This window comes from Segniliparus sp. (genome assembly GCF_051660745.1).
GTDB lineage: Bacteria > Actinomycetota > Actinomycetes > Mycobacteriales > Mycobacteriaceae > Segniliparus.
The window spans coordinates 56,140-112,605 of sequence record NZ_JBOFQF010000037.1 but is presented as its reverse complement, the minus strand read 5'-3'; the positions used below and the strand labels follow the sequence as shown (position 1 = coordinate 112,605).

General features: G+C 68.7%; 53 protein-coding genes (2 of these 53 cut by a window edge). 25 read left to right on the top strand and 28 right to left on the bottom strand.

The features are described 5' to 3' along the window. On the top strand, positions 1-289 hold the 3' portion of the coding sequence (locus ACRC20_RS13115; protein ID WP_438686825.1) for a hypothetical protein. It extends 77 nt beyond the left edge of the window; the window shows 289 of its 366 coding nt (coding positions 78-366); its start codon lies beyond the left edge, outside the window; it ends in the stop codon at positions 287-289. Between the two features lie 30 nt (positions 290-319). On the opposite strand, the gene ACRC20_RS13110 is transcribed toward ACRC20_RS13115, so the two are convergent. Both ACRC20_RS13110 and ACRC20_RS13105 read right to left on the bottom strand, forming a co-directional pair. Next, positions 320-1,774: an APC family permease gene (locus ACRC20_RS13110; RefSeq protein WP_438686824.1), complete on the bottom strand. Its 1,455-nt coding sequence runs from the start codon at positions 1,772-1,774 to the stop codon at positions 320-322. Positions 1,775-1,818: 44 nt separating this feature from the next. Continuing rightward, on the bottom strand, positions 1,819-3,822 hold the full coding sequence (locus tag ACRC20_RS13105; RefSeq protein WP_438686823.1) for a primary-amine oxidase: 2,004 nt from the start codon (positions 3,820-3,822) through the stop codon (positions 1,819-1,821). 135 nt (positions 3,823-3,957) lie between these two features. Between ACRC20_RS13105 and bla the strand changes: the two genes are divergently transcribed. Next, positions 3,958-4,905 carry a class A beta-lactamase gene (gene bla / locus ACRC20_RS13100; protein ID WP_438686822.1) on the top strand — a complete coding sequence of 316 codons (948 nt, stop codon included), beginning with the start codon at positions 3,958-3,960 and terminating at the stop codon, positions 4,903-4,905. Between the two features lie 52 nt (positions 4,906-4,957). Here the strand turns inward: bla and ACRC20_RS13095 are convergent, their stop codons facing one another. Further along, entirely contained in the window at positions 4,958-5,812 is an 855-nt protein-coding gene (locus ACRC20_RS13095; protein WP_438686821.1) for a hypothetical protein, read from the bottom strand. A gap of 97 nt (positions 5,813-5,909) precedes the next feature. Between ACRC20_RS13095 and ACRC20_RS13090 the strand changes: the two genes are divergently transcribed. From ACRC20_RS13090 to puuE, 3 genes are read left to right on the top strand one after another with little or no spacing between them, the layout of a single operon-like run. Beyond that, positions 5,910-7,130 (top strand): DUF6986 family protein, encoded by a 1,221-nt coding sequence (locus ACRC20_RS13090; protein ID WP_438686820.1) that lies wholly within the window; start codon positions 5,910-5,912, stop codon positions 7,128-7,130. After that, positions 7,127-8,149: an allantoicase gene (gene alc, locus ACRC20_RS13085; RefSeq protein WP_438686819.1), complete on the top strand. Its 1,023-nt coding sequence runs from the start codon at positions 7,127-7,129 to the stop codon at positions 8,147-8,149. The genes ACRC20_RS13090 and alc overlap by 4 nt, the downstream gene beginning before the upstream one ends. After that, positions 8,142-9,047 carry an allantoinase PuuE gene (puuE, locus tag ACRC20_RS13080; protein ID WP_438686818.1) on the top strand — a complete coding sequence of 302 codons (906 nt, stop codon included), beginning with the start codon at positions 8,142-8,144 and terminating at the stop codon, positions 9,045-9,047. Before alc ends, puuE begins: the two co-directional genes overlap by 8 nt. Before the next feature lie 11 nt (positions 9,048-9,058). Here the strand turns inward: puuE and ACRC20_RS13075 are convergent, their stop codons facing one another. From ACRC20_RS13075 to ACRC20_RS13065, 3 genes are read right to left on the bottom strand one after another with little or no spacing between them, the layout of a single operon-like run. After that, positions 9,059-9,973: an LLM class flavin-dependent oxidoreductase gene (locus ACRC20_RS13075; RefSeq protein ID WP_438686817.1), complete on the bottom strand. Its 915-nt coding sequence runs from the start codon at positions 9,971-9,973 to the stop codon at positions 9,059-9,061. Between the two features lie 4 nt (positions 9,974-9,977). Then, positions 9,978-10,787, bottom strand: a complete 810-nt coding sequence (locus ACRC20_RS13070; RefSeq protein ID WP_438686816.1) for a sensor domain-containing protein — start codon at positions 10,785-10,787, stop codon at positions 9,978-9,980. Between the two features lie 18 nt (positions 10,788-10,805). Further along, complete coding sequence (locus ACRC20_RS13065) at positions 10,806-12,089, bottom strand: DUF4185 domain-containing protein (protein WP_438686815.1); 1,284 nt, start codon at positions 12,087-12,089, stop codon at positions 10,806-10,808. 52 nt (positions 12,090-12,141) lie between these two features. Here ACRC20_RS13065 and ACRC20_RS13060 point away from each other — a divergent pair, with 52 nt between their 5' ends. From ACRC20_RS13060 to ACRC20_RS13035, 6 genes are all read left to right on the top strand, one after another. Then, complete coding sequence (locus ACRC20_RS13060) at positions 12,142-13,695, top strand: APC family permease (protein WP_438686814.1); 1,554 nt, start codon at positions 12,142-12,144, stop codon at positions 13,693-13,695. Positions 13,696-13,901: 206 nt separating this feature from the next. After that, a complete protein-coding gene (locus ACRC20_RS13055) occupies positions 13,902-15,113 on the top strand; it encodes a D-alanyl-D-alanine carboxypeptidase family protein (protein WP_438686813.1) in 1,212 nt (403 codons plus the stop codon). Positions 15,114-15,202: 89 nt separating this feature from the next. Further along, the gene (locus ACRC20_RS13050; RefSeq protein ID WP_438686812.1) at positions 15,203-17,503 is read left to right on the top strand and encodes a carbon starvation CstA family protein; all 2,301 of its coding nucleotides are present in this window, start codon (positions 15,203-15,205) and stop codon (positions 17,501-17,503) included. 21 nt (positions 17,504-17,524) lie between these two features. Further along, positions 17,525-18,109 carry an HdeD family acid-resistance protein gene (locus tag ACRC20_RS13045; RefSeq protein WP_438686811.1) on the top strand — a complete coding sequence of 195 codons (585 nt, stop codon included), beginning with the start codon at positions 17,525-17,527 and terminating at the stop codon, positions 18,107-18,109. After that, positions 18,106-18,798, top strand: coding sequence for a tat pathway signal sequence (locus ACRC20_RS13040; protein WP_438686810.1), 693 nt, complete (start codon positions 18,106-18,108; stop codon positions 18,796-18,798). Before ACRC20_RS13045 ends, ACRC20_RS13040 begins: the two co-directional genes overlap by 4 nt. A gap of 8 nt (positions 18,799-18,806) precedes the next feature. Next, positions 18,807-19,412 carry a tat pathway signal sequence gene (locus tag ACRC20_RS13035; RefSeq protein WP_438686809.1) on the top strand — a complete coding sequence of 202 codons (606 nt, stop codon included), beginning with the start codon at positions 18,807-18,809 and terminating at the stop codon, positions 19,410-19,412. On the opposite strand, the gene nudC is transcribed toward ACRC20_RS13035, so the two are convergent. The 3 genes from nudC to ACRC20_RS13020 form a co-directional block, all read right to left on the bottom strand. Then, on the bottom strand, positions 19,393-20,313 hold the full coding sequence (gene nudC / locus ACRC20_RS13030) for an NAD(+) diphosphatase (protein WP_438686808.1): 921 nt from the start codon (positions 20,311-20,313) through the stop codon (positions 19,393-19,395). The two genes, ACRC20_RS13035 and nudC, sit on opposite strands and share 20 nt — an antisense overlap. A gap of 4 nt (positions 20,314-20,317) precedes the next feature. Beyond that, positions 20,318-21,349, bottom strand: a complete 1,032-nt coding sequence (locus ACRC20_RS13025) for a potassium channel family protein (protein ID WP_438686807.1) — start codon at positions 21,347-21,349, stop codon at positions 20,318-20,320. A gap of 68 nt (positions 21,350-21,417) precedes the next feature. Continuing rightward, positions 21,418-21,993 (bottom strand): CGNR zinc finger domain-containing protein, encoded by a 576-nt coding sequence (locus tag ACRC20_RS13020; protein WP_438686806.1) that lies wholly within the window; start codon positions 21,991-21,993, stop codon positions 21,418-21,420. 23 nt (positions 21,994-22,016) lie between these two features. Between ACRC20_RS13020 and ACRC20_RS13015 the strand changes: the two genes are divergently transcribed. Further along, a complete protein-coding gene (locus ACRC20_RS13015) occupies positions 22,017-23,018 on the top strand; it encodes a DMT family transporter (RefSeq protein WP_438686805.1) in 1,002 nt (333 codons plus the stop codon). 10 nt (positions 23,019-23,028) lie between these two features. On the opposite strand, the gene ACRC20_RS13010 is transcribed toward ACRC20_RS13015, so the two are convergent. Further along, positions 23,029-24,579 (bottom strand): sensor histidine kinase, encoded by a 1,551-nt coding sequence (locus ACRC20_RS13010; RefSeq protein WP_438686804.1) that lies wholly within the window; start codon positions 24,577-24,579, stop codon positions 23,029-23,031. A 68-nt stretch (positions 24,580-24,647) separates the two neighbouring features. Between ACRC20_RS13010 and ACRC20_RS13005 the strand changes: the two genes are divergently transcribed. After that, on the top strand, positions 24,648-24,722 hold the full coding sequence (locus ACRC20_RS13005) for a 50S ribosomal protein bL37 (RefSeq protein ID WP_148223600.1): 75 nt from the start codon (positions 24,648-24,650) through the stop codon (positions 24,720-24,722). Positions 24,723-24,732: 10 nt separating this feature from the next. On the opposite strand, the gene ACRC20_RS13000 is transcribed toward ACRC20_RS13005, so the two are convergent. Both ACRC20_RS13000 and ACRC20_RS12995 read right to left on the bottom strand, forming a co-directional pair. Continuing rightward, positions 24,733-25,158: a zf-HC2 domain-containing protein gene (locus ACRC20_RS13000; RefSeq protein WP_438686803.1), complete on the bottom strand. Its 426-nt coding sequence runs from the start codon at positions 25,156-25,158 to the stop codon at positions 24,733-24,735. After that, positions 25,155-25,820 carry a sigma-70 family RNA polymerase sigma factor gene (locus tag ACRC20_RS12995; RefSeq protein WP_438686802.1) on the bottom strand — a complete coding sequence of 222 codons (666 nt, stop codon included), beginning with the start codon at positions 25,818-25,820 and terminating at the stop codon, positions 25,155-25,157. The genes ACRC20_RS13000 and ACRC20_RS12995 overlap by 4 nt, the downstream gene beginning before the upstream one ends. Positions 25,821-26,084: 264 nt before the next feature. On the opposite strand from ACRC20_RS12995, the gene aroA reads away from it, so the two are divergent. The 4 genes from aroA to cynS are packed head-to-tail and all read left to right on the top strand — an operon-like array spanning position 26,085 to position 29,316. Continuing rightward, positions 26,085-27,359, top strand: coding sequence for a 3-phosphoshikimate 1-carboxyvinyltransferase (gene aroA, locus ACRC20_RS12990; protein ID WP_438686801.1), 1,275 nt, complete (start codon positions 26,085-26,087; stop codon positions 27,357-27,359). After that, the gene (gene rsgA, locus ACRC20_RS12985; protein ID WP_438686800.1) at positions 27,320-28,351 is read left to right on the top strand and encodes a ribosome small subunit-dependent GTPase A; all 1,032 of its coding nucleotides are present in this window, start codon (positions 27,320-27,322) and stop codon (positions 28,349-28,351) included. Before aroA ends, rsgA begins: the two co-directional genes overlap by 40 nt. Before the next feature lie 9 nt (positions 28,352-28,360). Then, a complete protein-coding gene (locus tag ACRC20_RS12980; protein WP_438686799.1) occupies positions 28,361-28,831 on the top strand; it encodes a DUF1348 family protein in 471 nt (156 codons plus the stop codon). Between the two features lie 14 nt (positions 28,832-28,845). Continuing rightward, positions 28,846-29,316, top strand: a complete 471-nt coding sequence (cynS, locus tag ACRC20_RS12975) for a cyanase (protein WP_438686798.1) — start codon at positions 28,846-28,848, stop codon at positions 29,314-29,316. 15 nt (positions 29,317-29,331) lie between these two features. Here cynS and ACRC20_RS12970 read toward each other — a convergent pair whose 3' ends face one another. The 6 genes from ACRC20_RS12970 to secA form a co-directional block, all read right to left on the bottom strand. Next, the gene (locus tag ACRC20_RS12970) at positions 29,332-30,624 is read right to left on the bottom strand and encodes a fatty acid desaturase family protein (protein ID WP_438686797.1); all 1,293 of its coding nucleotides are present in this window, start codon (positions 30,622-30,624) and stop codon (positions 29,332-29,334) included. A gap of 111 nt (positions 30,625-30,735) precedes the next feature. After that, the gene (locus ACRC20_RS12965; protein ID WP_438686796.1) at positions 30,736-32,049 is read right to left on the bottom strand and encodes a fatty acid desaturase family protein; all 1,314 of its coding nucleotides are present in this window, start codon (positions 32,047-32,049) and stop codon (positions 30,736-30,738) included. A 27-nt stretch (positions 32,050-32,076) separates the two neighbouring features. Next, positions 32,077-33,408: a fatty acid desaturase family protein gene (locus ACRC20_RS12960; RefSeq protein ID WP_438686795.1), complete on the bottom strand. Its 1,332-nt coding sequence runs from the start codon at positions 33,406-33,408 to the stop codon at positions 32,077-32,079. A gap of 134 nt (positions 33,409-33,542) precedes the next feature. Further along, positions 33,543-34,685 carry a ferredoxin reductase gene (locus ACRC20_RS12955; protein WP_438686794.1) on the bottom strand — a complete coding sequence of 381 codons (1,143 nt, stop codon included), beginning with the start codon at positions 34,683-34,685 and terminating at the stop codon, positions 33,543-33,545. 77 nt (positions 34,686-34,762) lie between these two features. Further along, positions 34,763-35,305, bottom strand: coding sequence for a DUF6912 family protein (locus ACRC20_RS12950; protein ID WP_438686793.1), 543 nt, complete (start codon positions 35,303-35,305; stop codon positions 34,763-34,765). Next, positions 35,302-38,058 carry a preprotein translocase subunit SecA gene (gene secA, locus ACRC20_RS12945; protein ID WP_438686834.1) on the bottom strand — a complete coding sequence of 919 codons (2,757 nt, stop codon included), beginning with the start codon at positions 38,056-38,058 and terminating at the stop codon, positions 35,302-35,304. Before secA ends, ACRC20_RS12950 begins: the two co-directional genes overlap by 4 nt. A gap of 171 nt (positions 38,059-38,229) precedes the next feature. On the opposite strand from secA, the gene ACRC20_RS12940 reads away from it, so the two are divergent. Beyond that, on the top strand, positions 38,230-39,045 hold the full coding sequence (locus tag ACRC20_RS12940; protein WP_438686792.1) for an LLM class F420-dependent oxidoreductase: 816 nt from the start codon (positions 38,230-38,232) through the stop codon (positions 39,043-39,045). A gap of 129 nt (positions 39,046-39,174) precedes the next feature. Here the strand turns inward: ACRC20_RS12940 and hpf are convergent, their stop codons facing one another. The 5 genes from hpf to mtrA all read right to left on the bottom strand — a co-directional run bounded on the left by hpf (position 39,175) and on the right by mtrA (position 45,372). Next, on the bottom strand, positions 39,175-39,939 hold the full coding sequence (gene hpf / locus ACRC20_RS12935) for a ribosome hibernation-promoting factor, HPF/YfiA family (RefSeq protein WP_438686791.1): 765 nt from the start codon (positions 39,937-39,939) through the stop codon (positions 39,175-39,177). Between the two features lie 197 nt (positions 39,940-40,136). After that, complete coding sequence (locus ACRC20_RS12930; RefSeq protein WP_438686790.1) at positions 40,137-40,811, bottom strand: ComF family protein; 675 nt, start codon at positions 40,809-40,811, stop codon at positions 40,137-40,139. A 193-nt stretch (positions 40,812-41,004) separates the two neighbouring features. Further along, entirely contained in the window at positions 41,005-42,810 is a 1,806-nt protein-coding gene (gene lpqB, locus ACRC20_RS12925) for an MtrAB system accessory lipoprotein LpqB (protein ID WP_438686789.1), read from the bottom strand. Positions 42,811-42,823: 13 nt separating this feature from the next. Beyond that, on the bottom strand, positions 42,824-44,494 hold the full coding sequence (gene mtrB / locus ACRC20_RS12920; RefSeq protein WP_438686788.1) for an MtrAB system histidine kinase MtrB: 1,671 nt from the start codon (positions 44,492-44,494) through the stop codon (positions 42,824-42,826). A gap of 200 nt (positions 44,495-44,694) precedes the next feature. Then, positions 44,695-45,372, bottom strand: coding sequence for an MtrAB system response regulator MtrA (gene mtrA / locus ACRC20_RS12915; RefSeq protein WP_438686787.1), 678 nt, complete (start codon positions 45,370-45,372; stop codon positions 44,695-44,697). On the opposite strand from mtrA, the gene ACRC20_RS12910 reads away from it, so the two are divergent. The 7 genes from ACRC20_RS12910 to ACRC20_RS12880 all read left to right on the top strand — a co-directional run bounded on the left by ACRC20_RS12910 (position 45,371) and on the right by ACRC20_RS12880 (position 50,959). After that, positions 45,371-45,529 (top strand): hypothetical protein, encoded by a 159-nt coding sequence (locus ACRC20_RS12910; RefSeq protein WP_438686786.1) that lies wholly within the window; start codon positions 45,371-45,373, stop codon positions 45,527-45,529. The two genes, mtrA and ACRC20_RS12910, sit on opposite strands and share 2 nt — an antisense overlap. A gap of 91 nt (positions 45,530-45,620) precedes the next feature. Continuing rightward, positions 45,621-47,297, top strand: coding sequence for a thiamine pyrophosphate-binding protein (locus ACRC20_RS12905; protein ID WP_438686785.1), 1,677 nt, complete (start codon positions 45,621-45,623; stop codon positions 47,295-47,297). Beyond that, on the top strand, positions 47,294-47,992 hold the full coding sequence (locus ACRC20_RS12900) for an SRPBCC family protein (protein ID WP_438686784.1): 699 nt from the start codon (positions 47,294-47,296) through the stop codon (positions 47,990-47,992). Before ACRC20_RS12905 ends, ACRC20_RS12900 begins: the two co-directional genes overlap by 4 nt. After that, on the top strand, positions 47,989-49,005 hold the full coding sequence (locus ACRC20_RS12895) for a 3-oxoacyl-ACP synthase III family protein (protein WP_438686783.1): 1,017 nt from the start codon (positions 47,989-47,991) through the stop codon (positions 49,003-49,005). The genes ACRC20_RS12900 and ACRC20_RS12895 overlap by 4 nt, the downstream gene beginning before the upstream one ends. Further along, positions 49,002-50,033 carry an aminotransferase class I/II-fold pyridoxal phosphate-dependent enzyme gene (locus tag ACRC20_RS12890; RefSeq protein ID WP_438686782.1) on the top strand — a complete coding sequence of 344 codons (1,032 nt, stop codon included), beginning with the start codon at positions 49,002-49,004 and terminating at the stop codon, positions 50,031-50,033. The genes ACRC20_RS12895 and ACRC20_RS12890 overlap by 4 nt, the downstream gene beginning before the upstream one ends. A gap of 37 nt (positions 50,034-50,070) precedes the next feature. Then, positions 50,071-50,592, top strand: coding sequence for a MarR family winged helix-turn-helix transcriptional regulator (locus ACRC20_RS12885; RefSeq protein WP_438686781.1), 522 nt, complete (start codon positions 50,071-50,073; stop codon positions 50,590-50,592). 169 nt (positions 50,593-50,761) lie between these two features. Next, positions 50,762-50,959 carry a tautomerase family protein gene (locus ACRC20_RS12880; RefSeq protein ID WP_438686780.1) on the top strand — a complete coding sequence of 66 codons (198 nt, stop codon included), beginning with the start codon at positions 50,762-50,764 and terminating at the stop codon, positions 50,957-50,959. On the opposite strand, the gene ACRC20_RS12875 is transcribed toward ACRC20_RS12880, so the two are convergent. The 5 genes from ACRC20_RS12875 to ACRC20_RS12855 all read right to left on the bottom strand — a co-directional run. Next, entirely contained in the window at positions 50,956-51,585 is a 630-nt protein-coding gene (locus tag ACRC20_RS12875) for a dTMP kinase (RefSeq protein WP_438686779.1), read from the bottom strand. The genes ACRC20_RS12880 and ACRC20_RS12875 overlap by 4 nt on opposite strands. 187 nt (positions 51,586-51,772) lie before the next feature. Next, on the bottom strand, positions 51,773-53,245 hold the full coding sequence (gene ahcY / locus ACRC20_RS12870) for an adenosylhomocysteinase (protein WP_438686778.1): 1,473 nt from the start codon (positions 53,243-53,245) through the stop codon (positions 51,773-51,775). Between the two features lie 215 nt (positions 53,246-53,460). Further along, positions 53,461-54,006: a thiopurine S-methyltransferase gene (locus ACRC20_RS12865; protein ID WP_438686777.1), complete on the bottom strand. Its 546-nt coding sequence runs from the start codon at positions 54,004-54,006 to the stop codon at positions 53,461-53,463. A 44-nt stretch (positions 54,007-54,050) separates the two neighbouring features. Continuing rightward, complete coding sequence (locus tag ACRC20_RS12860) at positions 54,051-55,577, bottom strand: phospholipase D-like domain-containing protein (protein ID WP_438686776.1); 1,527 nt, start codon at positions 55,575-55,577, stop codon at positions 54,051-54,053. 39 nt (positions 55,578-55,616) lie between these two features. Then, positions 55,617-56,466, bottom strand: the 3' portion of a protein-coding gene (locus ACRC20_RS12855) for a phospholipase D-like domain-containing protein (protein ID WP_438686775.1). It continues 701 nt past the right edge of the window; the window shows 850 of its 1,551 coding nt (coding positions 702-1,551); its start codon lies off the right edge, out of view — the gene reads right to left on this strand; its stop codon occupies positions 55,617-55,619.

Below are 56,466 nucleotides of genomic sequence, written 5' to 3'. Positions count from 1 at the left end.
AGAGGAGGGCTGGTCGCTCTCGGTGTGCGGCACCACGGACGCCGACGACGCCCTCGTGGGCTCCTGGTCCGGGACCGGGGAGTCCGCCCAAGGCTCCGTCGACGACATGAAGGACACCGTCCCGGACGGCCTCGCGGCCACCGGCCCGTGCTTCTCCTTCGACGGGCTCACCGAGCAACAGGCGGGCAACGGCCAGAGCAGGGTGCGCGGACCGCTCAGCGCCAAGCCGCCCGCAGAAGTCTGGACCGCGTTGACCGGGAAGCCCGCTCCCGCCCAGCTGCGGCCGTAGCCTGCCGTCCGCCTGGGCCTCGGGGTTCGCTCACCCCGCCGACTCGGCGAGGACAGGCACGCCCTCCCCGGCCCGGTCCCGTCGCGCAGGACCCGCGGCATACCAGGCCGCGGCGATCAGCAGCACCCCGACGAAAAGCCACGGCATGATGCTCGTCGGCCATGCCGGAACCGGGTAGACGTTGCGATAGAACACGTAGGCGAGGCAGAGGGCCACCGCGCCGCCGATCACTGCGGCCAATGCGACGCCCGCCTGCGGGGCGAGCTTGCGCAGCAGCACCGGGACGCCGAGGCCCATGAGGATGTAGGCCACCATGTAGCCGAAGGTGCCCAGCGTCCCCGAGTAGGAGTAGACGTCCAGCTCGTTGATCCCGCCCATCGCCATGCCGACGGCGATTGCCAGCGCGACGGCGCTGAGCATCAAGATCGCGATATGCGGCGTCTGGCGCTTGGGGTGCGCGACTCCGATCCTGGCGTGCACGAGCTTCGACTCCCCCATCGCGTGGAGCACTCGGCTCGCCGCGGTGAGCGAGCCGGTGACACAGGCGAAGTTCGAGGCGACCGCGCCGAGGTCGACGGCGAGGGCGAGCCAGTGCTGCCCGAGGCCGTCGGCCAAGGTGTTCAACGGCGTCGCGTCGGCGGCGAGCTTCTCCGCGCCGTCGAAGCTCACGATCTGGGCGTACGAGGAGCACAGGTACAGCGCCCCGGCGAGCAGGGCGCTGCCGAACACGGCGCGGGGAATGGTCCGCTGGGGGTCCTTGGCCTCCACCGAGAGGCAGGCCGCCGACTCGAAGCCGACGAACCCGAGGATCGCGAGGACCATCCCGCCGACCACCTGCCCGAGCGTGACGCCGGTCGGCATGAGCGGGGCCGCCGAGAACCCGTGCCTGGCCAGCGCGAGGACGAGGACCAGCATGATCGCCCCGATGGACAGCACTTCGAGCACCACGCCCGTCCACGCCGAGACGCGCACCCCCCGGATCATCATGAACGCGGCCCCGACGACGCAGACGATCTCAAGGACGAGGGTGAATCCGAGCGCGGTCCCCGGAGCTCCCGCGCTGGCAGGCGGCGAGACTCCGAAGAGCGGCTTCGTGTACTGCGAGAACTGGGCCACGCAGCCGACCGCGATGAGCAGGTAGCCGAAGGCGAGCCCCATCGACCCGACGAATCCGACCGCCCGGCCGAACGCCGCCGTGATATGCGAGAGCAAGTCCTCGCCGGGACGCAGTTTCGCCACCTTGGCGACGCACCAGCCCACAAGCAGCAAGACCCCGAGCGAGACCGCGTAGGAGTACAGCGTGCCAGGGCCCGCGCTCGCCGCGACCAACGTCGCTCCGGACACCATGACCGCGCTCGGCGCGATGCCCGCCGTGGACTGGGCCATGAGCTCGACGCCGCCCATCGTCCCCGCGGCGAGCCCCGCTCCTGGCGACTGGCGGGCTTTCGCGTCCTCGATCTCCTCGACGATCGACAAAGAGGGCATAGGCGATTGCTCCTTCGTTCAACGCTCGGGCAGAGCGGGGGTGGTCAACAATGGCAGCCCTGGCCGCCGTCGGCTTTGTGCTGCGGCTGCTCGGGCGGCAGGTCCAGCACGGGGCTGCCGTCGAAGAAGCCGAACGGTTTGATGTGGAAGCCGACTTTGGCCACCGGCATCACCGGCCAGTCCTCCGGACGCACCACGTGGTGCGCGCCGACGGTGTACCAGAGGACGAGGTCCGAGTCCTCGATCGAACGGTCCCCCGCCGTGTACGCGCCGCCGAGGCCGTCGCCGCCGGGATGCTGCGCGATGAACTCCCCCGCCGCGTAGCGCTGCTCGGGGTCGAACGGCGTGGCCCAGAGCTGCTTGGTGGCGAACACGCCCCGGTTCGCCTGCTGCGAGCCGTCCTGCCAGAGCGGACGGGTGTACGCGCCCGGCTCGATCTTGTACGCGGTCGGAGCGCCCAGCGCGGACTTCTTGTCCGCGCTCGCGACGAGCCAGGTCCGCCCGGCGAGCGGATCCGGCAGGCGTTGCGCCTCGGACTCGCTCCTCAGATGGGTCTTCACTGTCTTCCAGGCGTTGCCGTGCGGGTTGGTCGCGCCGACGGGCTCCGCCACGGAGTCCACCTCGTAGAGGTTGTTGCGGTCCCCGTCCACCCGCATGTCGAGGCGCACCGAGAAGTAGTGCTCGTGGTTCGGCGCGTACAGGCCAGGCGCGACCATGGCGCCGAATTCGGGGCTCGCGTCCAAAGGCGCGGCCCCGAGCGAGAGGATCCCGGTCAGCTTGATCTCGAACTCGATCGACCCGTCGAGGTAGAAATGCCAGTAGAAGCCGTACTCGTAGTTGCCGACCGTCGCGATGAACGAGACCACGAGCCTGCGGCTGCGCCGGACCTCCGGCCTGCCGTGGCGGAAATCGGTGTGCTTCCAGGCGATGGAGGCGTCCTCCTCGTGCATGCAGATCGCGTTTCTGATCACCACCGGCTGGCCGTCCTGGTCGTTGACGAAGCCGTCGAAATACCGGATCTCGCCGAGGCAGTCGCAGCCGAGGGTCAACGGGTTCGCGAGCCAGCCGAGCCCGTACTCGCCCTCGTCGAAGACGTTCTTGTTCCAATGCGTCGGCTGCGGGTCGCCGTAGGGGACGTACATCTCCGAGAGCGAGGCCCGGTGCAGGACCGGCCGCTCGACTCCCTTGTCGACGTACCGCACGTCGTGCAGGACCAAGCCCTCGCGCGGAGTGAACCCGAGCCGCAGCCGCCAGTTCGACCAGCTCACCGCATGCCCGTCCACCTCGAAGGACGGGCCTTCCGGTTGCGTGATGACGATCGGCTTGAGCGGCGCGCGCTGTCCGTCGAACGCGGGCACGTTGTCGGCGGCGAGCAGCTCCGGGTAGTAGTTGCCCGCCTTCGGCGGGAACGGCACGACGCCGTGGTCGACGACCTCGATCACCTCCATCGTGTCGAGGTCCACCGTGACGATGAGCCCTTCCACCGGCCTCGCGTAGCCGTTGTCCGTCGGGTGCGAGCGGACGAAGGTGAGCGGGCGGGCGATGCGCCGCAGACCCGGATCGTCGTGGGGGCCGGTGTAGCCCGAGGCCCACGGGTCGACCATGGCGAGCGAGAAGTCTTCGACCCCGCGCTTGCGCATCGCCTCCTGCCAGCGAGGATCCGCCATGACGGCCCGCTCGCTCGCCATGAACTCCTCGAACGTGAACGGAGTGGCGCCGGGGACCTCGCAGAGCGAGACGACTTCGGCGTTCGTGATCGAGACGAGGGCCTTGACCGTGGCCCGCAGCGCCGGGGCGCGCAGCAGGATCGCGGCCTGGCGGTCCCAGCTCGCGCCCGGACGGAAGCCGAGCACCATCTCCTTGGCCGGTTCTGCCAGTTCGACGAAGACGAACCTCGCTCCGGTCGGGAAGCCTGCGTGCGCGGCGAGGATCGCGCTGGCTGCGGCGATCTCCTCGGCGGAGAGCGGTTCGAGCGGATGGCCCGCGGAGACAGGCCCGGACGGCGCAGGCCTGGGAAGCCCTGGCGGCTTCTCGGCTGCGAAAGTCATAGGACCACCGTAGGGACGAGGTGTTACCCCTGGTTGCCGTCGATGTTACGAACGTGAGCCGCCCGTCACCGCACGTCGCGGAGCGTCGCGGTCTCATGATCGCGATGTCCCGCCGCGCGCTGCTACAGTGCGGGAGTGTCCGAAGCCGCAGCAGACCGGCGCCCCCCGCTCGCCCGTCGGACTTTCCTCGCGGGCGTCGCCGCCGTGCCGGTGCTCGCCTCCTGCGGCGGCCCGAAGAACGGAGCGGGCGCGTCCGGGCCGGAGGCCTCGGAGCTCGCGGCGGCGGCCTCGTTCGCCGCCGCTGTGACCGCTCTCGAGGAGCGCTACGGGGCGGAAGCAGGCGTCTTCGCGGTGGACCTCGCCTCCCAGCGGACCCTTGAGCACCGCGCCGACCAGCGCTTCATGATGTGCTCGACGTTCAAAACCCTCGCGGCGGGCGCCGTGCTGCGCAGGTCGCAGGACGAGCCTGGACTGCTCGACCAGGCAAGCGCCGTCCCCGCAGACCCAGGGCCGATTGCCGAGAACTCCCCGTTCTCCTCGCAGCGCCTCGGCCAGAGCGCGACCTACGCGGAGCTCTGCCGGGCCGCGATCGAGCTCAGCGACAACCTCGCGGGCAACCTCTTGCTCGACCTGCTCGGGGGGCCGCCCGCGCTCACCGGGTTCGTCCGCTCCCTCGGGGACCAAACGACCCGGCTCGACCGCAAAGAAGAGGACCTCAACGTCGGCAAGGCCGAGGACCTGCTCGACACCACCACGCCGCGCGCCATCGCGACGACCTATCAAAAGCTCGTGCTCGGCGACGCCCTCGCCGCGCCGCAGCGCCAGCAGCTGGCCGACTGGCTCATCGGAGCCACCACGGGGACCAAATGCATCCGCGCGGGCCTGCCCTCCGATTGGAAGACAGGGGACAAAACCGGCACCGGAGCACAGGGCGACCGCAACGATGTGGCCGTGGCATGGCCCGCAGGCGGCAAAGCTCCTCTCGTGCTGGCCGTGCTGACCCGCACTCCGCCGCCGAAGCCCCGCCAGGACCAGCTCCTCGCCGAGGTCGCGAGCGCGGCGAGGACCGCCCTCGGGCTCTGACCGACGGCCGGGCCGCGCGGCTCGGACAGCTCGTCGGGGGCCTCCGCGCCCCCTAGGAGGCCTTGTTCGTCCGGTCGACTGTGGCGGCGAACAATTTGTCCATGAGCCCCACTTGGTCGGGGCCGGTCGTGTTGGCAGTCACCACGACGCCGCGCAGGGCGACCGCGTAGAACTGCGCGAACTGGTCGAACACGACGTGCTGTGCCCCGGCGTTGACAGACATGTTCATCTTCATCTGCGCGCCGAACGACTTGTCCGCCTCGACCTGCGGCGGCTTCGCCTCGGTGAAGCTGATCGTCATGACGACCACGACCGGCACGCCGTCCTTCGTCGTCTCGCCCTGCATGGTCGAGGAGGAGCATTTCGCGATGTAGTCGCGCAGCGTCCGCACGGCCTCGTCGTACGAGCCCGCGTCGGTGATCGCCACCGAGAGCTGCTTCACGTCACCCGCCCTGCCGGGCGAACCGGGGTTCTGCCGAGTCCCTTTCACGCCTGCGAGCTTGTGATGCTTGTCCGACAGGGATTTCGACTTCGCCATCAAGTCCGACAGCCCGCAACCGGGCGGCGTGGCCGTCAAGCTCGACAGCATTCCCGCCGCCGCCTGCGGCTCTGTCGAATCGGGCGCGGAGTCGTCGCTCACCGACCAGTCCGAGCCGTAGTCCTCCTGCTTCGGCAGAAGCGCCGCGTAGTCCGACGCAGGCCGGCCCGTCAGCGCCGCCCTGCCGCCCGCGCTGCCCGAGCCGCCGGGCCGGGTCGCCACGGCCAGGCCCACGCCCAGCGCCACGACGACCACGAGCGCAAAGACTCCCAGGCCGATCCATAAGCCGGTTTTCTTCTTCGGAGCGGCGCTCTGACCGGGATACTGCGGCTGCGGAGCGTATTGGCCGGGCCCAGGCGGGTATGTCATACGCAGTATTCTCGCAAACGGCCCCACCCGCGCTGTCATCCCGCCGTCTCTTCAGAGCGCTCGTCGGGCTGAACAGTGCTTGCGGTTAAATGGGGGGATGGCCGCATCCGCTGACATCACCGTCGAATCCGTCCTCGCCGATGTCGACGCCCAGCTCGCCGAGCGCTACCCGGGCAACAAAGTCGAGGGCCAGCCCGCGCACACCGTGTACGTGAGCGCGGCGAAGGCCGAGACCGACCTGCCCGAGCGCTGGGGCGCCGAGGCGCTCGAAGCGGTGAAACGGCATGCGGACGTGCTCCGGGGGCTCGACGAGACCGACGCGATCAAGCTCGTCAAGGCGCGGCTCGCGTCCCAGCCGGTCCAAGACCTCCGGTTCGACTTCGAGGACGGCTACGGCGCGCACGACGACGAGGCGGAGGACGAGCACGCGAGGCGTGTCGGCGAGATCTTCGAGCGCTGGACCGAGCCCGGCTCGCCGGAGACGTTCGGCGTTCGGATCAAGGGCTTGACGACTGCGCTGCACGCCCGCAGCCGCCGCACGCTCGAGCTCGTCTTCGAAGGGGCGGGCGGCGTGCCCGACGGCTTCGTCTTCACCGTCCCCAAGCTCCGCCTGCCCGTCCAGGCGCTCGCCGCACGGCTGCTCTGCGAGGAGATCGAGCGGGCGAACGGCCTCACGGAAGGCGCGCTGCGGTTCGAGCTGCAGATCGAGAGCCCGCAAATCGTGCTCGGCCACGACGGGACGGCGGCGCTCGCGGAGGCGATGAACCTCGCGGGCGACCGGGTGACCGCCCTGCACTACGGCACTTACGACTACAGCGCGGCCTGCGGGATCGCCCCCGGCCAGCAGTCCCTCAAACATCCGGTGGCCGACTACGCGAAAGCCGTGATGCTCGCCGCCGCCGCCGAGCGCGGGGTGCAGGTCTGCGACGGCGGGTCCATCGTCGTCCCAGACGGCGGGCCCGACGAGGCGGACTGGGCGGTGGCCGAGCACTTCCGGCTCGTCACCCGCTCCCTCGACCACGGCTACTACCAAGGCTGGGACCAGCATCCCGCGCAGCTGCCCACCCGCTGGCTCGCCACGTACGGCTTCTACCGCGAGGCGTTCGCCGAGGCCGCTCCCCGGCTGCGGGCGTACCTCACGAACACCGCGTTCCGGGGCAAGCTCGACGAGCCCGCGACAGCGCAGCAGCTGGCCGCAGTCACCCTGCGCGGCCTGTCCGTCGGCGCGTTCACGGAGAAGGAGGTCGCGTCGAAGACCAAATTCGCGACCGTCGACGTGCTCCGCGCCTTGTACCGCCGAGAAAGGCCCGCCAAATGACCGAATCAGAGCGCGCAGACTTCACCGAGCTGCCCGACCTCGCGAGCCGCGCCCTTGGCGGCGCGGTGATCTGGGCGAACGACGAGTTCTTCGCCGAGAAAGAGAACCTGGTCAAACCGGGGTCGGCGGCCTTCACCCCCGCCGATTTCGGGCACAAGGGCCAGGTCTACGACGGCTGGGAGACCCGCCGCAGGCGCGAGCCCGGGCATGACGAGGCCATCGTCCGGCTCGGGGCGCCCGGTCGCGTCCACGGCGTCGTGGTGGACACCGCGTGGTTCAAGGGCAACGCCCCCACCCATGCGAGCGTCGAGGCGCTGTCCCTGCCGGGGCATCCGGACCTCGACGAGGTCCGCCAGAGCAACCAGTGGGAGACGCTCGTGCCCAAGAGCCCGCTCCTGCCGGACTTCCCCAACGCCCTCCCGGTCCCCGAAGCGGCTCGGGACAGACGGCACACGCACCTGCGACTGAGCATCTATCCCGACGGCGGGGTGGCCCGGTTCCGGGCGCACGGCTTCGCGACCCCCGACCCGGCGTTCCTTCGCGGCGACAACATCGACCTCGTCGCGGCCGAGAACGGCGGCCGCGTCGCCGACTGCTCCAACCGGTTCTACAGCCACCCGCACCAGCTGATCGGCCCCGGCAAGGCCCGCGTGATGGGCGACGGCTGGGAGACCGCGCGCAGGCGGGACTCCGGCAACGACTGGGTGCTCGTGCGGTTGGCGGCGGAGGGCACGCCGGACTGGGTGGAGATCGACACCTCGTACTTCCTCGGCAACGCGCCTGGAGCCGCCAGCCTCACCGGCCTCACCGCCGAGGGCGAGCAGGTCCCGCTGTTGGAGCGGACCAAGCTCGCCCCCGACACACGGCACCGGTTCCGGCTCGCCTCGGGCGGCGCGCCGATCACGCAGGCGCGGCTCGACATCTACCCGGACGGCGGCCTCGCGAGGTTCCGGCTGTGGGGCTCCTTCACCCCGGCGGGATTCGCGGACCTCGAAAAGGCGTGGGGCCAGGGTGCCTGAGCCATATCCCCGCGACCTCCGGGGGTACGGCCGGACACCGCCGGACCCGCAGTGGCCGGGCGGCGCGCAGATCGCCGTGCAGTTCGTCCTCAACTACGAGGAGGGCGCGGAGAACTGCGTGCTCGATGGGGACGCGCACGCCGAGACCTTCCTGTCCGAGATCGTCCCCGCCGAGGCGTTCCCTGACCGGCATATGAGCATGGAGTCGCTCTACGAGTACGGCTCGCGGGCCGGGGTGTGGCGGGTGCTGCGCGCCTTCGAGCGGCGCGGGGTGCCCCTGACGGTGTTCGGGGTGGCCCGCGCGCTGGAGCGAAACCCCGAGGCGACCGCCGCGTTCGTGGAGCTCGGCCATGAGATCGCCTGCCACGGGCTGCGTTGGAAGTCGTACCAGGGCGTCGCCGAGGACGTCGAGCGCGAGCACATGCGCGAGGCGGTCGCGCTGCACGCCGCCGTCACCGGCTCCCGCCCGCTCGGCTGGTACACCGGCAGGGACTCGCCGAGCACCCGCAAGCTCGTCGTCGAGCACGGCGGCTTCGCCTACGACTCCGACTCGTACGCCGACGACCTGCCGTATTGGACGAACGTGTCGGGCCAGCAGCACCTTGTCGTGCCATACACCCTGGACACGAACGACATGCGGTACTCCTCCCCCGCAGGTTTCCCGAGCGGCGACCAATTCTTCGCGCATCTGCGCGACGCCTTCGACGTGCTCTGGCGCGAGGGCGGGGAGGGCGCCCCGAAGATGCTCTCGGTCGGGCTGCACTGCCGCCTCGCGGGCAGGCCCGCCCGCACCGCCGCACTGGAGCGGTTCCTCGACCACGTGCTGTCGCACGAGCGGGTGTGGGTCGCGCGGCGGATCGAGATCGCCGAGCACTGGCGCACAGCCCACCCGGCGTAAGGAACGCCGCCTCAGCCCGGGATCCTGGGCAACAACCCGCCGATCTGCGCCATCGCGTCCTCCCGCACCACGAAGCGGGTGATCCCCCACTCTCGTTCGCAGGCCGCGATCTTGGCGAGGATCTCGTCCTCCGTCCCGACAAGGACGAATGGCGCTGCGAGGACCTCCTCTTCGGTCAGCTCGAACTGTTCTCGGAGGCCGGCCACCGAGGCCCCTGCGTCAGCAGTCACCGCCACCCGCTGCACCAACGCCTCAAGCCGCGGGACGCGAGATCGTCCCGCAGCGCCTGTCCGCACCGCCTCCAACTGCGCTTCGATCTGATCCTGCCGCCACCGGACCTCGTGCGAATGCCCGTCCTCCAGCGTGCGGCCCAACCCGGACAGGCCGACCACATCCGCGTGCGCCCCGCCCCACCGCAGGAGCTGCGTGTTCGCAGTGCCGAGGGTCAGTGGCACATGCTCCTGCACGGGAAGCGGCCCGGCAAGCCTCGCCCTCATGACAAGCTCGGGAGTGTCGGCTTCGACGAACTCGCCGCGCAAGAGCGCCTGCGTCGCCTGCGCGACTTGAAGACAACGCCGGACCCGGCAGGCAACCGAGGGGCGGCTCTTCCCGACCGCCTCCCACTCCGCAGGGGTATGACCGGCCCCAATCCCGAGGATCGCCCGCCCGCCCGATATCAGATCCAACGTCGCGACCTCGACCGCGAGATGCGCGGGCTCCCGGATCCCGGCGTTGGACACATAAGCCCCGAGCCGGACCGACGAGGTCGCCGCAGCGGCGGCGGCCAGCGCCAAATGCGGGGCCGGGCCACGGCCGAGGTGGTCCGGGACGAGCAGCGCGTCGAACCCCGCAGCTTCGCAGCCACGAGCCAACGCGAGCCAAGATTGCGCGTCCCGTGGGACAGCCGCGAGTGAGAACACCGCCATCAGCTCAGCCCGGGATCTTCCTGCGGGACAGCTCGACCAGCGCGTCCAGCGGGTCGTCGCCCTTCTTCCGTCCCGCGCGGGAGAGCACGTCGAACTCGTACAGCACGCTGCCTTTGTGCCCGACGAGCAGCGGATAGGCCCGGCCGTCCACGCCCGCCGACCCCGAAGGGCTCCATTTCACCCAGTCCGGGCCGGTGGAGACCTGGGCCAGATGGATCAAGGACGTCTGGTCCGCTCCCCCGTCCGGGGCCTTGGCGGTCTTCTGGAACAAGTCGCAATCCACGAGCAGGCTCCGGAACGCGTCGAACGCCGCCTCGGCGCCCTTCGCGTCGGGGAAGAGCCCGACGTGCTCGACCACTGCCCACTGCGCTTCGTCCGACCCGCGCTTGGCGCTCGTGCCGTGTCTCGCCGAGGTGTAGCGCACCGAGACCGGCGGCTCCAAAGCCCCCGAGAAATCCTCGGGCTTGCCGACACCCGCCAACATCGCGCACCGCGCGGGCTCGAACACGGCGGGCCGCTCCGAAGCCTCGTGGACGGGCAGGGCTGCCGCGTTCACCCGGCAGCCGAGGACCAGGCTCGCCTCGTCCGCCGTGACGAGCGCCCGTTTCGCCTGCGGCGAGCCGGGCAGGAGCGAGCCTGCGGGCTCAGACGGGTCGTCCGGCGAGCAAGCAGCTTTCTTCTTTGCCGAGGAGGCCTGGGAGCGGCCCGCCGATGAGCCAGAGACGCCCGCCACGCCGCTGTTCAGGCAGACTCCCAGCAGCACTCCCGCCAAGAGCAGCGCCGCGCCCGCGATCCCCCACCGTCTCGTGTCCATGCTCCCACCATCTCATGCTCATTCGTAGTGCACGGCCAACGGGTAGACGCTGTAGGGGTTCCAACGCGAGACGGCGATCGTGATGACCCGCGCCGCCTCGTCCACGTCCTGGACGAATCCGCCGTAGGGGCCGCCCGGCTCGTTGAAATGCGCGCCCGACGGCCCTCGGCCCTGGCCCGGGTCGCAGGTGACGACGAGCTGCGCGGGGCCGAAGCGCGACAGACCCGAAAGCGGGGCCGAGCGCAGGGCGATACCGAGCTCCTGGTCCGTGTACACGATGACGAGCTTGTCGCCGACGACGACCGCGCCGCCTTCGCCCACGTTCGGGAAATCCGGGATCGTGTGCGTCTCCCCCGGCGCGGGAGCGCGGCCCGGCTCCCCCCAGCCGTCCTTGCCGAAGTGCTGCCAACGCGCGGGGTCCAGCAGGCTCTCGGCCCCAGCTTTCGCCAAATGCGGGCCCGGGTTGCCCCTGGCCACCGCCGAGCCGACGATGAAGAACTCCTCTTTGCCGTCCACGACGTGCGAGGCGAGCTGGATCTGCTGGAAGTCCCCGCCCTCGAACGCGCCTGCGCCGACCGCCACCGGCTCGCCGGCCGCCACCTTCGACAGCTCCCGCGTCTGCGCGTCGAAGTCGAACTGCTGCAGCCACGACCCCTCGCCTTTCGCCGGGCCCGCCCCGCCGGGGCCCCAATCCACCTGCTGCCAGGCGACGACCAGCTTGCCTCCGGCCATGGCCGCGCCCGTCGGCACCACCGACCTCGGCCGCCCGTCCGGATAGTCCCGCCAGTTGAAGCGGCCCTCTTTGGCGCGCGCGAGCCGCGCGCGGACATGCGGGCGCTCCACGGGGAAGAGCTCCCAAGGCAGGCCCGGGTACCGGGGGTCGCGCACGAAACCGTCCAGCGCCATGCGTCCGTCCCCGTCCTTATGGGCGAGGAGCGCGGCGTTGCCCGCGATCCTCGGGCCGCCGAAACCGCCCCGGTTGTTCCCGCGCTCGTCGAGGTTGTCCCGGTCCCCGGTGTCGCCCATGATGTACACGTACCGCCGCACCCCGCTCTCGTCCTCCCCCAAGAAGACCGGCACGCCGAGGTCCGCGTTCCGCACGTTCGGCAGCAAGGCCGCGTCCCGCCGGGCGTCGAGCACAGCCCGTGTGATCCGCGAATAACGGCCGACATAGCCCCGGCCCTGGTTCTCGGGCCGCCAGAAGAAGATCTTCGCGCCGCCGACGACTTCCAGCGGCCCCTCCGTCGGAGGCTGGACTTTCGTCACCGTCAAAAAACGCGGGTCGCGCGCGTCTGCGGACATGGCCGTCTCCTCTTGTCCGGGTCGAACTACGAGCCAGGCTATCAGGCTCCCGATGGACGTCCGGGCCGCGTTCGACGGGGTCGGTCTCGACCGGTACGCTCTGCGCATCGCGACCACAGACCTCTCCCTTGCGCCGCCGACCGGCGACAAAGCCCCCAAAGGCCTCAAGCTCGGGGCGCTCGGCCTCTTCAGCAGCATCGTCGTCGGGCTCTCCGCCACCGGACCCGCGTACAGCCTCGCGGGCGCGTACGGCTCTTTGGTCGGCTCCGTCGGCGAAAAGGCCCCCGGCATCCTCTTGATCGCCTTTCTGCCGAGCCTCCTCGTGGCCTTCGCCTACCGGGAGCTCTGCCAGGACACCCCGGACTGCGGCACGACGTTCACGTGGGCGACGAAGGCTTTCGGGCCGTGGGTCGGCTGGCTCTCCGGCTGGGGGCTCGCGGTCTCGGGAATCCTCTGTGTCGGCAACGCCGCCGAAGTCGCGGCGCAGTACTCGTTCCGGCTGGCCGGAATCGAACCCTCGGCCTGGGCGAGGACCGCCGTCGCGGCCGCGATGATCATCGTGATGACCTGGGTGAGCTACCGAGGGGTCGTCCTCTCCCGCATGGTCCAGAACGTCTTGACCTCGATCCAGTTCTCCGTGCTCGTCCTCCTCTCCCTTCTCGCCCTCGCCAAGGTGCTCCTCCACCGGGCGGGCCCCCAAGCCGTCGAGCCGAAGCTGTCCTGGCTCGTCCCGACCGGCCTCTCCTCCTCGCAGATCGCCGCCGGAGTGATCCTCTGCGTCTTCATCTACTGGGGCTGGGACTCCTGCCTCGCCGTCGCCGAGGAGACCGAGGACGCGACGCGCACGCCCGGCCGGGCCGCCGTCATCACCACGCTCCTGCTCCTCGCCACGTATGTGCTGGCCAGTTTCGCGGCCCAGAGCTCCGCAGGCACGGGCGCGCCCGTCTCGGACAAGGACCGCGCGCTCGACGTCCTCGGCACGCCTGTCGCAGGCAGCCTCGGCGGAGCCGCGCTCTGGCTCACGTTCTGCGTCTCCGCCCTCGCTTCGACGCAGACCACGATCCTGCCCACCGCCCGCCAGACGTTGTCCATGGCCGTCTACGAGGCGCTGCCCGCGCGCTTCGCGCGGGTGCATCCGCGCTACCTCACCCCTGGCTTCGGCACTGTGCTCATGGGCGCCACGGCCTTGGCCTTCTATCTCGTCCTCTCCATCGTCAGCGAGAACGTCCTCGCCGACTCGGTCGAATCCCTCGGCCTGGCTGTCGCGTTCTATTACGCGATGACCGCGTACGCGTGCGTCTGGTATTTCCGCAAGACCTTCGCGCAGTCCTGGCGGAACCTCTTCTTCCGATGCGTGTTGCCGCTCCTCGGCGCGCTGTCGATGACCTGGGCGTTCTTCAAAAGCTGCGCCGACATGCTCGCCCCCGACTACGGCGCGACCCGGTTCGGCCCGGTCGGCGGCGTGTTCGTCATCGGGATCGGGATGCTGGCGCTCGGCGTGCCGTTCATGCTGCTCGCGACGATCACGGGGAAAAACTTCTTCGCAGGCCGCACGCTCAACGCCCGGACTGAGGCCAGTATCCCCCCGCCCCCCGACTCCCTCTGACCGCAGCCCAGCGCGCGAGCTGCTGCGTTATCGTCGCCTCGCGTACCCTCCTCTCCCCAGTACGCGTCGGCTCCTGCTGCCTTGCATCTCATCCCGCTGGATCTGCGGCCTAACAACTTCTCTGGTGCTGCTGTGACTCGCGGGAACATTGTGACTCGCGGGCGCGCCACCCCGACTGGCGATGACCTCGGCGTTATGCTCGGTCCGTGTTGGGCACATCACTGAAGAACGCCACCGCGGCATCGCTCGTCATGCTTGCCACCGCAACGACCTCTCCCGCGTGCTGGGCGGATCCGGACGACTCGCAAAGCGCGGGCTGCGCGCAACGCGTCGCGCCGCCTGCCGCCGTCGACGCCTCCGAGGCGCCGCAGCCCGGCCACCCAGAGCTGGCCCCCCTGCCTGTTCCCGCGACGCCCGTCGGCGGCGCGATGCTCGCCTCCTGCGACGTGGTCCAGCCCGCAGGCTCCCCCGCCCTGCCGGAAGGGCCCGCGCACGGCTGGCTCGTCGCCGACCTCGACAGCGGGCAAGTGCTCGCGGCTTCGGACCCGCACGGCCGGTTCCGGCCCGCCAGCACGATCAAAACCCTCCTCGCCCTCGCCGTCCTGAACGGTCTGGACCCGAACAAGCAGATCCAATTGACTGCGGGAGACGCGACCGCCGACGAGGAGAGCGAGCACAAGTTCATCCAGCCCGGCGCCACGTACAGCGTGTACGAGCTGCTCGAGGGCGCGCTCATGGTCTCCTCCAACGGCGCCGCGAACGCGCTGGCCCGAGTGCTCGGCGACAGCGGCGGCGTCGCGGGGGCCGTCGCGAAGATGAACGAGATCGCGGGCGCGCTGGGGGCGAAGGACACCCGCGCCACCACCCCCTCCGGCGTGGAAGCCCCCGGCGGGCCGTCGACCAGCTCGCCGTACGACCTCGCGCTCATCTTCCGCGCGGCCATGAAGCACGAAACCTTCCGGAAGATCGTCGCCCAGAAGTCCATCCAGATGCACGGCAGCCCGGACGACTTCCCGATGGTGAACGACAACGCCATGCTGGACGACTACCCCGGCATGATCGGCGGCAAGACCGGCTACACCGACGACGCGCAGAAGACCTTCATCGGCGCGGCCGAGCGCGACGGACGACGGCTCGTGGTGACCCAGATGTACGGGCTCAACGCGGCTGTCACCTACCGCGAGCAGGCCACGGCGCTTTTGGACTGGGGCTTCGCCCTCGACCCTGCCCTCGGCATCGGCAAGCTGGTCGACCCGGCGCCGAAGGCCGCGCCGCCGGCCGCCGCCCCCGCGGCGCACAGCGACTCCTCCTCCGCCACCACGACGACGCTCTTGCTCGCGGGCGTCATCGCAGGCGGCCTCGTGCTGGCGAACCGGGAGATCCAGCGCCGCAAGGGCGAGGCCCCGAGCCACGCTTGAGCGGGCCGAGCGAAAAACCTCGCCCTCGCGCCTGCCGGTATAAACGGTAAGGCGGCCAAAAACGGTCGTCCACAAACGAAAAGGCGATCATGTCATCACGAACTGCCTGGCCCGAGACCGAAGAGCAGGACGGCGAGGTCGTGCTCCTGCGCACCGACCCCGGCCTCCCCCCGGTCGGAGTCGTCGAGCGCCGAGCGCCGAGCCCCCTGGCGCGCGTCGTCCTGGCCGTGGTCGCCCTCGTCGGCGCGGCCGCGTGGGCCATGATCGCGCTCACCAGGTCCGAGGAGGTGAACGCGGTCTGGCTCGTCGTCGCCGCGATCGCCAGCTATGTGATCGGCTTCCGCCTGTACGCGAAGTTCATCGAGCAGAAAGTCGTGCGTCCCCGGGACGACCACGCCACTCCCGCCGAGCTCTTCGAAGACGGGAGGGACTTCGTCCCGACCGACCGGCGCGTCCTCTTCGGCCATCATTTCGCCGCGATCGCCGGGGCGGGCCCCCTTGTCGGCCCGGTCCTCGCCGCGCAGATGGGCTACCTGCCGAGCACGCTGTGGATCGTCGTCGGCGTGGTCTTCGCCGGAGCGGTGCAGGACTACCTCGTCCTCGCCTTCTCGACCAGGAGGCGCGGACGAAGCCTGGGCCAGATGGCGAAGGAGGAGCTCGGCCCGGTCGGCGGCGGCGCGGCGCTGGTCGCCGTGCTCGCGATCATGATCCTCTTGATCGCCGTCCTCGCCATGATCGTCGTCAACGCGCTCGCCGAGAGCCCATGGGGCGTGTTCTCCATCTCCATGACGCTGCCGATCGCCGTGCTCATGGGGGTCTGGCTGCGCTTCGTCCGGCCCGGCAAAGTCGGCGAGACCACCGCTATCGGCGTCGTCCTGCTGATCCTGGCCGTGGTCGGCGGCGGCTGGGTCGCACAGACCGACTGGGGGACGCACGCCTTCACCTGGTCGAAGACGACCATCGCGCTGGCGATCGTCGCGTACGGCTTCGTCGCCTCCGCGCTGCCGGTCTGGCTCATGCTCGCCCCCCGGGACTACCTCTCCTCCTTCATGAAGATCAGCGTCATCAGCTTGTTGGCCGTCGCGGTGTTGCTGGCCCATCCGACTGCGCAGATGCCCGCGATCACCGCGTTCGCCACCAACGGCGCGGGCCCGGTTTTCGCGGGCACGCTCTTCCCGTTCCTCTTCATCACCATTGCCTGCGGCGCGCTCTCCGGGTTCCACTCCCTCGTCTCCTCCGGCACCACGCCGAAGCTGCTGGAGAAGGAGAGCCAGGCCAGGCTCATCGGCTACGGCTCGATGGTTGTCGAGTCCTTCGTGGCGATCATGGCCCTCATCTCCGCCGTGATCCTCGACCCGCACCTGTACTTCGTGATGAACGCGCCCGCAGGAGTCACCAAAGGCACGGCGGAGGCCGCCGCGGCCTGGGTGAACGGACTCGGCCTGCCCGGCGCCCCGCTCGCGCCGGGGACGCTGAAGGACGCCGCGTCCGCCGTCGGCGAGCACAGCGTCGTCTCCCGTGTCGGCGGGGCCCCGACGCTCGCGCTGGGCATGTCGCACGTGCTCAGCGTCTTCGGCGGCTCCGCCCTCGCCGGATTCTGGTACCACTTCGCGATCATGTTCGAGGCGCTGTTCATCCTCACCACCGTCGACGCGGGCACCAGGGTCGCGCGGTTCATGCTCTCGGACACCCTCGGCAACGTCCCCGGGCTCGTGAAGTTCAAAGACCCCTCGTGGCGGCCCGGCTCCCTGCTCTGCTCGCTCGTCGTCGCGTGCGCGTGGGGCAGCCTGCTCCTCATGGGCGTCACCGACCCGCTCGGCGGCATCAACACGCTTTACCCGTTGTTCGGGGTCGCCAACCAGCTGCTCGCCGCCGTTGCGCTCACCGTGGTCACCATGATCCTGCTGCGCACCGGGCTCGCCCGCTGGGCCTGGGTGACGCTGGCGCCGTTGGCCTGGGACCTCGTCGTCACGCTCACCGCCTCGTGGCAGAAGATCTTCTCCGCCAACCCGAGCATCGGCTACTGGGCGCAACACCGGCGCTACGCCGCCGCGCAGGCGCGCGGGGCGAGCTCGTTCGAGTCGGCGAAAACGCCCGAGCAGATCGACGCGGTCGTGCGCAACACCGCCGTGCAGACCGCGCTCTCCGTGCTCCTCGCGGTCCTCGTGCTCGTCGTCGTGCTGATCGCGGCACGAGTCGCGTGGCGGACGCTGCGCGGGTCCCCCGCGCAGGTGCAGGAAGAGCCCGCCGTCCCGTCCAAAATATTCGCCCCGCGCGGTTTTTTCCCGACGAAAGCCGAGCGCGAGGTGGCGCGGGAATGGGCCGCGACGGGGGCGCGGACCAGCACCGCCCTGCCGAAGTCCTCGGACACGACCCAGCGCTGCTGCTGAGCCCCACGTATAGTCGAAAGTATGAACGCTACGCCTCTCCCCGCTGGATCCGGTTTTCTCGCAGAGATCGGTCGTGTCCTTCGTTACTGGCCTGCGGTGCTCATCTCCGGGATCGTCACCGTGGTGGCCGGAATCCTCGCGATCGTGTTCACGCCCGTCACCGCGGTCGTCATCGGCCTGCTCTTCGGCTTGAGCATCCTGTTCCAGGGCGTCCTGTCCGCCGCCGCCGCCTTCGGCGCCAAGCCGGGCACGCCGGGGCGGGCCTGGCTCGGGGTGTGGGCGGCGCTGAGCATCGTGATCGGGCTGTTCGCGGTGCTGTACCCCGGGTCTGGGGCACTCGCCCTGGCCTACCTGCTCATCGTCTGGTTCCTCATCAACGCGGTCAACAACATCGTCCGCGCCGCCTCGGACAAGGACCACCGGGTCTGGTTCGCCGTGCTGGGCGCTTTGGAGCTGGTCATCGCGTTCTGGCTGATGGTCGACATCCTGACTGCGGTCGACACCGTCGTCCTGCTCTTCGGCTTCGGCCTGCTGCTGCGCGGCGTCGGCGAGATCGCCCTCTCGTTCCGGCTCCGCCACGTCGGCAACGTGCTCGGCGGGAAGTGAACGCGAGGCTGCGCGCGGCTCTGGCAGGAGCGTGTGTCCTCGCAGCCGTCGCCAGCACCAGGCAGAGCGCCTCGGCCGACACCGTGCCGTTGCCGCCGGACGTCGACCTCGCGCAGCTCCTCCCCCCGCAGAGCAGCTTCCCCGCCGGATGGACCATCGGGCAGGCGGAGCGCAACCAGAAGGCGGCCTCGTTCTCCCGCGACGGGATCTTGGCCAATTTCGGCAAGCACGCCACCCCGAAGGACTGCTACCCCGACGCGCTCGTCTTCTTCTCCGCTTTCGGAGCCGCCAAAGGCGGGAAGCCCCCCGAGCCCGCTTCGGGCTCGTACGTCTTCGTCACGATTGCCCGCCCGGACCAGGACCCCCGGGTTCGCGGCTACACGCGCATCCTGCACTACTGGGTCGACAACTGCGCGCAGTACTCGGTCGACACGATCCCCGACTGGTCGTCGTACCCGCTGGCAGGCAGCGTCGTAGCCAGGACCATGCCGGTCGTGCGCGCCGACGACTCCATCGCCATCCGGGTCAAAGAGAAGACCTCGCGCGGCCCCGATGTGGAGATGACCGCGATAGCGGCCCGGCTCCGCGGCGTCGAGGTGCTGGTGACGGGCTATCCTGGAGCGGACGAGAGCCTCGTCGACTCGCTCTTGCGCACGACGGTCGAGCGGATCGACGAGTGGGAGCCCTAGGAGGGACCATGGGAAACAAACGGTTGAAGGGTTTCGCGGCGCTTGTTGTCGCCTCGGCGGCGCTGGCGGCGGGGCCGCAGGCCGCAGCGGCCCCGGACGATCTCCCCGCGAACGCCGACCTCGGCCAGTTCTATCCCAGCCAGACCGACCTTCCCGATGGCTGGTCGCTCGGGAGCCAGAACGCGCAGGCCGTTCCTTCGGCGGACTCCACGACGCCTGCGGGCTGCGCCTTCCTCGGCCTCTTCCCCGCCACGGGCAGCCGCACTGCGGAAGGACCGGGCCGCTCGTTCCTGCGCGTGCATGTGCTCCACGACGCGGGCGCGCTGAGGACTGTCCTGTCGTGGCGCGAGAAATGCGCAAGCTTCACCATGCTCGGCGGCGGCGGAACAACGGGGAAAAACTGGATGAGCGTTGAGTCTGCCGAGCCTCCCGACTCGAACTCCGTCGTCTACCGGATCACCGGCCAAGGCCCCTTCGTCCCCCCGGAGCTGGAGGTCGCAGGGTCCGTCCGGGGCGTGCTCGTGCTCGTCTCGCAGTCCGGTCCCGCCGACGACGGCCTCGCCGCCGACGTGTACCGCGCGACGGCGGCCAAGATCAACGAGTGGCGGCGCTGAGCCTGCTCTGCGCCCAGGACTCGATCATCGCCCTGGCGATAGAGATCGACCCCGGCAAGAGCAGCGGGGCGCCGGGAATGTCGCCCCAGTCGTGGCGGCGCTCCAATGCCTCCACGACCTCGTCCAAGTGGAACCAGTGCGCCTCCTCGATTTCGCCGTCGGCGAGGACCAGCGGCTGCGCCGGGTCCGCCGCCGCTTGGAAGCCGAGCATGAGCGAGCGGGGGAAGGGCCAGGGCTGGCTGCCGAGATAGCCGATGTCCGACACTTCGACTCCGACCTCTTCGGAGACCTCCCGCTCGACGCACTGCTCCAGAGACTCGCCCGGCTCGCAGAACCCGGCTAAGACGGAGAACCACCGCTGCGGCCAGATCGGCTGCCTGGCGAGGAGCACCTGGTCGGCTCCGTCGTGGACCAGGCAGATGACGGCGGGGTCGGTGCGGGGGAACTCCTCTTTGCCGTCCGGGGCGACCCGCACCCAGCCGCCCTTCCCGAGCGCCATCGGCTCCCCCGACCACGGGGCGAACTTCGAGCGGCCCTGCCAGCTCAGCATCGCGACCGCTGTGGTGGCGAGGCTCGCGTCTGTCGCAGAAAGCGTGTGCCCGCCGACCCGCAGGTCGGTGAACTCGCCTTCGAGCTCGGGAACCTGGACCGCCCACAGATGCGATCCGCCCGACTCGCCCAAAAAGACCGCCGCTTCTGTCGGCGGCTCCTCCCCGAGCCCGGTCGCGGGGACGAGCGCGAGCGCGCCGCCGCGCGTCGCGAACTGCCCGCGCCGGGACACCAGGAGCACGCGCGCCGAGCGCCAGCCCTCGGCGAGCGCCTCCGTGTCGGCGCGCGAACGCTCGTCCCGGTCCACCTGGGCTCGCGAGAGCAGCGGCGGGCCGATCAAAGAGAAGCTCACTGGGTCACTCCTTGCTCGTCGTGTGGACGTAGAGCAGACGGTCGCCGGGCTCCAACGCGTCCACCCGCTCGTCGCCGACGCGGATCAGATTGCCCCCGCGCACCACGCCGAGCACGATGTCCGGCAAATGCTTCGGGTCCGCGCCGACCTCGGCCTGCTCCACGTCCCGCTCGGCCACCGCGAAGCCCTCTTCCGGGGTGAGCAGGTCCTCGATCACCTCGACCACGGACGGGGCGCTCGTCGCGATGCCGAGGAGCCTGCCCGCCGTCTCGGCAGAGACCACGACCGACGTGGCGCCGGAGCGGCGCAAGAGATGGACGTTCTCGGTCTCGCGGACCGCGGCCACCACCTGCGCGGTCGCGGTGAGCTCCCGCGCGGTCAAGGTGACCAGCACCGCCGTGTCGTCGCGGTTCACCGCGACGACGATGGACGCGGCGCGTTCCGCTCCTGCCGACTTCAACACGTCCGACCGGGTGGCGTTGCCCTGCAGGGTGACCAAGCCAAGCTCGGACGCGGCCCCGAGCAGCGCCTGGTCCTGGTCCACGACCACGATCCGGTTCGGCTCCACCCCGTCCGCCAGCATGGCGGCGACCGCCGAGCGCCCCTTGGTCCCATAACCCACGACGATGGTGTGGTCGCGCACTTTGTGCCTCCAGCGTTGGACTCGAATGGACTGACGGCTCTTCTCGGCGAGCACTTGCAAGGTGGTGCCGACCAAGATGATGAGGAAGAGCACCCGCATGGGGGTGATGACGAGGACGTTCACCAGTCGCGCGCCCTCGGTCACCGGCGTGATGTCCCCGTATCCGGTGGTCGTGAGGGAGACGGTGACGTAGTAGAAGCAGTCGAGGAGGGTGAGCTCGTGGCTCACGACGTCGCGATAGCCCGACCGGTCCGCGTAGACGACGAACGCCGCGACGACGAGGAGCATGATCGCGAGGAAGAGCCGCCCCGCGATGGCCCGCAGCGGGCTGATCTGGCGGTCGGGCACCATGAGCCGGGGCGGGAGGATGGACATCACTGATCGCGCTGTCATCGGCTCAGCCCTCGATCGCACGGGAGTCTGGGCTGGCTTCGAACACGAAGCGTAAGCCTACCGCGCGTTCAAAGACGCTGCGCGGCGCGCCGTGCCCGATGGGCCCGAGCCTTGTCCCGGTTCCCGCAGCGGGCCATGTCGCACCATCTGCGATCGCCCCGACGGGATCGGTCGACGAAGATCCGGGTGCAGTTGTCCGCCCCGCATTGGCGCAACGGCGCGTCCGAGCCGAAGAGCCGCACGGCGTGCAGCGCGATCGTGGCAAGGGCCTCGGACGCGCCGCCTTCGCGGCGGATCACGCCCGACTCCGCGAGCTGCAAAGTCACGCGGGACTGCCTGGCCCTGCCATTGACGAGCGCAAGCGCGCCGCCCGGCAGCGCTCCCCTTTCGAGCCGCGCCGCCGCGATCTCGTACACCGCCTCCCTGAGCTCGACCGCCGCCGCGAACTCGGCTTCGGCCACGGCGGGCTCTTGGTCGAGGACGCCCGCCAGAGCCAACCATCGGGCGAGGTCGTCCGGACTCCGCAAAAGCTCCTCCCGGCGGGTGCGCCGGTATCGGAGCGTGCCAGCGAAATCGAGGACCACATCGCCACTGATGAATGTGAAGCCAGTCTCTTCTGCCGCCGCATCCACTACGGTAACCATATAAATAGGTTACACTATGCGGCATGGTCGCACACCAAGAGGCTCACGGGGGCCAGGCCGAGACAATCGAGACAATGGAGGCGGCAGCGAACGGAATAGCCTTCTCTGCCGAGCCGGGGACCCGCCCCAAACCGCGCCATCTCGCGCTCGCCGAGGCGGTCCAGGGCCCGGTGCTCGTCGTCTCGTGGTCCAGCGCCTTCGTCGCGGGCGTGATCGGCACCAGGGCCGGGACGCCCCTGCTCTTGTGCTTCCTGCGATTCGCCTGCGCCGCGCTGCTGCTGACCGCATTGGCGTTCGCCTTGCGTTCGAGGTGGCCTCGCGGCAAGACGCTCGCGCACACGGTGTTCGCGGGCGTCTTCATGCACGCCATTCAGTTCTGCGGCTTTTACTACGGCATGGCGCATGGGCTCGGCGGCGGCGTCTCCGCGCTGATCCAAGGCTTGTCCTCCATGATCGTGGTGGTGCTCGCGGCCCTCACGCTCGGCGAGCGCCTCACCAAAGCCCAATGGCTCGGCTTCGCCATCGGGATCGTCGGCGTCGTGATCGCGATCGAGGACCGGCTCGCCTTCTCCCCTGTCGCTGTCGCCTCCGCATTCCTCGGCCTCGCCGGGATCAGCGTCGGCACGTACTGGCAGAAGCGGTTCGTCTCTGGGGTGGACGTCGTCTCGGGGACCGCCGTCCAGCTCGCGGCCTCCGCTCCGCTCGGGCTCGCCGCGACCTTCTTGTTCGAGCATCCGCAGGTCACCGACACGACGAGGTTCGCGGGCGCCGTCCTGTGGATCGTGCTGGTGAACTCCCTCGGAGTGTTCCTGCTGCTCAACCACATGCTGCGCACGCTGCCCGCGAGCTCGGTCTCGACCCTCTTCCTCGCCGTCCCCGCGACCACCTCGTTCCTCAGCTGGGCCTTCGCCGGGCAGACGATGAGCACGCAAGCCGTCGTCGGCCTCGTGATCGGCGGATTCGGCGCCGCGCTCGCCGCATACGGCGCGGCGCGGGCCTCGGCGAAGCGGGCTTCCCCGGCGTGAGCGCGTCCGCCTAGCGCTCCGCAGACCAGCGACGGCCCGCGACGGGGTTCACCGGCACGTGGAATTTCGCCGACGAGCCGCCGAGCTTGCTGCGGCCCAGCTCGAGCGAGGCCTGCAGCTCCGACTCGGCGAGGGTGGCGGCGATCCGCAGCCCGAGCCGCTTCGTCTCTTTCGGGTCGAACCCCTCGGGAAAGCCGACCCCGCTGTCCGCCACCTCGACGCTGAGCCATTTGCCCTTTCGCTCCGCCCAGATCACCACCTCGCCCTTGTCGCCGGGCTGAAAGGCGTGCTCCAAGGCGTTCTGCGCCAGCTCGGTGAGAATCGTGGTGAGCGACATCGCCCGTTCCGCCTCAAGGAAGCCGAACCTGCCCTGGCGGCGCACCGAGATGCTCGTCCCCGGCGCGCAGAGCTCGGAAAGCATCACAATGAGCTTGTCGACGATGTCGTCGACCGAGACATGCTCGTCCGCCGAGATGGACAACGCGTCATGCACCAAAGCGATCGAGCCGATACGACGGACCGAGTCCTCCAACGCTTGCCGGGCCTCCGCGTTCGCGGTGCGCCTCGCCTGCATGCGCAGCAGCGCCGAGACGGACTGCAGATTGTTCTTCACCCGGTGATGGATCTCGCGGATCGTCGCGTCTTTGCTGATCAGTGCGCGATCACGGTGGCGGAGCTCCGTGACGTCGCGAAGCAGGACCACCGCCCCCGCCATCTCCACCAGCTGTCTGAGCCCGACCACGCGCCACTGCGTGACAGCCCCGTTCGCCTCCGCCTCGATCCGGGCGTCGGCCGCCTCGCCCCGGAGCACGCCCGCCAGCGCCGTGGCGGAGTCCTCTGCCGCGAGCGAGTCCGGCGCGGTCGCGCGCAGGATCTCCACGAGATCCGAGCCCATGAACGTGCCCTCCCAGCCCAGCCTGCGCAGCGCGGAGGAGGCGTTCGGACTGGCGTACGTGATAGCCCCGGTCTCGGCGAGGCGCATGAACCCGTCGCCTGCCCTCGGGCCGGGGCCTTTGTCCACCGGATCGGGGAAGGACCCGTCGCAGACCATCTGGCACAGGGCGTCCGCCGCGCTCGTGTACGCCGTCTCCAAGTTGCCCGCAGAGCGCGGCTGCAGCAAATTCACGTAACGGGTCGCGACAGCGATCACCTCGCCGTCTTTGTGCACCGGGACGACTTCCCTCCGGGTCGGCACATACTCCAGCCACATCGGGTCCTCTGGCTCGATGATCCGTCCTTCTTCGAACCCTCGGTGCAGCTGGCTCGCGAGCGGCTCGCCCACCTCGGTGCCCACCATGTCCCCCGGCAGCAACGTGGTGGACGTGGTCGGACGGCACTGCGCGACGCACACCACCCGCTTGCCGAGGCCGCCCAAGTACTCCTGGCGGTCGGGGTCCTCCCCCTCGAACGCCGAGGGCGCGTCCTGGCGCACCCACAGGAGGAAGTCGGCGAAGGCGAGGTCGGAGATCAGTTGCCACTCTGCGACAAGCCTCTTGAGATGTTCGACTTGGTCCCCGGTGAGCCTGGTGCGCTCGACGAGCAATTCGCTCAGCGTCGCCACAAGACCCCCGAACACCCCTTCGACCCCCCGAATTGGTCTGTGTCGGCCTGATGTGTCATTCTTTTAGTATGGCAAAACGAGGACGTAAGAAGCGCGACCGGCGCAAGAGCAAGGCCAACCACGGCAAGCGGCCAAACAGCTGATAGCCGACGATTAGTCAACGACGTCGGGCGCGGCCTCGACACGGGGATGCGAGATGCTGAGCATGTCTCGGATCTCGCCTCGGAGCTTGTCTTTCAAGCCTTCCGGCGCGCACGGCTCGGACTTGCACTTCTTCGAGAGCAGCTCCTTGATCCGTATCTCCACCTCGTATTGAGCGTGGCAGGAGGAGCAATTCGAGAAGTGCGCCTCAAGGCGTTCGCGGAGTTTGATGTCGCAGCCCCCGTCCGCGACGATCCAGAGCGCTTCGACCTCTTCGCGGCATTTCGGAATCGCTCCCCCGCAGTCGAAGCTCTTCAGAGTCTCCGCGAGCTTGGTGTCGAGGGGCTCGAAGGCGCGCTGCATCGCTCTGAGCTGCGCCCGCTCGATCGCGGTGATGTCGAGACCGGATACCTCCGACTCCTCGTCCCTGCTGCTCAACTCGCCACCTCTTCACTTTCGACTTCATTGTTGACATGCCGCGCCCGCCGCGCCTCCGGCCCGATGCCGTATTCGGCGGCCAGGCCCGCGAGCTGGTTGCGCAGTTGCTTCCTGCCTCGGTGCAATCGGGACATGACCGTCCCGATGGGGATCTCAAGGATTTCTGCGATCTCGCGATATGGGAACCCTTCGACGTCCGCGTAGTAGACGACCATCCGGAAATCTTCCGGCAAGGACTGCAGCGCCTTCATGATCTCCGTGTCGGGAAGGGTGTCGAGCGCTTCCACCTCTGCCGAGCGCAGCCCGGTGGAATCGTGGTTCGCCACTTCGGCGAGCTGCCAATCGGTGATCTCGTCAGTCGGGTACTGCGCGGGCTGGCGCTGGCGTTTGCGGTAGGAGTTGATGTACGTGTTCGTGAGGATCCGGTGCAGCCACGCGGAGAGGTTCGTCCCCTCCGCGAACGTGTGGAACGCCCCGAACGCCTTGATGTAGGTCTCCTGCACCAGGTCCTCCGCGTCCTGCGGGTTGTGCGTCATCCGCATCGCGGCCCAGTACAGCTTGTCGAGCAGCGGCATGGCCTCCTGCTCGAAACGGCGGCTGAGCTCGGCCTGGGACTGGCTGGAACGCGCGGACGGATCGTCGACCGGATCCTTCACAGACATTCGGACTCCGCCCGCTGGCTGCGGACGCATGGTAGACGGCGCATGTCTTAATTTTACCGCAGCTGCGTTCTTTTCGAATTCCGGGGCGAGCGCAGAACGCTCGGGGCATAGCAGGGGCATTGCGTCTGGTCTCCTTTCCTGTCCCTGGGAAACACTCCAGGGTCGAGAATTGTTCCCCCGCCCCCGCGACTCGCCGGGCCGCGTTCTGACAGACCACCGCGCCCCGCCCGCCGCGAGCGCCGCGCGGACTGCGACAATGGCCTGGTGAGCTTTTGGGAAGCCCCGGCCGTCGACGGCCCGCTCGACGCGACTGTCGACCTGCCCGGTTCCAAGTCCATCACCAACCGGGCGCTCGTGCTCGCGGCGCTCGCCTCCTCGCCGTCGCGGGTCGTCGGCACGTTGCGCAGCCGCGACACCGACCTCATGCTCGACGCGTTGCGGCAGATGGGCGCGGGCGTCGCGGTCCACGAGGACCAGACCACAGTGGACATCAGCCCCGGCCCGCTGCACGAGGCCTCGGTCGACGTCGGCTTGGCGGGCACAGTCATGCGGTTCCTGCCTCCGGCCGCGGCGCTCGCCACGGGGCCGGTCTCGTTCGACGGCGACGAGCAAGCCCGCGCGAGGCCGCTCGCCACTATCTTGGACGCGCTCCGCGACCTCGGCGTGGCTGTGGACGGGGACTCGCTGCCGTTCGTCGTCCACGGCCAAGGCTCGGTCCGAGGCGGCGAAGTCGCCGTGGACGCGTCGTCGTCGTCACAATTCGTGTCCGGCCTGCTGCTCTCCGGGGCGAGGTACGAGGAAGGGCTCGTCGTCCGCCACGTCGGCGGGCCGCTGCCCTCCGCGCCGCATATCGAAATGACTGTCGAGATGCTCAAAGAGTTCGGCGTCCAGGTCGAGCGGCCCGAGCAGCATGTGTGGCGCATTCCGCCCGGCTCCTTCCTCGGCCGCGAGTGGCTGGTGGAGCCCGACCTCTCCAACGCGAGCCCTTTCCTCGCCGCCGCTGTCGTGGCCGGGGGCGAGGTGCGGGTCCCGCGTTGGCCGACGAGCACCACACAGGCGGGCGACCAGATCCGGCACATCCTCGCCGATATGGGCGCGACCGTGCGGCTGCAGGACGGATGGCTCGCCGTCGAAGGAACGGGCGTGCTGAACGGGATCGATGTGGACTTGGGCGATGTCGGGGAGCTCACCCCCACGGTGGCCGCGCTCGCGGCCCTCGCCTCCTCCCCTTCCTATCTGCGCGGCGTCGCGCATCTGCGCGGACACGAGACCGACCGGCTCGCCGCGTTGTCCTCGCAGATCAATGGGCTCGGCGGGCAGTGCGTCGAGCTGGACGACGGCCTGGCGATCACCCCGAAGCCGCTCGGCGCAGGGCTCTGGAAAGCCTTCGCCGACCACCGCATGGCCACAGCAGGCGCGATCATCGGCCTCAAGGTCCCCGGGGTCGAGGTGGACGACGTGGAATGCACGGGCAAGACGCTGCCAGGGTTCGCCGATCTGTGGGCCGACATGTGCGCGACGGCAGGAGCCAGATCCTGAAACGAGGGCACGACCTGCGCCGCTACGACGAGTCCGATGTCCGGTTGCGACCGGGCGCGCCGAACCGGGCGCGCACCAAACGCAGGCCGGAGCACGCCGAGGCGAAGCCTGCCATGGTCGTCGGCATCGCCAGGGGGCGCCAGCTCTGCGCGTTGGACGGCGAGGAAACCCTGGTCGCCACGGTGCGCGCACGAGAGCTGGGACGGCGGGGAGTCGCGGTCGGCGACCGCGTGCACCTCGACGGGGACGTGTCCGGGGCGCCGGACACGCTCGCGCGGATCGTCCGCGTGGACGATCGCACCTCGGCCTTGCGCCGCACAGCGGAGGACGACGGCGCCACCACGACACGCGAGCGCGTCGTGGTGGCCAACGCGACCCAGCTGCTCATCGTCGTCGCCGCCGCCGACCCGCCGCCGCGCGTCGGCCTTGTGCGGCGGGCCCTCGTCGCCGCCTACGTGGAGGGGATCGTCCCCCGGCTCGCGATCACCAAAGCCGACCTCGCCGACCCCGCCGAATTCGAAGCCGAGTTCAACGGCCTCAAGCTGGACATCCTGCGCTGCGGCCAAGAGGACGACCTCGCCGAGCTGGAAGGCCTGTTCGAGGAGGAGCTGACCGTGCTCCTCGGGCATTCCGGGGTCGGCAAGTCCACGCTCGTCAACCGGCTCGCGCCGAGCGCGAACCGCGTGGTCGGAGAGCTGACCAGGATCGGCAAGGGCAAGCACACCTCCACCGACGCCCGCGCCTTTCCCTTGTCCGAGGGCGGGTGGGTCGTCGACACGCCCGGCGTGCGTTCCTTCGGGCTCGGCCATGTCACGCCCGAGCAAGTGATCTGGGCCTTCAGCGATCTCGCGGAGGCTGCGGAGGAATGCCCCCGGGGCTGCGGCCATCTCGGGCCGCCCGCCGACCCGGAATGCCTGCTCGACGAGTTGCCCGACCAGGAGCGGGTGACCGCCGTGCGCGAGCTGATGCGCAGCGTCGGGATATCGGCATAAGCTGGCCCCATGCCCGAGCAGCGCCCTCCCCTTCCCCCGTTCGACCGCGAGCGCGCGCTGGTCAAGGTCCGCGCGGCCGAGGACGGCTGGAACACCCGCGACCCCGAACGCGTCTCGCTGGCCTACACGCCGGACAGCCATTGGCGCAATCGGGCCGAGTTCTTGTCCGGACGGGCGCAGATCGTGGCGTTCCTCGCCCGGAAATGGAACCGCGAGCTGGACTACCGGCTCGTCAAGGAGCTGTGGGCGCACACGGACGACCGCATCGCGGTCCGGTTCGCATATGAATGGCATGACGACTCCGGCAACTGGCACCGCTCCTACGGCAACGAGAACTGGGCGTTCGACCAGGACGGTCTGATGACGCACCGGCACGCCAGCATCAACGACCTGCCGATCACCGAGGCCGAGCGCCTCTTCCACTGGCCGCTCGGACGGCGGCCCGACAACCACCCCGGTCTTTCCGACCTGGGGCTCTAGCAGGAGGAAACACGATGCCGCACGCCCAATTCGACCCTGCCGCGCGCGAAGCGCTCGCGCTCGCCGCGGTCGAGGCAAAGATCCGGAAAAACCTCACCTGGCAGGAGATCGCCGACGCTGCCGGTTTCTCGACCGCATTCGTGACCGCCGCCGTCCTCGGCCAGCACGCCCTCCCCGAGGAGGCCGCGAAAAAAGTGGCAGAGCTCCTCGGCCTCGACGAGGACGACGCGCTCCTGCTGCAGACCATCCCCCTGCGCGGCTCGATCCCCGGCGGGGTGCCGACCGATCCGACCATCTACCGGTTCTACGAGATCGTGCAGGTGTACGGCACGACGTTGAAAGCGCTGATCCACGAGCAGTTCGGCGACGGCATCGTCAGCGCGATCAACTTCAAACTGGACGTGCAGAAAGTGGCGGACCCCGAGGGCGGGCACCGCGCGGTGATCACGCTCGACGGCAAGTACCTGCCGACAAAACCCTTCTAGCGCAGGCCGGAGGCCTCAGGCGAAGCGGTGCTCGACGGCGCTCGCGGCCCGTCTGGCCCGCGCAGCGGCGCGACGAGCCTTGCGCTTCGTCGACTCGTACGCCGACTTGAGGCCTTGGCGGACGCCGGTCACCGGGTCGATCTGCGGCTTCGCGGGCTCTCCCGCCACGCGGAAGCGCAGCTCCGAGGAGGTCTCCGGCGCGTTGTCGCTCGTGGCCTTCAAGAAGCGGTCGGGCAGGGAGAGCTTCGCGATGGTCCGCCACGTCAAGAAGTACTGCTTCGCGAACGAGCCCGTCGTGTACGGCAGGTCGTACTTCTCGCAGAGCGCGCGCACCTTCGCGGCGATCTCGTGGTAGTGGTTGCTCGGCAGGTCCGGGAAGATGTGGTGCTCGATCTGGTGGGAGAGATGGCCGGAGAGGAACCCGAGCACCCGCCCCGCGTCGAAGTTCGCCGAGCCGAGCATCTGCCGCAGGTACCACTGGCCCTGGGTCTCGTTCTCCACATCCGTCTGGGTGAACTTCTCCGCGCCGTCCGGGAAGTGCCCGCAGAAGATCACCGCGTTCGACCAGATATTGCGGATCACGTTCGCCAGCGCGTTCGCGGTGAGCGTCTTGCGGAACGCCTTTCCCGTCAACGCCGGGAACAGCACGTAGTCCTTCGTGAGCTGGCGGCGAATTTTGCCGATCGACTCGCGACGGCGCTTCTTGGCCTGCTCCCGCTGCGCCACGTCCTCGATCTCGGCGATCTTCTTGTCGCTCAACGAGACGCTCTGCAGCCCCACGCCCCATTCGAAGAACACGGTCAACAGGGTGTTCCAGAACAGGTTGGCGAGATGGCCCGGATTCCACGGCTCGTCGCGGGTCACCCGGATCGTGCCGTAGCCGATGTCGTCGTCGAGGCCGAGGATGTTCGTGTACTTGTGGTGCAGGTGGTTGTGCGTGTGCTGCCAGTGCGCCGACACGCCGACCATGTCCCACTCCCAGGTGGAGGAGTGGATCTCCGGGTCGTTCATCCAGTCCCACTGCCCGTGCATGACGTTGTGCCCGATCTCCATGTTCTCGACGATCTTCGCGACCCCGAGCGCGACCGCGCCGAACCACCACAGCGGCCTGCGCTTGCTGCCGACCAGCGCCGCGCGACCGACCAGCTCCAACATCCGCTGGAAACGGATCGTGCCCCGGATGTAGCCGGCGTCGCGCTCCCCTCGTCCGTCTTCGATATCGCGCCGGATGGCGTCGAGCTCGCGACCGATGGCCTCGACGTCGGCCTCCGTGAGATGCGCGAACTCTTTGATGTCACTGATCGCCATATCGACCTTTCCAAGTGGTGGGCGCTGCGCCCGACCGAATTATACGGCAAGGAATAAAATCTTGCCCTCGCCTCGTGCGTCGCGGAAGCGCCCGCGAAGACCGAACTGGGGTCAATGCGCGGCCAACGCCGGATGCGCGGGCTCGACCCCTGGGAGGCTCCGCGCCGTTCTGATGAGCCGCTTCTGCCACTCGGGCCGAGTGAGGCCGTACGCCGTCCTGAGCCCGACGCGGTGCTCGGCGCTCCCCTCCGCCGCAGCGGCGGGAGGTTCCTCCAGCCCTCGGAAACGCAGCTCCGAGGAGGTCTCCGGCGCGTTGTCGCTCGTAGCGGTCAAGAAACGGTTCGGCAGCGAGAGCTTGGCGATGGTCCGCCACGTCAAGAAGTACTGCTTCGCGAACGAGCCCGTCGTGTACGGCAGGTCGTACTTCTCGCAGATCTGCCGGACCCGCTTGGACACCTCGTAGAGCCGGTTGCTCGGCATGTCGGGGTACAGGTGGTGCTCGATCTGGTGGCACAAGTTGCCTGACAAGAAGCGCAAGACCGGGCCGCCGGTGAAGTTCGCCGAGCCGAGCATCTGCCGCAGGTACCACTGCCCTTGGGTCTCGTTCTCGATCTCGGCGGTGGTGAACTTCTCCGCGCCGTCCGGGAAGTGCCCGCAGAAGATCACCGCGTTCGACCAGAAGTTCCGGATCACGTTCGCGGTCGCGTTCGCCGTGAGCGTGGACCGGAACGCCTTCCCCGTCAACGCGGGGAACAGCACGTAGTCCTTGCCGACCTGCCTGCCGACCTTCTGCGCGACCTCTTTGACCTTGTGCTTGCCCTCCTCGGAGCGGTACCAGCTCGCAGTCTTGGCCTCCATGCCCGCGGCGGCGTTCGGGCTGATGTGCTGGAACGCCACGCCCCACTCGAAAAGCCCGGCCAGCAGGCTGTTCCACAGCAGGTTGCCGAGATGTGCGGGCCGCCAAGGCTCGTCACGGGTCACCCGGACGACGCCGTAGCCGACGTCCTCGTCCAACCCGACGATGTTCGTGTACTTGTGGTGCAAGTAATTGTGCTGGTGTTTCCAGTGGGCGGAAGAGGACGTGTTGTCCCATTCCCAGGCGGAGGAGTGGATCTCGGGGTCGTTCATCCAGTCCCACTGCCCGTGCATGACGTTGTGCCCGATCTCCATGTTCTCGACGATCTTCGCGATCCCGAGCGTGACCGCGCCGATCCACCACAGCGCCCGGTTCCGGCTGCCGATCAGGGCAACCCGTCCGACGAGCTCCAGTGTCCGCTGGAAACGGATCGTGCCCCGGATGTAGCCGGCGTCGCGCTCGCCGAGCGAGCTTTCGACCTCACGCCGAATGGCGTCGAACTCTTCGCCGATGGCTTCGACGTCGGCCGCCGTGAGATGCGTGAACTCTTTGATGTCGCTGATCGCCATATCGACTCCCTTCAGAGATGGACGTCGTCAGACCGCGCGAGCGGGGCGGGCGCTGGTCCGGCCCGAGGCGGAGCCGCCGACGCGCTCGCGGACCGTCCGCAGCGCCCTGGCCCACACGGGCCTGCTCGCCTCGTATGCGGTCTTCAGGCCGCGCCGGACGCCCGTCACGGGGTCGACCGTCGGCCTCGCGGGCTCGCCGTCCACCCGGAAACGCAACTCGGACGAGGTCTCCGGGGCGTTCTCGACCGTGGCCTTCAAGAAGCGGTCCGGCAGCGAGAGCTTCGCGATGGTCCGCCACGTCAAGAAGTACTGCTTCGCGAACGAGCCCGTCGTGTACGGCAGGTCGTACTTCTCGCACAACGCCCGCACTTTGACTTGGATCTCGTGGTAGTGGTTGCTCGGCAGGTCCGGGAAGATGTGGTGCTCGATCTGGTGCGACAAGTGCCCGCTCAAAAAGCCCAACACCCGCCCCGCGTCGAAGTTCGCCGAGCCGAGCATCTGCCGCAGGTACCACTGGCCCTTGGTCTCGCCCTCCACGTCCGCCGTCGTGAACTTCTCCGCGCCGTCCGGGAAGTGCCCGCAGAAGATCACCGCGTTCGCCCACACGTTGCGGATCAGGTTCGCCGTCGCGTTCGCGGTCAGGGTCGAGCGGAACGCCTTCCCGGTCAGCGCGGGGAACAGCACGTAGTCCTTCACGATCTGGCGGACGGCCTTATGCCGGAACTCGCCGATCCGCTTCTGGATCTGCGGAAGCTTGATGCCCTCCTTGAACGGGAGCTTGACGCCGTCCTTCACCATCCCGCTCGCCAAGTGGAGGTGCTGCATGCCCACCCCCCATTCGAAGCCCGCGCAGAGCAGCGCGTTGAAGACGAGGTTGCCGAGGTTCATCGGCTTCCACGGCATGTCCCTGGTCACCCGGACCAGGGTGTAGCCGACGTCGTCGTCCATCCCGATGATGTTCGTGTACGTGTGGTGCGTGTAGTTGTGCTGCTGCTTCCAATGGGCCGAGGATCCGACCATGTCCCACTCCCACGCGCTGGAGTGGATCTCCGGGTCGTTCATCCAGTCCCACTGCCCGTGCATGACGTTGTGGCCGATCTCCATGTTCTCGACGATCTTCGCGAGACCGAGCACAGCCGTCCCGAACCACCAGAGCCCTCGGCGACGGCTCCCCGTCAGCGCCACGCGCCCGACGAGCTCCAGGCTGCGCTGGAAACGGATCACGTTCCGGATGTACCGGGCGTCCCGCTCGCCACGGGCGCTCTCGACCTCCCTGCGGATGGTTTCGAGCTCAAGCCCGATCGCCTCCACGTCCGCCTCGGTGAGGTGCGCGAATTCTTTGATGTCGCTGATCGCCATATCGGCCTCCGAAAGTTTTTCGCCTCGCGCTCGGAAGGGGAGCGCGTGCCCAAGCCTGGACTGTGCCCAAGACTAGAGAATGTCACCCATTTATGTGACTACCGCTTGCGCTATGTGACTAGTCCCACTGACGACTATAGGTCTATAACGCAGTTACCAACAGGCGTGGTGCAGCACGTTTGTATGCGCTCGCCCTCCTCGTAGATGTGACCGTTGCGCAGATCACACGCAGTGCCTTCGGAGAGCTGCGCGGAGCAGGTGTGGCAAATGCCCATCCGGCAGCCGAAGGGCAGCACGAGACCAACGCCCTCCCCCGCCTCGAGGATCGTCGTCGCCCCGTCCGCATCCGCTTCTTTCTTCGAGCGGGCGAACCGGATCACGCCGCCCAACCCGCCGGAGCCCTCCGTCGCGCCCTTGCGGCGCAACGCGAACTGCTCCATCTTCAGGCGGTCTTCCACGCCTGCCGCGGACCACCACGAGACAAGCGAATCCAACAGCTCGGGAGGCCCGCAGGCCCACGTCCGCCGCTCCTGCCAATCCGGGACGAGCTCGGCCAGCCGCTGCTCGTCGAGGCGCCCTTGCGTGCCGGTGAGCTGGAGGTGGAGGCGCAGGCCGGGGAACTTCTCGTCGAGCTCGCGCAGCTCGGAGCCGAAAATAACCCCCGCCTCGGTCCGCTCCGAGTGCACATGCGCGACATCGATCGGCATGCCTTGGCGCGCGAGGGAGCGAAGCATCGACATGACCGGGGTGATCCCGCTGCCCGCCGTGATGAACAACGCCTTCTCGGGCAGCGGGTCCGGCAGGCGGAAATCCCCTGCGGGGGCTTGCAGCCGCACCACAGTCCCGGGCCGCACCCCCGAAGTCAGGTGCGTGGAGAGCCTGCCCTCCGGCACCGCGCGCACTGTCACCGACAGCGGGGCGTGCAACGCCCGGTTGCGGATGGAGTACGTCGGAACGCTCGTCAGCGAGTACGAGCGCCACACCCACCGCCCGTCGATCCGCACGCCGATGCCGACATGCTGGCCCGGGACGAACCTCGGGTCGAACCCCCAGCCCGGACGGATCACCAATGTGGTCGAGTCCGCCGTCTCCGGGCGGACGTCGATGATCTGGCCGCGCAGCTCGCGCGCCGACCACAGCGGATGGAAGAGCTGTGCGTAGTCGTCCGGCAACAGCGGATGCGAGAGCCGGGCGGCGGCGCCCCGGACCATGTTCACGCCCCAGTTCCGCGTCGGAATGTGCTGTGCAGGCTTTTCGAGCCACGCTTTGAAACTCATAGGCCGAGTCTAGCCAGCAACGCCGACGAGCGATTAACGCAATACGCGAGGAGCCGAGACCGCCCGCTGGGCCGGGGTCAATCGGCCAAATGCAGCACTAAAGACAACTCTGTCGAGGCGTACCACGCAAGCGGCTCGTCCTGGGCGTCCGCCACGACGTGCTCCGCGTCCGGGTCGCCGAGGTCCGCCGAGTCGACCACCAGGGCGGCCTTGGCCACGACGTCTTTCGCCGAGAGCAGGTCGACGTAGAGGCAGTCGACCGCGTCGAGCCCGATCGGGCTTCCCACCCGCGCCACCGCGTCGTCGAGGTCCGGGCGCAGCTCGACCTCGGGGATCTCCAGGACCAGCACCACGCGCAACGACGGGGCTGCGCCCTCCTCCTCGGACAACAGGCGCAACGAAGCCAGCGCGGCCTCGTCCAGCGCCACTTCGGCGAGCTCCTCCTCGTCGCCGCTGGCGTACGCCTCGCGCAAGGCGGGCGTGACCGCGAACGCCGTGCCCGACCGGGGCCTGATCTCGCCGGACTCCAGCCATTGGGCCAAGAGGCCCAACGTCGCGGGGACGAACACCCGCCAAGGCTCCTTCGCCTGGCCCGGCGAAGGCTCGGACGCTTGCGTCACCGTCCCTGCCTCCGAGCTGCGGCACGACGCTCCCGGCGCGTGCTCGAAGGGAGCTCGCCCGGCGCGGGGCTGCGGCTCACCACAGCCGAGCCGTCCTCGCCCGGAGCCGTGTAGGTGAGCGCCTCCTCGGGCTCGGACTCGGGCTCGGCCGCGCCGCCGACCTGCAGCTGGGGATGCTCCTCCGGCGCGGCGGGGTCCTGTTCGGCCTGGGCCGCATCGGCGGGCGCCTGGCCCTGCTGGGGCGGGGTCTCCACAGTGACGTTCACGTTGAAGAGGAAGCCGACCACTTCTTCCTTGAGCCCGTCGAGCATGCCGGTGAACATGTCGAAGCCCTCGCGCTGGTACTCGACCAAGGGGTCGCGCTGGGCCATCGCCCGCAGGCCGATGCCCTCCTTGAGGTAGTCCATCTCGTAGAGGTGCTCGCGCCATTTCCGGTCGAGGACCTGCAGCATGATCATCCGCTCCAGCTGCGCCATCCCGCCCTCGCCGACGACGGAGTCGATCTCCTCGGTGCGCTTCTTGTAGTGCGAGCGGGCGTCTTCGAGGACCGTTTCGAGCAGCTCCTCGGAGCTCACGTCCTTGCGCTGGCCTTTCTTGTCGGTCGGGACGGCCTCTTCCGGAGCGATCCCGACCGGGTAGAGCGTGCGCAGCGCCGCCCACAGCGCGCCGAGGTCCCAGTCCTCCGCGTACCCTTCTGCGGTCGCGCCGCTGACGTACGCGGTGATCGTGTCCGTGACCATGTGCTGCACCTGGTCGCCGAGGTCCTCGCCTTCGAGGATCCGCCTGCGCTCGGCGTAGATGACCTTGCGCTGCTCGTTCATCACGTCGTCGTATTTGAGGACGTTCTTGCGGCTCTCGAAGTTCATCTGCTCGATATCGGTCTGGGCGGTCTTGATCGCCCTGGTCACGAGCTTGTGCTCGAGCGGGACGTCGTCGGGCTGCCCGCCGCTGCGCAGCGCGAACTCCAAGATGCCCTGGTTGAACCGGCGCATCAGCTCGTCGCCGAGGGAGAGGTAGAACCGCGACTCGCCCGGGTCGCCCTGGCGGCCTGCGCGGCCTCGGAGCTGGTTGTCGATCCGGCGGGACTCGTGGCGCTCGGTGCCGAGGACATAGAGCCCGCCCGCCTTGCGGACCTTCTTCGCCTCCTCCTCGGCCTCCTGCTTGACCTCGACCAGCGTCGGCTCCCACTGGGCCTCGTACTCCTCGGGGGTGCCGACCGGGTCGAGGCCCTGCTCGCGCAGGCGCTCGTCGGCGATGACGTCGACGTTGCCGCCGAGCACGATGTCCGTGCCTCGGCCCGCCATGTTCGTCGCCACCGTGACCGCGCCGAGCTTGCCCGCGCGGGCGATGATCGCCGCCTCCTGCTCGTGGTACTTCGCGTTGAGCACGGTGTGCGGCACGCCCTGCTTCTTCAAGAGGCGCGAGAGCGTCTCGGAGCGCTCCACGCTCGTGGTGCCGATGAGCACCGGCTGCCCCTTCTTGTGCCGCACGGCCACGTCTTCCACCACGGCGTCGAACTTCGCGTCCTGCGTGCGGTAGATGAGGTCGGCCTGGTCGGCGCGGACCATGCTCCGGTTCGTGGGGATCGAGACCACGCCGAGCTTGTAGATCTGCTGGAACTCGCTCGCCTCGGTCCGGGCGGTGCCGGTCATGCCCGCGAGCTTGTCGTAGAGGCGGAAGTAGTTCTGCAAGGTGATTGTGGCGAAGGTCTGGTTCTCCGCCTTGACCTCGACGTTCTCCTTGGCCTCGATGGCCTGGTGCAGGCCTTCGTTGTAGCGCCTGCCCACGAGGAGCCTGCCGGTGTGCTCGTCGACGATGAGCACTTCCCCGCTCTGGACCAGGTAGTCCTTGTCCCGGATGAAGAGCTCTTTGGCCTTGACCGCGTTGTTGAGGTAGCTGACCAGCGCCGAGTTCGCCGCCTCGTAGAGGTTGCCGATGCCGAGCTGGTCCTCCACGAAGCCGACGCCCGCCTCGCTCACCCCCACGGTGCGCTTGCGCAGGTCCACCTCGTAATGCACGTCTTTCTGCATGCGCTCGGCGATCCGGGCGAACTCCACGTACCACTTCGAGGAGGAGTCGGCCGGGCCGGAGATGATGAGCGGGGTGCGGGCCTCGTCGATGAGGATGGAGTCGACCTCGTCCACGATGGCGAACGAATGGCCGCGCTGCACCAGGTCGTTCACGTTGTGGGCCATGTTGTCGCGCAGGTAGTCGAAGCCGAACTCGTTGTTCGTCCCGTAGGTGATGTCGGCGTGGTACGACTCCCGACGACGGGCCGAGCCGCCCCCGGCCAGGATGGCGCCGACGTTCAGGCCGAGGAAGCGGTGCACGCGGCCCATCCACTCGGAGTCGCGCTTGGCCAGATAGTCGTTGGTCGTCACGACGTGCACGCCTTCGCCCGTCAAGGCGTTGAGGTACGCGGGCAGGACACAGGTGAGGGTCTTGCCCTCGCCCGTCTTCATCTCGGCGATGTTGCCGTAGTGCAGCGCCGCGCCGCCCATGACCTGCACGTCGAAGTGGCGCTGCGACAGCACTCGCCGGGAGGCCTCCCGAGCGGTGGCGAACGCCTCGACCAGCAAGTCGTCGAGGCTCTCGCCGTCCTCGTGCCGCTTCTTGAACTCGTCCGTCTTCGCCCGGAGCTCGGCCTCGGTCAGTTTCTCGAACTCGTCGGAGAGAGCATTGACCTGGCTCACGACGTTGCCGAGACGCTTGATCGCCCGGCCTTCTCCGATTCGCAGCAGCCTGTCGAGCAACGACACCTGGGCACCCATTTCTCTCGTCGCCAGGCAAGTTCCTATCCCCTGCCCGGCGGTTTTCTCCAGCCGGAGCAATATCCGGCGAACGCATCCATACTAGGGGACGGAGCCGGCTGGGCGCGTTATGCTCGGGGCACGCCCCGACCCACCGCTTTGAAAGGCGCAGCCATGGCCCGCAAGATCCGCATCGGTGTGCAACTCCAGCAACAGCACGCCCACGACTACCACGCGATCCGCGACGCGGTGTCACGGGCCGAAGACGCGGGCGTGGACGTCATTTTCAACTGGGACCACTTCTACCCGTTGCACGGCGACCCCGACGGGACGCACTTCGGCGACGGCTGGACGCTGCTCGCGGCATGGGCCGAGCAGACCTCCCATGTCGAGCTCGGCGTGCTGGTCACCTGCCTCGGCTACCGCAATCCCGATCTCCTCGCCGATATCGCCCGCACCGTCGACCACATCTCCGGCGGCAGGGTCGTCCTCGGTGTCGGGGCGGGCTGGTTCGAGAAGGACTACGACGAGTACGGCTACGAGTTCGGCACCGCAGGCTCCCGGCTCGGCCTCTTCGCGGACAGCCTCGACCGGGTCAAAGCCCGCCTCACGAAGCTCAACCCCCCGCCTGTCGGTCCGCTGCCGATCCTGATCGGCGGCAGCGGCGAGCGCAAGACTCTGCGCGAGGTGGCCAAACACGCGGACATCTGGCACAGCTTCCTCCCGCTGCCCGAGTTCGTCCGCAAGAGCGCGGTGCTCGAAGAGCACGGCGCGGCTGTCGGCCGAGACGTCTCGCAGATCGAGCGCTCGATGAACTGGCCGGGTTCGGGGAGCACCGTCATCAAAGCCGTCGACCCCGCGCAAGCGCCGAGCGTGGCCGACGACTTCCTCGCGGCGGGAGTCACGCTCTTCACCGTCGGCGTCGGCGGCCCCGACTACGACTTCACCACCCTCAACGAGGCCCTGCGCTGGCGCGACGCGAACTCGTAATTCCTGAGAGCCAGGCGGCGATCTGCGGCGTTATCGGAACCTCGTGTGCCCATAGCCGCCTCCGTGCACGTCGGTTCCTGCTGCCTCGCATCTCATCCGCCTGGACACCTCAGGAAGAGCGCTCGACCCTTATTGTTCCAATCGGATCAGCCCGTAGTCGAAGGCATGCCTGCGGTACACCACCGAAGGCAGCCCGGTCGCCTCGTCGTGGAAGAGATAGAAATCGTGGCCGACCAGCTCCATGTGCGAAAGCGCCTCGTCAACGCTCATCGGGGCGGCGGGGTGCGATTTGACCCGGACGATCTGGCCCGGCCCGGAAGGCTCCTTGTCCACCTCGACGTCCCACTGCTCCAGTTGCGGCGCCCCGGACGGGACGCCCCCCTCGGCCTGTTCCGCGACAAGCCCGGTGGGAGCGGGCCCGGCATGCGGAGCGACCCCGTTCGGCGAGGGGGCCTGCGCGACGAAGCCGCTCGCCGTCGCCTCGGCGACGGAGGTCGGCCGGTGCTGCCCCTGGTGCACTTGGCGGCGGTCCTTGCTGCGGCGCAGCCGCTCCATCAGCTTGTCCCCCGCGAGCTCCAAAGCGGCGTAGAAGTTCTCCGCCCTGGCTTCGGCGCGGACCACCGGACCCCTGCCGAGCACGGTCAACTGGACTCGTTGGCATTGTTTGGACTGCCGGGGGTTCGTCTCATGGGCGAGCTCCACCTCGACCCTGTGGCAGCGCGAGTCGAACTTCTCCAGACGTAACAGCTTCTCCGCGACATGTTCCCGAAAATGCTCGGGGACGACGACCCGACGACCGGTCACCACGATGTTTGGATGGGATTCGGCCTCCGCGCCTGTGTCTTCCCCATTGACACGCGCCGTGTCCTGCCTGGCTGCCAACTGCTGGGTCATTCTCGAACCTCCTGAGTTCTCCGGCCTCGGTCGGCGCGGCCCTGCGCGCGGCCTCTAGGCAGCGAACAGGCGGTCCGATTCGGACTTGTCGCCATGTCCGCTACATGTGACGGTAGTCGCATTTTCGCGATCTTGCCACCCCGGCCCGTCGGCGAGTGATTAACTCGACGTCATTCTTTGTTCAGAGCGATGTCTGCTCAGCCTGCGACCACAACGACCGCCGCGACAAAAACCTGCGCCCCGGCGAGCGCGCGAACTGCCTCGCACGCCGTGGACCCCGACGTGAGCACGTCGTCGACGAGCACCGTCGACCGCCCGACGGCAGGGCTCGGACGCGCGCGCACCCTGGCCCTGCCCCGGACATTCGCGAACCGCTCCGAAGCCCCGAGCCCCACCGAGTCGCGAACGCCGATCCGGTAGCGGAGCAGATCTTCGACATCGGTCCTCGGCAAGATCGCCGAGGCCGCGGCGGCCATCCGGAGCACCGGGTCCCCTCCCCTCGCCCGCGACACGCGGGCGCGCGACGGCGCGGGCACGAGCCGCAACCCCCGCCCTGGGGGAAGCACGTCTCGGCGGCGCAACTCGGCAAGGACGCGGGCCAGGCGCTCTCCAAGGACACCCCCCATGTCGCGACGGCCGTGCGCCTTCGCGGCGAGCACGGCAGAGCGGCGCGCTCCGCCGTATCGCCCGCTCGAATAGACCGGCACGCCCGGATCGAACTCGGGGCGCACAAGGCGCGGGCGCGGACTTGTCTCCCGATCGCAGCAATCGCACCACGCCACGCCCCTCGCCCGGCAGCCGCCGCACTCCTGCGGCACGAGCACATCGAGCACCGACCGGCCGGCCCATTGCAACCCCTCCAGGAAATCCATGCCGCCATGGTGCGCCAGAGCACCGACAAAAACCGGACCTCATTTTTCGGAACACGACCACATCGCATGGAAGTATCCGGGGAGCCCCGTGTGGATGAGATGCAAGGCGCGGCGGCCCGTGGTGTGTTAGGGAGCGGAGGCACACACGAGGGCCGCCGCAACGCCGCAGATCGCCGCACGGACCCCGGAGACGCTATTTCGGCAGGATGATGGTGGAAAGCGTCCCGTGCAGCATCGGTATTTCTTTCCAGAAATCCTCCGGGCCGCCGTTCCTGCGCAGCTGGAGCACAGCCCGGGAGTCCGTCACATAGATCATCGTCGACGAGGCGGTGATGGACGAGATCGGCGGGGTGAGGTTCCGGGTCGGGATCGGGGTGGAGAACGGGCTGCCGACGGGGACTTCGAGCACCGGGGGCTCGAGCCCCGGGGGGCCTGCGAGCGCCTGCGCCACGTACAGCACGTCGCCCGCGCCCCAGTCGACGCTCGTCACCTGCACGGGGTGCTCCGGGTTCGAGGTGAGCAGCGACTGCGCGTCGGTCAACGAGTAGCCGCCCTCCGCGTTCTGGCGGACGTTCATCGTGATGAGCCTGCCGCCCACCACGAGCGCGGCCCGCACGCCGTCGTGGGACAGCCGCAGCTCGGTGATCGGGCCGTCTTGCGGGGTGCGGCCGAGCTCTGAGATGTCCACGTCGGAACGGGTCAGCTGGCCGTTCGCGTCGACGCTCGCGCAGGCCACAACGGAGCCGTCGAGCACCGTCCACACCTTCAACCCGTCCGGGGTCCATGTCGGCCTGGTCATCGTGTGCTCGGCGGTCGCTCCCAAGTTCACCGTCTTGTCCGGCGGGCCCACCATCAGCTGCGCGGAGCCGTCCGGGCCTTTCACCACCGCCGCCGCGTAGCTCTCCTGGTCGTTCACGGCGGCGGTGAGGATCGAGTTCACTACGCCGAGCGCCCCGGCGACCTTCTGCACCCCTCGGTCGGTGACCCGCGCCAAGGTCCCCCCGTACACCGCGTACATCGTGTTCCCGGAGCTTTCCCCGGTCGGGTCCCACGGCCCGACGTCGTTCGTCGTCCATCCCGCGCTCAACCGGTCTTCCACCGGTATCCCGCCGACCGAGATCAAATACGGGCCGGTGATCCCTGCCGAGGCCAACGTCCAGATCACCTGCGCGGCGAGGAGCTGCTTTCCTTTCTGGTCGAGCTCTCCGAGCCCCTTGAAATCGATGCTCAGCCCGTGGGCGTTGGGATTCCCCGGCTGCCCGGCCACCCGCGCGACCGGCGAGCGCAACGCCGCGTGCTGGGGGAACTGCGTGCGCACCGCGCTCGACAAGAGCGGCCTCGGCCCGTTGATGAGGAGCTGGACGAGCTGCTCGGCGAGCGCTGTCGGATCGCCGGAGACCCACCGGGGGTCTGGCACCAGCTGCGCCCCCGACGGGTTCAAGAAGTACAGGTTGCGGCGCTGGTAGCGGTATTGGAACTGCTTGGCGTCCGCCAGCACGCCCTTGTCGAGCGAGCTGATCCGCCACTCCCCGCGCACTCGGGTCACTTCGATCTGGCGGGCCACGGCCGTGTCGTCCCGGCCGACGACTCCGTCGGACTCGATGTGCCCGATCGCGATCGCGCGGATCTGGAAGCGCATCCGGTCGGCCTGGTGCTCGTTCTGGTCCTCGGGCAGGAGCACGTCGATCGTGTCGATGATCGTGCCCCCCGGCGAGTCGTCCCAGGTGCGCGCGGCCTCCTCGGTGAGGAACTCGCGAGCCTTCCCGTGCCGGGCGGCCGGATCGACCGAGGCCTTCAAGAAATCTCGGATCAGCGTCTCGGGCGACATGCCTGGGGACGGCTCGGGGACGGCCATCGTGTCCTGGGCTCCCGCGGCGCGCTGCACGGGGCCGAGCGCGTGCGGCGGGCTGCCGGTCGGGATGGTCGCGCACGACGCGAGAAGCGCCACGCACAAGCCCAGAAGGACCGCGCGGAACTGGAAGGAGGGCTGTCGTGTCACTCGTCTGTCCCCATCATTCTTCATCTGTCTTGCCCCTGAGCGGCGGGGAATCCGCGAGCACCTCGCGGAGTTCGTGGGCAGACGGAATACGTTGCGGGCTTGCCGGTTTGAGCGGCAGCGGGCTGCCCACCACCTTGTGCCCGCGCACCAACGGCAGCGTCAACCGGAAACAGGCCCCCCGGCCCGGCTCGCCCCAGGCCTCCAACCGGCCTTGGTGCAGCCGCGCGTCCTCGTAGCTGATCGCGAGGCCGAGGCCGGTGCCGCCCATCCGGCGCACACGTGACGGGTCTGCCCGCCAGAAACGGTTGAAGACGAGTTTTTCCTCGCCGGGCTTGAGGCCGACGCCCCAGTCCCGGACGGTGATCGCCACCGCGTCGGTGTCGGCCCGCATCTTCACCTGCACCGGACGCGACTCGCCGTGGTCGACGGCATTGGCCAAGAGGTTGCGCAGCACTCGCTCCACGCGGCGCTGGTCCACCTCGGCGATCACCGGCGTCTCCGGGAGGTCGAGCTGGATCACCGTGCCCGAGCTCTTCGCCCCCTGCTCGACGACGTCAACGGCGGCATAGACGCAACGGCGCAGGTCGACTTGCTCGGCGGAGAGGTCCGCGACCCCGGCGTCGTGCCGTGAGATCTCCAGGAGCGACGTGAGCAGGGATTCGAACCGGTCCAGCTCTGCCTCCAGCAGCTCCGAGGACCGGGCCAAAGCCGGCGAGAGCTCGTCGCGGGAGCCGTGGATGAGATCGGCGGCGAGGCGCACCGTGGTGAGCGGCGTGCGAAGCTCGTGGCTCACGTCGGAGGTGAACTGCCGCTGCAGCTGGCCGTACTCCTCCAGCTGGACGATCTGCCTGGACAAGCTTTCGGCCATTTCGTTGAACGACATCGCCAGACGCGCCAAATCGTCCTCGCCGCGCACGGGCACCCGCTCGTCGAGCCTGCCGTTGGCGAACCTGACCGCGATCCGCGCGGTCTGGCGCACCGGCAGCACCACTTGCCTCGCCACGAACATCGACACCGCAGCCATCAGGATGGAGAGCACCAGCCCGCCGGTGATCAGGTTGCGCTGCACGAGATTGAGCGTGGACTCCTCGTTGGACAGCTGGAAGATCAGATAGAGCTGCACCCCGACCGCCCCGGTGGCCATCGGGGTGCCCATGACGAGCACCGGCCGCGTCCCCCCGTCCTGCGCGGGCTCGGTGGCATAGGTGTAGCTGACCTGCCCGGAGCGCACGAAGTCCTGCAAGGCCTCGCTCACCGTTTGGCTCGGCCCGAGGACGACCTTCCCTTGCGTGCCGTTCTCCGGAACGATGATCACGGAGTCGAACACCCCGGCAAGGCCTGCCGCCGAACCGGGATCGGAGAGCCGGAGCCGGACCGCCCGCATCCTGCTCTCCACCCCCTCGGACTCCCCCATGCCCGCCAGCTCGCTCTCGACGGTGGCGCGCGCGCGGGCGAGCTCGTCCGAGGCCGCCGTGATCTTCTGCGTCAGCAACCGGTCGGCGATCTGGCTCGACAAGAAGAACCCGAGCACCAGCATCAACGCCAGGGACAGCCCCATCGCGGACACCAAAACCCGCAGCTGCAGCGAACGCCGCCAACGCCGCCCGACAACCCGCGAGGCGCGCTCCAGCCAGGTCAAGAAGGTGGCGGGACCGTGCTGTAAGCGACGACTTCCCCCGATCACGCGCCTTCAACTCCAGTCATAGATCCAGTGAAGCATGGCAACCATTCCGAAAGGGCCTGATTCCATGCTGAGTCATCGTGGATCCAGATGGACGCATCGCAAGGCGCACCGGGACGACGCGCACGGGCCCAGCGAGGAACGAGCCGGTACACGAGGAGCGGAGCAACGCAGCGAGGCGCCATCTGGGCCGCGACCCCAGATCAGGGCGGGCCGGCCTTGTAGCCGACACCCCTCACCGTGAGCACGACGCGCGGGGCGTCGGGATCTTTTTCGACCTTGGCGCGCAGGCGCTGCACGTGGACGTTCACCAGCCGGGTGTCCGCCGGGTGGCGGTAGCCCCACACCTGTTCGAGCAGGACCTCGCGGGTGAACACCTGGCGGGGCTTGCGCGCGAGCGCGACGAGCAGGTCGAACTCAAGGGGGGTGAGGGAGATGATCTGGTCGCCCCGGCTCACCCGGTGGGCGAGCACGTCGATCTCGACGTCGTCGATGGTCAGCACCTCGGGCGCGGCCACCTCGTTGCGCCGCAGCCGGGCCCGGACCCTGGCCACCAGCTCCTTCGGCTTGAACGGCTTCATCACGTAGTCGTCCGCGCCAGACTCAAGGCCGACGACCACGTCGATAGTGTCGGTGCGCGCGGTGAGCATGACGATCGGGACGCCGGACTCGGCCCGCACCTGGCGGCACACGTCGATGCCGTTGAGCCCGGGGAGCATCACGTCGAGGAGCACCAGGTCCGGGCGCAGCTCCCGAACCGCTGGCAACACCTTGCTGCCGTCGGAGACGACAACCGGGTCGAACCCTTCTCCGCGCAAGACGATGGTCAGCATTTCGGCCAAAGCCACGTCGTCGTCCACCACTAGTATCCGCTGTCGCATGGGCACATGGTCGCATCTCGACCTGATAACGGTCCAGACGGCGCGCCGTGACACCGCGACGCCGAACTCGCAGGCAGCGCGATTTCGGCCGGAGCGGACCTGGTTTTCTCCTGATTTTCTCCTGAAAAACCTTGCTTTCCACCCGCCGCAGAACTAGCATCGAGCACGATACATCGTTCGCAATTGAATATTTTTCTTCGATCTCGGGCACTGTATCTGCCGCCCGCCGATCCCTGGAAAGGCATCCGATGGCCACCCGCAGCTCAACGAGGAGCGTCGCAGACCATATCGTCGCCCGCATCGCGGACGAGGGCACCGACACGATCTTCGGGGTCGACGGCGCGAACATCGAGGACGTGTACGACGCCATCGACCGGCTCGGGCCCAAATTGCGCGGGATCGTGGCAAAACACGAGTTCGGAGCCGCCACTATGGCCGACGGCTACGCGCGCACCACCAACCGGCTCGGCGTGGTCATCGCGACTTCGGGCGGCGGAGCGCTGAACCTGGTCGCGGGGCTCGGCGAGGCCTTCGACTCCGAGGTGCCCGTGCTGGCCCTCGTCGGCCAACCGCCGACCGCGCTCGAGGGGCGGGGAGCCTTCCAAGACACCAGCAGCCGGGCGGGGACGATCGACGCAGTCGGCCTTTTCTCCCACGTCTCCCGGTTTTGCGCGAAGGCGACCAGCGCGGACGAGGTCCCCGAACTGTTGGAGCAGGCTATCGCGGCCGCCCGCGCAGGCGGGCCCGCCGTGCTCCTCCTGCCCAAGAACGTCCAACAGGCCGAGCTCGCCGAGCGGGCATTGCCCGAGCGGGCCCTGCCCTCCGAACCGTCGCGGCCCCGCCTCGCCGACGGCCTTCACGAGGCGGAGCGCATGCTCGCGCAGGCGGCGCGCGTCGTCGTCATCGCAGGCCCCGAGGTCGCCCGCGCCGACGCGAGGGCCGAGCTCGAGTCCTTCGCCACCGCGCACGGCGCTCCGGTGCTTGTCGCCCCGGACGCGAAAGACGCCATCTGCAACAACCACCCGCTCTTCGCCGGGATCTGCGGGATCATGGGCTATCGCGGCGTCCCGGACCTCGTCGCCAACGCCGAGGTGTGCGTCTTGGCAGGCGCGCGGATGCCGCTCATGGCGCGCGGCGGGATGGAAGAGGCGCTGGGCCGCACCCGGCTCCTGCACCTCGGCTCGCGCCCCCCGTTCGTCGACGTCGAGCACAGCGCGATCGGCCCGCTCAAGCACAGCCTCGCCTCGCTCGCGGGGGAAGCCCGCCCGAGACAGCCAGATCGCCCCGACCTCGCGGCGATCCAGCCGCTGAGCGTGCCCGCCCGGAACGGATCGCAGGGGGGCGCCCCCGGAGTCGCCTACCGCGAAGCCGTCGCGGCGCTCGCCAAACGGATCCCGCCCGGGGCGGACGTGTTCGCCGACGCGGGCAACACCGGAGCCTCGGTGGTCCACTATCTGCCGGTCGCCGACGGCGGCAGGTTCGTCGTCGCGCTCGGGATGGGCGGCATGGGCTACGCGTTCGGGGCCGGGATCGGCAGCTCGTTCGGCAGAAGACGGCGGACGTTCGTCGTCGCGGGCGACGGCGCGTTCTTCATGCACGGCTTCGAGGTCCACACCGCCGTCGAGCAGCAGGCCCCGGTGACGTTCGTGATTTTCAACAACAACGCGCACGCCATGTGCGTGACCCGCGAACAGCTCTACTACTCCGGCGAGTACAGCTTCAACCGGTTCTTCGAGGCCAGGATCGGCGAGGCCGTCGGGACGCTGCTCCCGCGCCTCCCGTCCCGAGCCGCGAACACCCTCGCCGAGTTCGAGTCGGCGCTCGACGAGACCGTCGCCGAGCCTGGGCCCGTGTTCATCTCTCTGACCTGCGATCCCGACGAAATACCCCCATTCATCCCGTTCCTGAAGGAGTTAACCGCATGACAACCGCCGCCAATACCCCGACGAGCACCGATCCCGCTCCCGACTTCGACGTCCCCGACGTCTACCGCATCGAAAACATCAGCGTCAAAGAGGGCATGCCCCTCGTCGTGGACATGACCCGGTCGGTCTACCCGCACGAGCAGGTCTACGGCCAGTACTGCAGCATCCAAGACTTCATCGACGCGCCGCCCGACGAGGTCTACGAGTACCTCTCGAACACGCTCAGCCTTGAGGAATGGACCTACAGCCTGCGGGGCTTCGAGAAGACCGAGACTCCGGGCCTGTGGATCTCCGACGACCGGATCGGCAAGCGCCCTGGCGCCGTGCCCACCAAGATCTACACCCGCACGGTCGCCAACCCCGAGGCCCGCACGGTGGACTACCACTGCGCGTGGGACCAGGGCGAGCACCTGTGGATGATCTACCTCATGCGCGTCATCGACGCGCAGCTGGTGCTCGACAAGCCGGGCTCGGTGGTGCTGTGGACCAACTGCCACCACCCCTTCTACGACAAAAACCCGTTCCCGCAGGCCGCCCCGGAAGGCAGGCCCGTGTGGGTCGGCGACTTCTGGGACTTGTTCTACGCGGGACACGTCCTCGAATTGCGCAATTTGAAAGCTATCTGCGAGCACCGCCACGCCAAAGGACAGCCAATCACCCCGGATTGGATGCAACAGGATGGGAGAAAAGAATGACCACGCTCAGCCTTGTCGACATCGCGAGCTACCTGCCGAAGAACCGAGTCTCCGCCGACTGGTACGCCCATGTCGCCGAGTCGGACGAGCTCAGCGACAACGTCATGTTCAAAGCGCCGAAGTTCCGCCATCACGTCGCCAAGGACGAGACCGCCGTGGACATGATCGAGCGCGCGGCCGCCGGGATCGTCGAGCGCCACGGCGCTCAGGCCATCACCGAGGCGGATGTGCTCATCATGCACACCCAGCTGCCCGACCTGCCGTTCGTCGGCTGCGGAGGCGAAGTGGCACAGCGGCTCGGCATGAAGCCGACCTGGATCCTCGACATCCACAACGGCGGCTGCGCGGCCTTCCCGCACATGATCAGCATCGTCCAGAAACTGCTCGCCGGAGCCGCGCCGGGGACCAAGGCTGTGATCGCGGCGGCGCAGAACTGCGCCGGGCAGATCTTCACCCAGCCCCACGTGCGCACGCTGTCCCAAGCCGCCATCCCAGGGGACGGCGCGGGCGTCGGCCTCTTGGAGGTCTCGGACGCGTCGCCGATCCTCGGAGTCGAATGGCGGAACTACGGCCAGTACGCGGGCGAAATGATCTACCAATGCGACCCGCCGCGCAAATACTGGGAGCCAGGAGAGGGCGAAGGCCATGTCGGGTTCACCGAGAGCAAGATCGTCAAAGTGCTCGCCAGGGGCAACCGGCAGGTGCCCGAAGTGGCCCACGCCCTCTGCGAGCGGATCGGGGTCGCGTCGAAAGACCTCGACCTGCTCGTCACCAACCAGCCCAACCGATTGTTCCTGAGGAACTGGCGCGAGGCGCTGGAGGTCCCGGCCGAGCGCCACCCGGACACCTTCGACGAATGCGGCAACCTGTTCGCCGCAGGCATCCCCGTCACCTTCGACCACGCTGTCTCCGAGGGCCGGGTCAAAAAGGGCGACATCGTCATGTTCGCCGCCTTCGCCCACGCGGGCGATTTCGCGGGCGCGACGGCCGTGCGCTGGGGAGGAAGGCCATGATCGTGCCCCCGATCCTCTCGGAGGTCCATCCGGACATCTCGCAGCCCGCCAGGCTCCTCCTCTCGCTGAACGAGAACCCCTTCGGCCCCCTCCCCTCGGTCCGCCACGCCCTGGCCGCCGCGACGGAGCGGGCCAACCGCTACCCCGAGTTCCTCCCCAGACGGCTGCCCAGGCTGATCGCCGACCGCATCGGGGTCGAGCCCCGACAGGTCTCGGTCGGCTCAGGCATCACCGGGGTCTTGATGCACATCCTGCAGGAGTTCGTCGCCCCTGGCGAGCGGGTCGTGATGGCGACCCCGACCTTCGACGGCTACCCGATCTTGGTCGGCATGGTGCAGGGCCAGAGCACACAGATCCCGCTGGCTCCGGACGGGCGGCAAGACCTCGACCGGATGGCCAAGGCCGTCGAAGCCACGACCCGGCTCGTCGCGCTGTGCAGCCCGCACAACCCGACCGGCTCCCGGATCACCAAGGACGAGCTGTCCTCGTTCTTGGCGAAAGTGGATCCCGCCGTCCCGGTGCTCCTCGACCAGGCGTACATCGAGTTCGACGTGGCGGGCGAGCTGACCGATGTGGGCTCGATCATCGCCCAGCATCCGAACGTGATCGTGCTGCGGACGTTTTCGAAAGCGTTCGGGCTGGCCGCCGTGCGCGTGGGCTATGCGGTCAGCTCGCCCGAGCTCGCCGCCCGGATCCAGCGCTGGCAGGTCCCGTTCGAGATCAACGCCTTCGCCGAAATCGGAGTCGAGGCCTGCTACAACGCCGAGCACGAGCTGATGCGCCGGGTCGAGCGGATCTCCGCCGAGCGCGACCACCTGGCCCGCAGGCTGCGGCTACTCGGGCTCGACGTCCCGACGAGCTTCGCCAACTGCATCTACGTCGCGCATCGCGACGAGATCGAAGCAGAAATCCTCCACCGAGGCTTCGAGAAAGAAGGCGTCCTGGTGAAAGGCTATCCCGGCGGCACTCGGATCACGGTCAGCGACCGCGAGGCCTCCAACACCATCCTCTCGGTGTTCACGTCATGACACCGTATGCCTGCTTCATTCCCTGTATCCTTTTGAAATGCAACAGGGCGTAGAAGCCGTGGCTGAACAGGTGGTCGAACCATCGGGGAAGTCCGGAAGCATCGAGACGCTCCGGCTCGGGGCGCAGCTGTGCTTCGCCCTGTATTCGACAACCCGGTCGATGACCGCCTCCTACCGCCCCTACCTGGAGGAGATGGGACTCACCTACCCGCAATACCTGGTCCTTCTCGTGCTGTGGGAGCACGAGGAGCTGACCGTGAAAGAGCTCGGCCAGATCATGCGCCTCGACTACGGCACCGTGTCGCCGCTCACGCAGCGGCTGGAGGCGTCCGGCCTGGTCGAGCGACGGCAGAGCTCGCACGACGGCCGGGTGACGGTGCTCCGGGCGACCGAGGCCAGCGTGGCGCTGCAGCCGCAGGCGCTCGCGATGATCGGAAGCATCCTCACCGACCTCGGCTACGAGATCGGCGAGATCATCGCGCTGCGCGACCAGCTCAAGGAGTACCGCCACCGGTTGGACCGAGTCCTCGGGCGAGAATTCTCCCCCGCGCCGCACTGACCGCGCGGATCGCACCGCCCGCTCGCCGCACACGCCCTCGAATGCGGCGGCCCCGCCCCCTCGGGGCTTCGGATCAGCCTGATCCGACTGGATGATCCTGGCGGCTTCCTGCGTTGTCATACTGATGGCGGCACTCGCCATCCGACACAACGATCCGAAAGGACCGACTATGCCCCTTCTCGATGTCAGTTTGAAAGCAGGCCGAAGCCCCGAGCAGCTGCGCGAGCTCATCGCCGAGCTCACCACGACCGTCCAGCGGGTGCTCGACGCGCCTCCGGAGGTCATCTCCGTCATCCTGCGCGAAGTGCCCGCAGACCGGTGGGCGGTGGCGAACAAGACCCTCGCCGAGAAAGCCGCGCAGAGCTAGACCAGCTCCGCCGCGAGGGCGGCTGGGCCGGAGTCCGGGGCGACAACCCGCCACTGACCCGCCCAGCCGGTCTCGGCCAGATGCGCGTACACCGAGCCGACCCGCTCTTGCAGCTCCGCGTCTCGCTCGTAGGAATCCCGCTCCCGACCGGGGTCCGAAGCGGCTCTCGCCCGCGCCCGCTGCGCAGCGAGTCCGGGCGGTGTCGCGAGCAACAGCTGCCGGTCCGGCTTCGGCAGGCCGAGCCGCCCGAATTCGAACTCCAGCACCCAGGAGGCGAACGGGCCTGCGCCGTCCTCCCCGAGCCGGGCCGCGCCGTATGCCGCGTTGCTCGCGACGTAGCGGTCGCAGAGCACGATGTCGTGCGCCCGCGCAAGCGTCTCGAGCTCGCCCTTGGCCTCGTGCCGGTCGAGCGCGAAAAGCAAGGCCATGCCGAGCGGGTCCGCCGCGATCCGCCCGTCGAACGCCCCGTGCAACGACTCCGCCGCCACATCGGCGTGGACGGACCGCCCGTACCGGGGGAAGGCCACCTGGGCGACGCTCAGGCCGCGCGCGCGCCACGCGTCGCTCAAGGCGCTTGTGAGCGTGTTCTTCCCGGCCCCGTCGAGGCCTTCGACCGTGATCAGCATGACCAGACTCTAGCCCACAGCGCTTTCAAGAAATCCGCCGCAGATCGCCGCGCGGACCCGTTTTCGGGGATCCCCGCGTGGATGAGCTGCAAGGCGGCAGGCGACGACGCGTACGGAAACAGCGAGGAACGAGCTCGGTACGCGAGGAGCCGACAACGCCGCAGATCGCCGCGCGGACCCCGAAAACTCAGTAGCGGTAGTGCTCGGGCTTGTAAGGCCCTTCGACGTCCACGCCGATGTACTCCGCCTGCTCCTTGGTGAGCTTGGTGAGGGTGCCGCCGAGCGCTTCGACGTGGATCTTGGCGACCTTCTCGTCCAAGTGCTTCGGAAGCCGGTAGACCTCGTTGCCGTACTCGTTCGGCTTGGTCCACAGCTCGATCTGGGCGATGACCTGGTTCGAGAAGCTGTTGCTCATCACGAACGAGGGGTGCCCGGTGGCGTTGCCGAGGTTCAGGAGCCTGCCCTCGGAGAGCACGACGATCGACTTCCCGTTGCCGAAGAAGAACTGGTCGACCTGCGGTTTGATGTTGACGCGGGTGACATCGGACGCGTGGGTGAGCCCGTGCATGTCGATCTCGTTGTCGAAGTGGCCGATGTTGCCGAGGATGGCCTGGTCCTTCATCTGCCGCATGTGCTCAAGGGTGATGATGCCGACGTTGCCCGTGGTGGTGATGACGATGTCGGCCTCGCCGATCGCCTCCTCGACCGTCTTCACGTCGTAGCCGTCCATGAGCGCCTGCAGGGCGTTGATCGGGTCGATCTCGGTGACCGTGACGCGCGCGCCCTGGCCCGCGAGGGACTGCACCGAGCCCTTGCCCACGTCGCCGTAGCCGCAGACCAAGACCTTCTTGCCGCCGATGAGCACATCCGTGGCCCGGTTGATCCCGTCGACCAGGGAGTGCCTGCAGCCGTATTTGTTGTCGAACTTGCTCTTCGTGACCGAGTCGTTGACGTTGATCGCCGGGAACGGCAGCTCCTTGGCGGCGGAGAACTGGTAGAGGCGCAGCACGCCGGTCGTGGTCTCTTCGGTGACGCCGCGCACCGAGTCCCTGATGGCCGTCCACTTGGTCGGCTGCGCCTCGTACAGGCCGCGCACAAGCTTGAGGAACGCCTGCCACTCGTCCGAGTCGTCCGCTTCCGTCGGCGGCACCACGCCTGCCTTCTCGTACTGCGCCCCGCGCAGCACCAGCATGGTGGCGTCCCCGCCGTCGTCGAGGATCATGTTCGCGGGCTCGCCCGGCCACGTCAGCGCCCGGTCCAAGGCCCACCAGTACTCGTCGAGGGTCTCGCCCTTCCACGCGAAGACCGGCACGCCCTTCGGCTCGTCGTACGTGCCGTTCGGGCCGACCACCACGGCAGCGGCGGCGTGGTCCTGGGTGGAGAAGATGTTGCAGGAGGCCCAGCGGACCTCGGCGCCGAGGTCGACCAGGGTCTCGATCAGCACAGCGGTCTGAATGGTCATGTGCAGGGAGCCGGTGATCCGCGCGCCCTTGAGCGGGAAGACGCCCGCGTACTCCTTGCGCAGCGCCATAAGCCCCGGCATCTCGTGCTCGGCGAGGCGGATCTCCTTGCGGCCGAAGTCCGCCAGCGAGAGGTCGGCGACTTTGTAGTCGAGGTTGCCCGCGAAGTCCGCGACGAGTCCGTTATAGCGCGTGGTCATAGATTCTAGCCTTTCACATGTGCGATCCTCCCCGAGGAAGCCGGGGGAAAGTTAGCTCCGGTCAATCGTAGCCTGCCGCTGCCTTGCCCAAGCCCCCGGGGAATCCGTGTGGATGAGATCCAAGGCGGAAGGGAACGACGCGCACAAAAGGCGGAGGCCACGGAGCAGGTGCGCGAGCGACCGACAACGCAGGAGATCGCCGCACAGGCCCCGGGCTATGCGCAAGCGGGGCGCAGAGCCTTGTATGCCTCGTCGAAGAGCGCGACTTGCGCATTGATCTGATCGGCGCCCTGTTTGTCTCGGATTGCCGAGGCCAGCGCGGTCATCGCGTCCCGCAGCCCGAGGACGGCACGGCGGGCCGGGTCGGAAAGCCCGCCGGGGAAAGCCGCGAGAAACCCGTTGAGCGCGTCGACCGCGTCCCCCGCCGATTGCGCGGCCTCCTCGGCCGGGACAGCTATCCGCGAGTCGCTGTAATCGCCGCCCGCGACGCCGAACGCCCCGAGGAACTCGGAGACCGTGTCCATGCTCTCCGGCAGGTCGTCGGCGTACCAGCCGCAGAAGTCCCCGAGCTGCTCGCGGTCCTGCGGCGAGGCGGACGCGCCGCCGAGCGTGCGCGCGGGGAATGCCTGCCCCACGGCGGACGGAGCGGCATGGGACGGCCCATGCGCGCCGTGGCCGCGCCCCGCCGGGGCGCAACCCGCGAGCAACGCGACAACAGCCGCGCAGCAGACAAGACTCGCGGGGCGGAAAACGAAAAACACGCCTTATTCTTGCAAGTCGAAGCTGTGAGAGCGCTGTGCGCCGCTCAGCCCCCGGCGCTGGACGTGGTGGGCCGGTACTCGTAGCCGCCAGCGAAATCGGACGCGTTCGTGGTCCCGAGGCCTGAGACGACGTCCAGGTCGTCGGTCTGGATCGCGAGCTCGCGGTTGTTGAGCATCGAGTTGTCCGAGAGGTTGATCGACCCGACGATGGCCGAGCTGTTGTCGGCCACGATGTTCTTCGCGTGGATGTAGGTGTCCGCGTTCTGCCCGTAGAGGTGCACGTGCACGCCCGCTGCGGCGAGCTGGTCCCAGTACTTGTAGTAGCTCGGGTTGTTCACCATGGTGAGGTTCACGTCGACCCCCCGCTGCGCGGCGGCGACGAGGTGGTCCGCGATGTCCTGGCTGGCCACGTACTGCTGGTCGAGGCTCAACGTGTGCTGCGCCCCGTCGATCATCGCGAAGATCTTGGTCTGCGCGGTGGTCGGGCTCCACACCAGGTGGTCCCCGTTCGGGGGGATGTAGCCGTCCGTCTTCGTGCCGCCGATCCCGGCGAAATCGTGGTTGAAGACGTCCTGGATGGCCGCGACGTCGTTCTTGTTCGTGTCGATGACCGCGAAGTCCCGGCTCGTGCCGTAGTACTCCGGGGTGAAGTTGCCGGTCATGACCGCCGAGGTCTCCCCGTCCACGGTGACCGTCTTCTGGTGGGTGAACCGGAAGTCGGCCGTGTCGTCCCACACCGCTTGGACGCCGTGCGCGTTGAGGTAGTCGAAGACAGGCTGGTCTTTCTGCTGCTCCCCCGTCTTGTCGAGGACGACCCGGACGTTCACCCCGCGCGCTGCCGCGGCGACGAGCGCGTCGCGCATCGCGGGGTCGGTGAACTCGTACATCGTGACGTCGACGCTCTTCTGCGCGCCGTCGATGAGCTTGAGGACCTGCTGGAAGTTCGAGTCGTGGTTCACGCCGTCCGGCTGGTGCGGGCCCTCGACGTAGAGGGTCAGCTCGTCGCCGCCGACCGGCTCCGTCGTGCTGTCCGCGCCCGCGCCGAGCTGGCTGACCGCCATCAGGTCGCCCGCCGCCTGCAACCCGGTCGCCGCCTGCGCCTTCGCCTGGTCCGCCTGCGCGAGCACGGACGACACGTCGCCCGGCAGCTCCGCCTTCACCTGCTCGTACACCGCGCGGTCTGCGGGCGACAGGCTTCCCACCAGCCCCGACAACGCGTACGAGTCCCGGATCGAGCCGTCCGGGCCGATGCTGAAACCAGCCCGCGCGGCCCGCTGCTCGACCTCGCCCGCCTTTGCCTTGAGCGCCGACATCGCCTGCGCGAAATCGCCGACCTTCGCATGCGCCTGCTCCGTCGCGCTCCTCGCCTCCGCGAGATAGCCCAGCGGCTCCCCGAACGAGCCCGAGGCCGCGTCCTTGCCCGGCCCCTGCCAGCCCGGCAGCTGCCGGACAGAGCCGAGCATGCCCTGAAAAGCAGAAAGCTTGGCCTGCCGGTCCGCCAATGCCCCCTGGATCCCCTGCGCGATAGCAGGCTCGAAGCCTTTGACCGCGCCCCAAACGCCGTCTGCCATGCCAAGCCTTCCTCTCCCGTCCCAGACGGATGTCGATGTTTACGGAGTCGTGGTGGTGGTCGTCGTCGGCTTGTACGTGTAGCCGCCGTTCCAGTCCTGCGTGTCCTGGGCGTCGATGCCGGTGACGACGCCCGCGTTCGTGGTGATGACGCCCAGCTCGCGGTTGTTGGTCATCGAGTTCTCCGAGAAGTTGATCGACCCGACGTACGCCTGGGTCCCGTCGGCCACGATGTCTTTCGCGTGGATATAGGTGTCCGCGCTGTGCGCGTACAGGCGCACGTCCACCCCGGCGGCTGCGAGCTTGTCGAGGTTCGCGTAGTAGCTCGGGTTGTTCGTCATCGTGACGTGCACGTCCACGCCCCGGTTCGCCGCGTTCACCAGCGCGTCGACGACCGCCGGGCTCGCCATCTCCTCGTTCTCGACGTTGAGGGTGTGCTGGGCGCCGTCGATGAGGGCCAGCGTGTTGCTCTTCGCCGTGGTCGGGCTCCACGTGAGGTTGTCCCCGTTCAGCGGGGTGAACTTCTTGTCCCCGGTGCCCGCGTAGTCGGCGTTGAAGGTCTTCTCGATGGCCGACACGTCGCGGGCGTCGGTGTCCATGACGAGGAAGTCCCGCGTCGTCGCGTAGTCGGCGGTGACCGCGTTGCCGGACATGATCGCCGCCGTCTTGGCGTCCACGGTGACCGTCTTCTGGTGGTAGTAGGCCAGCTTGTTCGCCGTGTCCGGGTCCGCCGAGGTGTTCGCGGAGTCCCAGATGACGTGCACTCCGTTCGCGGTCAGGTAGTCGTACGCGGCCTGGTTCTTCGCCGTCTCGCCCCTGGTGTCGAGGATGGCCCGCACGTTCACCCCGCGCTTGGCCGCGTTGACGAGGGCGTCCTCCATGTTCTGGTCG

Bases quoted from the DNA above. Each gene is read 5' to 3' on its own strand.
- ACRC20_RS12970 (WP_438686797.1), bottom strand. From the start codon at position 30,624: ATGGCGATCAGTGACATCAAAGAGTTCGCGCATCTCACGGAGGCCGAC.
- ACRC20_RS13095 (WP_438686821.1), bottom strand. From the start codon at position 5,812: ATGACATACCCGCCTGGGCCCGGCCAATACGCTCCGCAGCCGCAGTAT.
- ACRC20_RS13025 (WP_438686807.1), bottom strand. From the start codon at position 21,349: ATGACAGCGCGATCAGTGATGTCCATCCTCCCGCCCCGGCTCATGGTG.
- ACRC20_RS12880 (WP_438686780.1), top strand. From the start codon at position 50,762: ATGCCCCTTCTCGATGTCAGTTTGAAAGCAGGCCGAAGCCCCGAGCAG.
- ACRC20_RS12905 (WP_438686785.1), top strand. From the start codon at position 45,621: ATGGCCACCCGCAGCTCAACGAGGAGCGTCGCAGACCATATCGTCGCC.
- ACRC20_RS12900 (WP_438686784.1), top strand. From the start codon at position 47,294: ATGACAACCGCCGCCAATACCCCGACGAGCACCGATCCCGCTCCCGAC.
- ACRC20_RS13090 (WP_438686820.1), top strand. From the start codon at position 5,910: ATGGCCGCATCCGCTGACATCACCGTCGAATCCGTCCTCGCCGATGTC.
- ACRC20_RS13105 (WP_438686823.1), bottom strand. From the start codon at position 3,822: ATGACTTTCGCAGCCGAGAAGCCGCCAGGGCTTCCCAGGCCTGCGCCG.
- ACRC20_RS13060 (WP_438686814.1), top strand. From the start codon at position 12,142: ATGGACGTCCGGGCCGCGTTCGACGGGGTCGGTCTCGACCGGTACGCT.
- ACRC20_RS12885 (WP_438686781.1), top strand. From the start codon at position 50,071: ATGCAACAGGGCGTAGAAGCCGTGGCTGAACAGGTGGTCGAACCATCG.
- ACRC20_RS12960 (WP_438686795.1), bottom strand. From the start codon at position 33,408: ATGGCGATCAGCGACATCAAAGAATTCGCGCACCTCACCGAGGCGGAC.
- ACRC20_RS13065 (WP_438686815.1), bottom strand. From the start codon at position 12,089: ATGTCCGCAGACGCGCGCGACCCGCGTTTTTTGACGGTGACGAAAGTC.
- ACRC20_RS12910 (WP_438686786.1), top strand. From the start codon at position 45,371: ATGGGCACATGGTCGCATCTCGACCTGATAACGGTCCAGACGGCGCGC.
- ACRC20_RS12995 (WP_438686802.1), bottom strand. From the start codon at position 25,820: ATGTCTGTGAAGGATCCGGTCGACGATCCGTCCGCGCGTTCCAGCCAG.
- ACRC20_RS12875 (WP_438686779.1), bottom strand. From the start codon at position 51,585: ATGCTGATCACGGTCGAAGGCCTCGACGGGGCCGGGAAGAACACGCTC.
- ACRC20_RS13075 (WP_438686817.1), bottom strand. From the start codon at position 9,973: ATGGCGGTGTTCTCACTCGCGGCTGTCCCACGGGACGCGCAATCTTGG.
- ACRC20_RS13110 (WP_438686824.1), bottom strand. From the start codon at position 1,774: ATGCCCTCTTTGTCGATCGTCGAGGAGATCGAGGACGCGAAAGCCCGC.
- alc (WP_438686819.1), top strand. From the start codon at position 7,127: ATGACCGAATCAGAGCGCGCAGACTTCACCGAGCTGCCCGACCTCGCG.
- ACRC20_RS12860 (WP_438686776.1), bottom strand. From the start codon at position 55,577: ATGGCAGACGGCGTTTGGGGCGCGGTCAAAGGCTTCGAGCCTGCTATC.
- hpf (WP_438686791.1), bottom strand. From the start codon at position 39,939: ATGACCCAGCAGTTGGCAGCCAGGCAGGACACGGCGCGTGTCAATGGG.
- ACRC20_RS12895 (WP_438686783.1), top strand. From the start codon at position 47,989: ATGACCACGCTCAGCCTTGTCGACATCGCGAGCTACCTGCCGAAGAAC.
- mtrA (WP_438686787.1), bottom strand. From the start codon at position 45,372: ATGCGACAGCGGATACTAGTGGTGGACGACGACGTGGCTTTGGCCGAA.
- ACRC20_RS13015 (WP_438686805.1), top strand. From the start codon at position 22,017: ATGGTCGCACACCAAGAGGCTCACGGGGGCCAGGCCGAGACAATCGAG.
- ACRC20_RS13050 (WP_438686812.1), top strand. From the start codon at position 15,203: ATGTCATCACGAACTGCCTGGCCCGAGACCGAAGAGCAGGACGGCGAG.
- ACRC20_RS12955 (WP_438686794.1), bottom strand. From the start codon at position 34,685: ATGAGTTTCAAAGCGTGGCTCGAAAAGCCTGCACAGCACATTCCGACG.
- ACRC20_RS12940 (WP_438686792.1), top strand. From the start codon at position 38,230: ATGGCCCGCAAGATCCGCATCGGTGTGCAACTCCAGCAACAGCACGCC.
- ACRC20_RS12930 (WP_438686790.1), bottom strand. From the start codon at position 40,811: ATGGATTTCCTGGAGGGGTTGCAATGGGCCGGCCGGTCGGTGCTCGAT.
- ACRC20_RS12965 (WP_438686796.1), bottom strand. From the start codon at position 32,049: ATGGCGATCAGCGACATCAAAGAGTTCACGCATCTCACGGCGGCCGAC.
- ACRC20_RS13045 (WP_438686811.1), top strand. From the start codon at position 17,525: ATGAACGCTACGCCTCTCCCCGCTGGATCCGGTTTTCTCGCAGAGATC.
- ACRC20_RS13070 (WP_438686816.1), bottom strand. From the start codon at position 10,787: ATGGACACGAGACGGTGGGGGATCGCGGGCGCGGCGCTGCTCTTGGCG.
- ACRC20_RS13020 (WP_438686806.1), bottom strand. From the start codon at position 21,993: ATGGTTACCGTAGTGGATGCGGCGGCAGAAGAGACTGGCTTCACATTC.
- ahcY (WP_438686778.1), bottom strand. From the start codon at position 53,245: ATGACCACGCGCTATAACGGACTCGTCGCGGACTTCGCGGGCAACCTC.
- ACRC20_RS13035 (WP_438686809.1), top strand. From the start codon at position 18,807: ATGGGAAACAAACGGTTGAAGGGTTTCGCGGCGCTTGTTGTCGCCTCG.
- ACRC20_RS12890 (WP_438686782.1), top strand. From the start codon at position 49,002: ATGATCGTGCCCCCGATCCTCTCGGAGGTCCATCCGGACATCTCGCAG.
- ACRC20_RS12980 (WP_438686799.1), top strand. From the start codon at position 28,361: ATGCCCGAGCAGCGCCCTCCCCTTCCCCCGTTCGACCGCGAGCGCGCG.
- cynS (WP_438686798.1), top strand. From the start codon at position 28,846: ATGCCGCACGCCCAATTCGACCCTGCCGCGCGCGAAGCGCTCGCGCTC.